The 57,671-nt window shown below is 49.9% G+C and carries 45 protein-coding genes, 2 tRNA genes and 2 pseudogenes (1 of these 49 running past the window's edge); 22 read left to right on the forward strand and 27 right to left on the reverse strand.

Annotated features, from left to right (window positions below; genetic code table 11):
* The 6 genes and pseudogenes from ACTHUM_RS02730 to ACTHUM_RS02755 form a co-directional block, all read left to right on the forward strand.
* Positions 1-182 (forward strand): annotated as a pseudogene (locus tag ACTHUM_RS02730) (RNA methyltransferase); the annotation flags it as partial.
* A gap of 41 nt (positions 183-223) precedes the next feature.
* Positions 224-1,093, forward strand: a complete 870-nt coding sequence (locus ACTHUM_RS02735; RefSeq protein ID WP_049335560.1) for a DUF1853 family protein — start codon at positions 224-226, stop codon at positions 1,091-1,093.
* A gap of 35 nt (positions 1,094-1,128) precedes the next feature.
* Complete coding sequence (locus ACTHUM_RS02740; RefSeq protein ID WP_049335559.1) at positions 1,129-2,388, forward strand: RsmB/NOP family class I SAM-dependent RNA methyltransferase; 1,260 nt, start codon at positions 1,129-1,131, stop codon at positions 2,386-2,388.
* Positions 2,389-2,652: 264 nt separating this feature from the next.
* Positions 2,653-3,921 (forward strand): TolC family protein, encoded by a 1,269-nt coding sequence (locus ACTHUM_RS02745; RefSeq protein ID WP_432760740.1) that lies wholly within the window; start codon positions 2,653-2,655, stop codon positions 3,919-3,921.
* A 43-nt stretch (positions 3,922-3,964) separates the two neighbouring features.
* Positions 3,965-6,175, forward strand: a complete 2,211-nt coding sequence (locus ACTHUM_RS02750; RefSeq protein WP_440361131.1) for a type I secretion system permease/ATPase — start codon at positions 3,965-3,967, stop codon at positions 6,173-6,175.
* A gap of 88 nt (positions 6,176-6,263) precedes the next feature.
* Complete coding sequence (locus ACTHUM_RS02755) at positions 6,264-7,493, forward strand: HlyD family type I secretion periplasmic adaptor subunit (protein WP_440361132.1); 1,230 nt, start codon at positions 6,264-6,266, stop codon at positions 7,491-7,493.
* Between the two features lie 86 nt (positions 7,494-7,579).
* On the opposite strand, the gene prfH is transcribed toward ACTHUM_RS02755, so the two are convergent.
* The 3 genes from prfH to pheA all read right to left on the reverse strand — a co-directional run bounded on the left by prfH (position 7,580) and on the right by pheA (position 10,840).
* A complete protein-coding gene (prfH, locus tag ACTHUM_RS02760) occupies positions 7,580-8,218 on the reverse strand; it encodes a peptide chain release factor H (protein ID WP_440361133.1) in 639 nt (212 codons plus the stop codon).
* 2 nt (positions 8,219-8,220) lie between these two features.
* Positions 8,221-9,354, reverse strand: a complete 1,134-nt coding sequence (locus ACTHUM_RS02765) for an RNA ligase RtcB family protein (protein ID WP_107857224.1) — start codon at positions 9,352-9,354, stop codon at positions 8,221-8,223.
* A gap of 397 nt (positions 9,355-9,751) precedes the next feature.
* The gene (pheA, locus tag ACTHUM_RS02770; RefSeq protein ID WP_070695365.1) at positions 9,752-10,840 is read right to left on the reverse strand and encodes a prephenate dehydratase; all 1,089 of its coding nucleotides are present in this window, start codon (positions 10,838-10,840) and stop codon (positions 9,752-9,754) included.
* A 171-nt stretch (positions 10,841-11,011) separates the two neighbouring features.
* Between pheA and tsaE the strand changes: the two genes are divergently transcribed.
* Together tsaE and ACTHUM_RS02780 are read left to right on the forward strand one after the other, a co-directional pair.
* Positions 11,012-11,482 carry a tRNA (adenosine(37)-N6)-threonylcarbamoyltransferase complex ATPase subunit type 1 TsaE gene (gene tsaE, locus ACTHUM_RS02775; RefSeq protein WP_004519510.1) on the forward strand — a complete coding sequence of 157 codons (471 nt, stop codon included), beginning with the start codon at positions 11,012-11,014 and terminating at the stop codon, positions 11,480-11,482.
* Positions 11,470-12,717, forward strand: coding sequence for an N-acetylmuramoyl-L-alanine amidase (locus tag ACTHUM_RS02780; protein ID WP_049335552.1), 1,248 nt, complete (start codon positions 11,470-11,472; stop codon positions 12,715-12,717). Before tsaE ends, ACTHUM_RS02780 begins: the two co-directional genes overlap by 13 nt.
* Positions 12,718-12,782: 65 nt before the next feature.
* Here the strand turns inward: ACTHUM_RS02780 and ACTHUM_RS02785 are convergent, their stop codons facing one another.
* Positions 12,783-13,394 (reverse strand): DUF4230 domain-containing protein, encoded by a 612-nt coding sequence (locus ACTHUM_RS02785; protein ID WP_079453678.1) that lies wholly within the window; start codon positions 13,392-13,394, stop codon positions 12,783-12,785.
* A gap of 188 nt (positions 13,395-13,582) precedes the next feature.
* Between ACTHUM_RS02785 and ribBA the strand changes: the two genes are divergently transcribed.
* Entirely contained in the window at positions 13,583-14,923 is a 1,341-nt protein-coding gene (gene ribBA / locus ACTHUM_RS02790; RefSeq protein ID WP_049335550.1) for a bifunctional 3,4-dihydroxy-2-butanone-4-phosphate synthase/GTP cyclohydrolase II, read from the forward strand.
* Between the two features lie 154 nt (positions 14,924-15,077).
* On the opposite strand, the gene ACTHUM_RS02795 is transcribed toward ribBA, so the two are convergent.
* From ACTHUM_RS02795 to ACTHUM_RS02810, 4 genes are all read right to left on the reverse strand, one after another.
* Entirely contained in the window at positions 15,078-17,558 is a 2,481-nt protein-coding gene (locus ACTHUM_RS02795) for a glycogen/starch/alpha-glucan phosphorylase (RefSeq protein ID WP_049335548.1), read from the reverse strand.
* 314 nt (positions 17,559-17,872) lie between these two features.
* A complete protein-coding gene (gene glgX / locus ACTHUM_RS02800) occupies positions 17,873-19,858 on the reverse strand; it encodes a glycogen debranching protein GlgX (RefSeq protein WP_070695363.1) in 1,986 nt (661 codons plus the stop codon).
* A 145-nt stretch (positions 19,859-20,003) separates the two neighbouring features.
* Entirely contained in the window at positions 20,004-24,290 is a 4,287-nt protein-coding gene (gene glgB / locus ACTHUM_RS02805; RefSeq protein WP_070695362.1) for a 1,4-alpha-glucan branching protein GlgB, read from the reverse strand.
* A gap of 217 nt (positions 24,291-24,507) precedes the next feature.
* Positions 24,508-24,990 (reverse strand): FKBP-type peptidyl-prolyl cis-trans isomerase, encoded by a 483-nt coding sequence (locus ACTHUM_RS02810; protein ID WP_070695361.1) that lies wholly within the window; start codon positions 24,988-24,990, stop codon positions 24,508-24,510.
* Positions 24,991-25,498: 508 nt separating this feature from the next.
* Here ACTHUM_RS02810 and ACTHUM_RS02815 point away from each other — a divergent pair.
* Both ACTHUM_RS02815 and ACTHUM_RS02820 read left to right on the forward strand, forming a co-directional pair.
* On the forward strand, positions 25,499-25,744 hold the full coding sequence (locus ACTHUM_RS02815; RefSeq protein ID WP_070695360.1) for a hypothetical protein: 246 nt from the start codon (positions 25,499-25,501) through the stop codon (positions 25,742-25,744).
* Positions 25,745-25,839: 95 nt separating this feature from the next.
* Positions 25,840-27,213, forward strand: a complete 1,374-nt coding sequence (locus tag ACTHUM_RS02820; RefSeq protein ID WP_070695359.1) for an FAD-binding oxidoreductase — start codon at positions 25,840-25,842, stop codon at positions 27,211-27,213.
* Between the two features lie 54 nt (positions 27,214-27,267).
* Here ACTHUM_RS02820 and ACTHUM_RS02825 read toward each other — a convergent pair whose 3' ends face one another.
* Both ACTHUM_RS02825 and ACTHUM_RS02830 read right to left on the reverse strand, forming a co-directional pair.
* On the reverse strand, positions 27,268-28,098 hold the full coding sequence (locus ACTHUM_RS02825) for a symmetrical bis(5'-nucleosyl)-tetraphosphatase (protein ID WP_003746004.1): 831 nt from the start codon (positions 28,096-28,098) through the stop codon (positions 27,268-27,270).
* Between the two features lie 69 nt (positions 28,099-28,167).
* Positions 28,168-28,557, reverse strand: coding sequence for a RidA family protein (locus ACTHUM_RS02830; protein ID WP_003746001.1), 390 nt, complete (start codon positions 28,555-28,557; stop codon positions 28,168-28,170).
* 170 nt (positions 28,558-28,727) lie between these two features.
* Here ACTHUM_RS02830 and yaaA point away from each other — a divergent pair, with 170 nt between their 5' ends.
* Positions 28,728-29,507 (forward strand): peroxide stress protein YaaA, encoded by a 780-nt coding sequence (gene yaaA, locus ACTHUM_RS02835; protein WP_070695402.1) that lies wholly within the window; start codon positions 28,728-28,730, stop codon positions 29,505-29,507.
* A gap of 79 nt (positions 29,508-29,586) precedes the next feature.
* Positions 29,587-29,677: transfer RNA gene (locus ACTHUM_RS02840), tRNA-Ser, on the forward strand.
* 243 nt (positions 29,678-29,920) lie between these two features.
* Here the strand turns inward: ACTHUM_RS02840 and ACTHUM_RS02845 are convergent.
* Positions 29,921-30,131, reverse strand: a pseudogene (locus ACTHUM_RS02845) (IS30 family transposase); the annotation flags it as partial.
* A gap of 195 nt (positions 30,132-30,326) precedes the next feature.
* Here ACTHUM_RS02845 and ACTHUM_RS02850 point away from each other — a divergent pair.
* Positions 30,327-31,604 (forward strand): O-acetylhomoserine aminocarboxypropyltransferase/cysteine synthase family protein, encoded by a 1,278-nt coding sequence (locus ACTHUM_RS02850; RefSeq protein ID WP_049335542.1) that lies wholly within the window; start codon positions 30,327-30,329, stop codon positions 31,602-31,604.
* A 79-nt stretch (positions 31,605-31,683) separates the two neighbouring features.
* Here the strand turns inward: ACTHUM_RS02850 and ACTHUM_RS02855 are convergent, their stop codons facing one another.
* The 5 genes from ACTHUM_RS02855 to ACTHUM_RS02875 all read right to left on the reverse strand — a co-directional run bounded on the left by ACTHUM_RS02855 (position 31,684) and on the right by ACTHUM_RS02875 (position 38,938).
* Positions 31,684-33,288, reverse strand: a complete 1,605-nt coding sequence (locus tag ACTHUM_RS02855; RefSeq protein ID WP_049335541.1) for an ABC transporter ATP-binding protein — start codon at positions 33,286-33,288, stop codon at positions 31,684-31,686.
* Between the two features lie 24 nt (positions 33,289-33,312).
* Positions 33,313-34,221 (reverse strand): oligopeptide ABC transporter permease OppC, encoded by a 909-nt coding sequence (gene oppC, locus ACTHUM_RS02860; protein WP_049335539.1) that lies wholly within the window; start codon positions 34,219-34,221, stop codon positions 33,313-33,315.
* Positions 34,222-34,293: 72 nt separating this feature from the next.
* Positions 34,294-35,214 carry an oligopeptide ABC transporter permease OppB gene (gene oppB, locus ACTHUM_RS02865; RefSeq protein ID WP_036472303.1) on the reverse strand — a complete coding sequence of 307 codons (921 nt, stop codon included), beginning with the start codon at positions 35,212-35,214 and terminating at the stop codon, positions 34,294-34,296.
* Between the two features lie 232 nt (positions 35,215-35,446).
* Positions 35,447-37,243, reverse strand: coding sequence for an aminopeptidase P family protein (locus ACTHUM_RS02870; RefSeq protein WP_049335537.1), 1,797 nt, complete (start codon positions 37,241-37,243; stop codon positions 35,447-35,449).
* 75 nt (positions 37,244-37,318) lie between these two features.
* Positions 37,319-38,938 (reverse strand): ABC transporter substrate-binding protein, encoded by a 1,620-nt coding sequence (locus ACTHUM_RS02875; RefSeq protein WP_004519485.1) that lies wholly within the window; start codon positions 38,936-38,938, stop codon positions 37,319-37,321.
* Positions 38,939-39,265: 327 nt separating this feature from the next.
* On the opposite strand from ACTHUM_RS02875, the gene ACTHUM_RS02880 reads away from it, so the two are divergent.
* The 6 genes from ACTHUM_RS02880 (at position 39,266) to ACTHUM_RS02905 (ending at position 45,681) form a co-directional block, all read left to right on the forward strand.
* Positions 39,266-40,339 carry a porin gene (locus ACTHUM_RS02880; protein ID WP_440361134.1) on the forward strand — a complete coding sequence of 358 codons (1,074 nt, stop codon included), beginning with the start codon at positions 39,266-39,268 and terminating at the stop codon, positions 40,337-40,339.
* 124 nt (positions 40,340-40,463) lie between these two features.
* A complete protein-coding gene (locus tag ACTHUM_RS02885; protein ID WP_293203795.1) occupies positions 40,464-41,981 on the forward strand; it encodes a polyamine aminopropyltransferase in 1,518 nt (505 codons plus the stop codon).
* 167 nt (positions 41,982-42,148) lie between these two features.
* Complete coding sequence (locus tag ACTHUM_RS02890; protein ID WP_049335533.1) at positions 42,149-42,616, forward strand: FxsA family protein; 468 nt, start codon at positions 42,149-42,151, stop codon at positions 42,614-42,616.
* A 178-nt stretch (positions 42,617-42,794) separates the two neighbouring features.
* Positions 42,795-44,642 (forward strand): transglycosylase SLT domain-containing protein, encoded by a 1,848-nt coding sequence (locus ACTHUM_RS02895; RefSeq protein WP_440361135.1) that lies wholly within the window; start codon positions 42,795-42,797, stop codon positions 44,640-44,642.
* Positions 44,643-44,919: 277 nt separating this feature from the next.
* The gene (gene rpsU, locus ACTHUM_RS02900) at positions 44,920-45,132 is read left to right on the forward strand and encodes a 30S ribosomal protein S21 (RefSeq protein WP_003680926.1); all 213 of its coding nucleotides are present in this window, start codon (positions 44,920-44,922) and stop codon (positions 45,130-45,132) included.
* Positions 45,133-45,234: 102 nt separating this feature from the next.
* Entirely contained in the window at positions 45,235-45,681 is a 447-nt protein-coding gene (locus tag ACTHUM_RS02905; protein ID WP_049344106.1) for a GatB/YqeY domain-containing protein, read from the forward strand.
* A 63-nt stretch (positions 45,682-45,744) separates the two neighbouring features.
* Here the strand turns inward: ACTHUM_RS02905 and accD are convergent, their stop codons facing one another.
* The 11 genes from accD to ACTHUM_RS02960 form a co-directional block, all read right to left on the reverse strand.
* The gene (gene accD, locus ACTHUM_RS02910) at positions 45,745-46,611 is read right to left on the reverse strand and encodes an acetyl-CoA carboxylase, carboxyltransferase subunit beta (RefSeq protein ID WP_049331298.1); all 867 of its coding nucleotides are present in this window, start codon (positions 46,609-46,611) and stop codon (positions 45,745-45,747) included.
* A gap of 75 nt (positions 46,612-46,686) precedes the next feature.
* Positions 46,687-47,472: a tryptophan synthase subunit alpha gene (gene trpA / locus ACTHUM_RS02915; RefSeq protein WP_440361136.1), complete on the reverse strand. Its 786-nt coding sequence runs from the start codon at positions 47,470-47,472 to the stop codon at positions 46,687-46,689.
* A 326-nt stretch (positions 47,473-47,798) separates the two neighbouring features.
* Positions 47,799-48,146 carry a hypothetical protein gene (locus ACTHUM_RS02920; protein WP_004519475.1) on the reverse strand — a complete coding sequence of 116 codons (348 nt, stop codon included), beginning with the start codon at positions 48,144-48,146 and terminating at the stop codon, positions 47,799-47,801.
* Positions 48,130-48,432: an integration host factor subunit alpha gene (locus tag ACTHUM_RS02925; RefSeq protein ID WP_003680933.1), complete on the reverse strand. Its 303-nt coding sequence runs from the start codon at positions 48,430-48,432 to the stop codon at positions 48,130-48,132. The genes ACTHUM_RS02920 and ACTHUM_RS02925 overlap by 17 nt, the downstream gene beginning before the upstream one ends.
* A gap of 114 nt (positions 48,433-48,546) precedes the next feature.
* Positions 48,547-50,910, reverse strand: a complete 2,364-nt coding sequence (gene pheT / locus ACTHUM_RS02930) for a phenylalanine--tRNA ligase subunit beta (RefSeq protein ID WP_049335526.1) — start codon at positions 50,908-50,910, stop codon at positions 48,547-48,549.
* Between the two features lie 103 nt (positions 50,911-51,013).
* On the reverse strand, positions 51,014-52,003 hold the full coding sequence (pheS, locus tag ACTHUM_RS02935) for a phenylalanine--tRNA ligase subunit alpha (RefSeq protein ID WP_049335524.1): 990 nt from the start codon (positions 52,001-52,003) through the stop codon (positions 51,014-51,016).
* Between the two features lie 248 nt (positions 52,004-52,251).
* A complete protein-coding gene (rplT, locus tag ACTHUM_RS02940) occupies positions 52,252-52,611 on the reverse strand; it encodes a 50S ribosomal protein L20 (protein WP_003675502.1) in 360 nt (119 codons plus the stop codon).
* Positions 52,612-52,623: 12 nt separating this feature from the next.
* Positions 52,624-52,821 carry a 50S ribosomal protein L35 gene (gene rpmI / locus ACTHUM_RS02945; protein ID WP_003675505.1) on the reverse strand — a complete coding sequence of 66 codons (198 nt, stop codon included), beginning with the start codon at positions 52,819-52,821 and terminating at the stop codon, positions 52,624-52,626.
* A 143-nt stretch (positions 52,822-52,964) separates the two neighbouring features.
* A complete protein-coding gene (gene infC / locus ACTHUM_RS02950; RefSeq protein ID WP_079453677.1) occupies positions 52,965-53,486 on the reverse strand; it encodes a translation initiation factor IF-3 in 522 nt (173 codons plus the stop codon).
* 17 nt (positions 53,487-53,503) lie between these two features.
* A complete protein-coding gene (gene thrS, locus ACTHUM_RS02955; protein ID WP_049335607.1) occupies positions 53,504-55,417 on the reverse strand; it encodes a threonine--tRNA ligase in 1,914 nt (637 codons plus the stop codon).
* 52 nt (positions 55,418-55,469) lie between these two features.
* Positions 55,470-55,546: transfer RNA gene (locus ACTHUM_RS02960), tRNA-Val, on the reverse strand.
* 238 nt (positions 55,547-55,784) lie between these two features.
* Here ACTHUM_RS02960 and tgt point away from each other — a divergent pair.
* Complete coding sequence (tgt, locus tag ACTHUM_RS02965; RefSeq protein WP_003745960.1) at positions 55,785-56,900, forward strand: tRNA guanosine(34) transglycosylase Tgt; 1,116 nt, start codon at positions 55,785-55,787, stop codon at positions 56,898-56,900.
* Between the two features lie 85 nt (positions 56,901-56,985).
* A protein-coding gene (hemH, locus tag ACTHUM_RS02970) for a ferrochelatase (protein ID WP_063076397.1) crosses the window boundary here: on the forward strand, positions 56,986-57,671 show its 5' portion. It continues 325 nt past the right edge of the window; only the first 686 of its 1,011 coding nucleotides appear in the window; its start codon is at positions 56,986-56,988; its stop codon lies beyond the right edge, outside the window.

A 57,671-nucleotide genomic window follows, 5' to 3' on the forward strand; every position in this document is an offset into this window, starting at 1 on the left:
GCATGGTCGCCCACATGGAAAGCGTGATGAACGACATCGGCTTTTTCAACCGCCGCAACGGCGAGCGCCTGATGCGCCGTATGCAGAGCCTGTTCGGACGCGCCAACACGCAAACCGAAGACATCGACATCCTGCGCGGTTTTTTCAATACCGTCAGCCACCGTATCCATAAAAAAGACTGATTTAAGGCCGTCTGAAAACATTACAAGCTTTTTCAGACAGCATGACTGATATTCGGATAAGCATGAATTACGCCCTAGACGCATTATGGTGGAAACTCACCAGCCAACCCGTCCGCGACCTCGCCTCGCTGCTGACTGCGCCCCCTTTGTGGCAAAGCGGTTGCGAATTGAGCGTGCGCGAACTATTGGGGGAGCACGGTTTCCGCTACCTTTTGGCATTGGACGCCGATCCCGCGCCGCTGATGGATCACCTTGCCCAACGTTCCCCATTCGGCCACCGTCTCGGCATTTATGCCGAAGAGTTGTTGACGTTTTGGTTTGCCAACGCGCCGCACGCCAAACTGCACGCATACAACCTGCCCGTTTTTTCAGACGGCCAAACTTTAGGTGCCGCGGATTTTGTCGTTTCCCTCAACCAACAGCCCTACCATATCGAGCTGGCGTGTAAATACTACGGCGGAGACCAAGTGCAAAACCTGCACGGTCTCAACCCTAAAGACACGCTGACGGACAAGGCCGCCAAATTGGTGCAGCAATCCCAGCTGCTACATACACTGCAAGGCAAAGCAGCCTTAACCGCACAAGGCCTGCCGGAAAATCCGCTTCCTGCTTCCATCGTGCGCGGCATCGGATTTTTTCCACAAGGTTTCCATGCTTTTGAGCCGCCACTTAACTCATACGGCTGGCGCGGCATCTATATTCAAGATTGGGCGGAATACTGGTTTGAACACCAAGAAGTCCGCTACCACCTGCTCGACCGTATGGCCTATCTCGCGCCTGCTCGTGTCGCCGAAACCGAAACATTGAACGAAACCGAAATCCGCCGTATCGACCAAGGCTTGATTGCCGTTTTGGAATTACGGCCGGACGGCTTTTGGCACGAAATCGAACGCATCATGAAGGCCGTCTGAAACCCTTTACCAACTTTAAGAGAACCCATTACATTATGAACGCCGCACAACTCGACCATACCGCCAAAGTTTTGGCTGAAATGCTGACTTTCAAACAGCCTTCCGATGCCGTCCTCTCCGCCTATTTCCGCGAACACAAAAAGCTCGGCCGCCAAGACCGCCACGAAATCGCCGAAACAGCCTTTGCCGCATTGCGCCACTATCAAAAAATCAGTACCGCCCTGCGCCGTCCGCACGCGCAGCCGCGCAAAGCAGCACTCGCCGCACTGGTTCTCGGCAGAAGCACCAACATCAGCCAAATCAAAGACCTGCTTGATGAAGAAGAAACAGAGTTCCTCGGCAATTTGAAAGCCCGCAAAACCGAGTTTTCAGACGGCCTGAATACCGCCGCAGAATTGCCGCAATGGCTGGTAGAACAACTGCAACGGCATTGGAGCGAAGAAGAAATCCTCGCCTTCGGCCGCAGCATCAACCAACCTGCCCCGCTCGACATCCGCGTCAATACCTTGAAAGGCAAACGCGATAAAGTGCTGCCATTGTTGCAAGCCGAAAGTGCCGATGCAGAAGCCACGCCTTATTCGCCTTGGGGCATCCGCCTGAAAAACAAAATCGCGCTTAACAAACACGAGCTATTTTTAGACGGTACACTGGAAGTCCAAGACGAAGGCAGCCAGCTGCTTGCCTTATTGGTGGGCGCAAAACGCGGCGAAATCATTGTCGATTTCTGTGCCGGTGCCGGCGGTAAAACTTTGGCTGTCGGCGCGCAAATGGCCAACAAAGGCAGAATCTACGCATTCGACATCGCCGAAAAACGCCTTGCCAACCTCAAACCGCGCATGACCCGTGCCGGACTGACCAATATCCACCCCGAACGCATCAGCAGCGAACACGATACCCGTATCGCCCGACTGGCAGGCAAAGCCGACCGCGTGTTGGTGGACGCGCCCTGCTCCGGTTTGGGTACTTTACGCCGCAATCCCGACCTCAAATACCGCCAATCCGCCGAGACCGTGGCCAACCTTTTGGAACAGCAACACAGTATCCTCGATGCCGCCTCCAAACTGGTGAAACCGCAAGGCCGTTTGGTTTACGCCACCTGCAGCGTGTTGCCGGAAGAAAACGAGTTGCAAGTCGAACGTTTCCTGTCCGAACATCCCGAGTTTGAACTCGTCAACTGCGCCGAACTGCTGCAAAGCCTGAAGGTTGATTTGGATACCGGAAAATACCTGCGCCTCAACTCTGGAGAACACCAAACCGACGGTTTCTTTGCCGCTGTATTGCAACGTAAGGATTAAGGTTGAAAAAGGCCGTCTGAAATCCTTTCAGACGGCCTTTTTAATAGATTTTTTACATTAAAATCATTAGAAACGATAGTCGCGCTCTGCAATAATATACTTTAAGGCATGTATCTTGACCTTTCATCAGAATATTGTGAAAAGCTGGAAAAAATGCTTTATGCTTTGTAAATGTATGTGTTCTCGTTCAAAATTCGCCCGGTCATGCCTCAGGCGATACCCGATACGGACAACGATAATATATAAATCATTTGGTTAGAAATCATGCCGCATATTTATTCTTCCCCCACAAAGCTCCGTTTATTGTCATCGGCCGTTGCCGTCGCCTGCTGTCTGATGCCGTTTCAGACGGCCTCTGCATACAGCCTGCAAGACATCCTCAGGGATGCTTTAATCAGCGACCCGATTGTGCGTGAAGCAAAAGCCACTCAAGAAGCAGCGCAAAGCACGACCAAAGCTACGCGTGCGCGCCATTATCCTGTCGTTACCCTGACCGGCACGAAAGTGCTGGCGCAACACAATAAATATAACAGCAACGACATGGATGACGGTATCGGCGTGCGCGGCAGCGTGAACATCTACTCATGGGGTGCGATTGAAGCCGCCGTCCGCCGCGACCGCAGCCGCGAAGAATACTATCAACACAAATACACCGAAAGCCAAGAGCAGCTCGGCAGCGATATCGGCCGCCTCTACCTGAGCGCATTGCGTGCAAAAGAAACCCTGATCCTCAACGAGCAGACTTTAGCGCGCCACAACAACCTCTTAAAAGACTTGGACACCATCGTCAAATATGATGCCGGCCGTCGTTCCGAGCTGATTGAAGCGCGCGCGCGCCAACTACAAGTGGCAAACATCATTGCCCAACAACGCCGCACCATGGATTTGGCCCTGAGCCGCCTGTCCCGCTATACCTCGCGCCAGCTGACTGCCAACGACTTGGAAGATCCGTTTAAAAACGACACGGCGAAATCCATCACTGAACGCTTCAACAATCCCAACCGCAACAACAATCCGTCCTATCAGGCGCAATTGGCCGAGCGCGACAGCGTCCGTGCCGATTTGGACGCCTCCAAAGCCGAACGCCTGCCTGCCCTCAATTTGGAAGGCAGTGCAACGCGCAACACCAGACAGCTTTATTTAAACGTTGCATGGAATGTGTTGGATATTGCCGCACGACACAATGTGGAACGCAATGCCAAATCATTGATTGCCGCAGAAGCCAAGTCCGAACAAATCCTGCGCGACATGAACGAACGCGTTCAAACGTCGGCCATCGATATGCAGGAAAGCGAACAGCGTACCGTGCTGACGGCGCAACACATCGCCGCCCAAAAAGAAGTCATCAAAGTGTATGAATTGCAATTTAAAATCGCCCGACGTACGCTGACCGACGTTTTGAGCGCATACAGCGAGTTATCCTCCATCGAGCAGGATTATGTTGCCGCCCGCAACGATTTCCGCGATGCGGCGCTTGACTATTTAAATACCCAAGCCAAAATCTCCGCTTGGGTCGGTTTGGCACAAAAATAAAGCCATATCCGCCGGTTAAACCAAAAACATTACGCGAAAAAATATGAAAGCCATCATTGAACACATCGTTTTAGTGACCCGCCTTTTGGGTGCGCCCGTATCCGAAGCCGCTTTGTCCGCCGAAGTCGTGCGCGACAAAAAGCTCAAGGTCAACTATCACTCACTGGTCGAAGTCCTGCGCAGTCACGGCTTTGAAAACACCTTATCCAAACGCAATCTGGAAGACATCCCCTCGCTCGCTGTGCCGGTTATGATTATCCTGCACAACGAAGAAGCAGCGGTCATCACCCAAATCGAAGGCTCCGGCCAAGAACGCAAATACCATATCCGCCAGGTTGACGGTTTGGAACAGGAACTCAGCCACGAGCAGCTCTCCGGCCTGTATTTGGGCTACTGCTGGTTTATCAAACCCAAAATGGCTACCGATATGCGCTCGGAGCTGCCTGAATACCATTTGCCCAAAGCATGGTTTTGGAAAGTCATTTGGCGTTTCCGCAGCTACTACTACCAAGTCATCTTGGCCACCATCATCATCAACTTCCTTGCGCTCGTCAGCTCCCTGTATGTGATGAACGTGTACGACCGCGTGATTCCCAACCAAGCCTATGAGACCTTGTGGGTATTGAGCATCGGCGTGGTCTTGGCGATTTTGTTTGAGTTTGCCGCCAAGATGATTCGCGGCCACTTGACCGATATTGCCGGCAAAAAAGCCGACCTGATCATCAGCTCCGCCCTGTTCCGCCGCGTGATGGCATTGCGTCTGGCAGACCGTCCTGCTTCTTCCGGTTCATACGCCAGCAACCTGCGCGAATTTGAAGCCGTGCGCGAGTTCATGACCAGTGCCAGCTTGTTGACCATCGTCGACTTGCCTTTCCTGTTGCTGTTTATCTTCGTGATTTCCATGGTCGGTGGCAAACTGGCACTCGTTCCCCTGACCATCATTCCGATTGTCGTGATTGTCGGTTTTGTCGTACAACGACCGCTCTCGCGCCACATTAACGAATCGATGAAAGAAGGTTCGCAACGCTCCGGCCTTGCCGTTGAAGCCATCGAAGGCATCGAAACCCTGAAAACCAACAACGCCACATCTTGGGCGCAACAACGTTGGGACGAATACACCGCCAAAACTTCCGCCTCTTCCATCAAAGTCAAAGACACCAGCAACTTCATGGTCAACTTTGCCGTTGCCATGCAGCAGCTCAATACCGTCTTTTTGGTCGTCGTCGGTACCTATCTGATTCATGCCGACAACCATGCGGAACGCATCACCATGGGTGCATTGATTGCCTCCGTGATTCTGTCCGGCCGTGCTTTGGCGCCATTGGCACAAATTGCCGGTTTGGCCACCCGCTTCCAACAGGCCAAACTTGCCCTCAAAGGCGTAAACGACATCGTTACCCGCCCTATCGAGCGCAATCCGGAACGCAAATATATTACTTTGGACAATGTTCAAGGCAATATTACCTTTGAAAACGTATCGTTCAAATATCAAGCCGACAACAACAGCGCCGTAGAAGACTTGCGCCTGACCATCAAACCGGGCGAAAAAGTCGGTATTTTGGGCCGTATCGGTAGCGGTAAAAGTACCATGCTCAAACTGGCTAGCGGTCTGTACGATACTGAAAAAGGCAACGTTACCCTTGACGGCGTCGATATGCGCCAGCTTGACCCCAACTTCCTGCGCGATCAAGTCCTACTGTTGAGCCAATCGCCACGCCTGTTCCTCGGCACATTACGCGAAAACATGGACTTGGCACGTACCGGCAGCTACTCTACTGACCAAGACCTACTGACTGCGCTCAACCGCTTCGGCCTCGACAAAATCATCCGCAACCATCCGCGTGGTTTGGATATGCCTCTGGGTGAAGACGGCTTGGGCTTGTCTGGCGGTCAAAAACAAATCATCGCACTGGCGCGCATGACCTTGCGCAATCCGAAAGTCGTCCTGCTGGACGAGCCAACCACCAGCCTGGACCAAGCTACTGAACGCATGGCGCTCAATGCCATCGCCCAATGGGGTCGCAACCGCACCATGCTTTTGGTAACCCACCGTCCGCAAGTGCTGCAAATCGTCAACCGCATCATTGTCATGGACAATGGTAAAGTCGTGATGGACGGCCCGCGTGACCTGGTATTGCAAAAACTCATGCAAAACGAACAGGCCAAAGCAGCCAACATCAAACAACAACAGCAACAAGCTGCTGCACAGCAGCAACAACAAGCTGCCACAGCCCCTCAATCGGCAGCACAATAAAGCAAAAGGCCGTCTGAAACCTACTTACCCTTTCAGACGGCCTGCCCTAATGGTTAAAATCCACCAAACACAATAAAGATACACGATTATGAGCCGCGAAAACAACGTCAAATCCAAAGACCTACACCTCATCAACGACCTCAATGCCGCCCTTCAAAAAGAAAAACACAGCGGCCAATTTTGGGTCATCATCCTATTCTTCCTTTTCCTAGTCGTCTTCGTCGTCTGGGCATACAACAGCCCTGTCGAAGAAGTGACCCGCGGCAACGGCAATATCATTCCCAGTAGCCGTGAGCAAGTGATTCAAAGCCTCGACCCCGGCATCGTAACCGAAATCATGGTTAAAGAAGGCGATATGGTCGAGAAAGATCAGATTCTGATGAAACTCGACGACACGCGCAGCTCCGCCGTTTTACGAGAAAGCGAAGCCAAAGTCGAAAACCTCGAAGCCACCGTTGCCCGCCTTAAAGCCGAAGCCTACGGCACCAAGCTCTCCTTCCCTGACAGCGTGGGCCCTGAGCTGCGCCGTCGCGAAATTGCCGCCTACAAAGCACGCCGTCAAGCCATGACCGACGCCGTCAGCGGCCTTTCCCAAAGCAAGGCCGCACTTGACCGCGAAATCGCTATTACTGCGCCTATGGTTGCCGAAGGCGTAGTTTCCGAAGTCGAACTCTTAAGAATGCGCCGTGAGTCTGCCGACTTGGCCACCCAAATTTCCGAACGCCGCAACCGCTACAAAGCCGATGCCAACAACGAACTTTTGCAAGCTGAATCCGAGCTGGCGCAATCCAAAGAAAACGTTGCCATGCGTGCCGACCCGGTTGAACGCTCGCAAATCCGTGCGCCTATGCGCGGCATCGTCAAAGGCATAAAAGTCACCACCATCGGCGGCGTTGTGAACGCAGGCGAAGACATCATGCAAATCGTCCCAGTTGACGACAAACTGCTGGTCGAAGCCTATATCCGTCCGCAAGACATCGCCTTTATCCGAGCAGGCCAACCTGCATTGGTTAAAGTCAGTGCCTACGACTACTCCATCTACGGCGGTTTGGAAGGCAAAGTTACCCTCGTCGGCGCCGATACCATCAGCAACTCCATGCAAAACCGTGCCAACGACTTGAAACTCGACCCGAACCAAGTCTATTACCGTGTTCTCGTCCAAACCGAAAACAACTCCCTGAAAGACAAAAACGGCAAACCGATGCCGATTATTCCGGGCATGGTTGCAACGGTAGACATCAAAACCGGTGAAAAAACCATCTTCCAATACCTGATCAAACCGATTACGCGTATGAAACAAGCGTTGAGCGAACGCTAATCGATAAACTGATAAAAGGCCGTCTGAAAGTTTTCAGACGGCCTTTGATTTATGTTTTCACTATGCCTGCTTATCCGGCAGATAAATTATTTCTCCTTAAACGTAGCTCCGATAAATGTCCTTTTCGGATTGCCGCGCTCAACTTGATAGAGTTGCGCGTGCTGCTCCTGCGCAAAATTTCCAGCTTGTCCGGCATGATGTTCCGCCAACTTTTGCGCCAATAACATGACCGCCAATTTCTTATTGGCATGCTGGCTGCGTTCGCTCTCGACCCGTACAGAAATGCCGCTTTCTTTATGGGTGGCGCGGACGGCGCTTTCGGTTTTATTGACGTGTTGCCCACCCTTGCCGCCCGAACGGCAGGTTTGAAACTCGATTCCGTTTTCAGACGGCATTTCATACGTCTGCGGCATATCGGGCAGGCGGAAAACGCCTATATACCAATTTTTGCGCGGATGTTTCGGGCGGACAGGGCTGGGACATATCCATTGGAGCGTCCCCTGCCAAGTTTGTGCCAAACTTTCGGCTTTCTGCCCTTCCAATTTGAGCGTTGCCGACAAAATGCCGTGCTTATCGGATGTTTCAGTAACAAGTTCAGCATCAATGCCTTTTGCTTGAGCTTCTGCAAGCAATTTGCCCAAGACGAAACGGGCAAATATGCGGCACTCTGCCGGCCCTTGCGCGGTGGAAATTTGCAGATAAATCACTGGTGTATTCTGTTTCATCTTTACGCTCCACACTCGCCGCCGGTTTTATAAGTCAAAACAGGCTTAAACCGCGCGACCAATTCAATCAAACCTGCGTTTTTCATGGCGGCAATAACGCTGTCAATGCTTTTATAAGCCTGCGGCGCTTCTTCAAAAATCAGGGCCTTATCCTGACAAATGACTACGCTGCCAAATTCGGTCTGGCGCAGGCTGTCAGCAGTATATTTGTGCGACAGCCTGCCTTTGCATTCACCGCGCTGCCACTTCCGACCTGCGCCGTGAGCCAAGGTATTCAACGAAATTTGGCAATCTTCGGCAGGTCGGACCAGATAGCTGTAATCGCCGCGCGAGCCGGGTATCATAACCAAGCCTTTATCGGTGGGCGTTGCGCCTTTTCGGTGCAGCCAACCGGTCGTGCCGTCAATCTCGGTTTGTTCCAAAAAATTATGATGGACATCGAGCAGGCATGTTCCTTCTGCGCACCAACAGTCGAGCATTCTGGCCGCAATCAAACGGCGGTTAAGGCTGGCAAATTCAAGAGCCGTTTGATGTTCGGCTAGATAAGCTGCCGCCGCTTCGCCCTCTTCCGCCAAACCTTGATGCCCAAAGGCGGCAATATGGCGTTGCAAAATCTGCTGACCCAATCCGCGCGAACCGCTATGCACCAACAGTTGCAGATGGTTTTCATCAAAATCGGGCGGAAGCAGATCGGCGCGATAAACAGTATCAACGGTTTGCAACTCGGCAAAATGGTTGCCGCCGCCAATCGTACCTACGGCAAGGCCGTCTGAAAATTGGCGCATATCGACAGCGTCGCCTAATAAATCGACCTGTTCGTCTTTATCCAACGGCGTATCGATATTGCCCAGCTGTTTGGCGAGTTTGGCCGGTTTGAGTTTGGCTGCGCGTAAATCGGTCTGCCAAAACGCCATGCCGCAACCGATGTCGTTCCCAATCAGGGCAGGATAAAAATGGCGGTCGCTGAAAAATGCCGCACCAACCGGATAACCGCGCCCTGCGTGTAAATCCGGCATTCCGGCAACGCGTAGCATATGCGGTAATCGGGCGGTGGTTTCGAGCTGTGCGACAGCGTTGCCTTCAATCCATGTATTTGAATCGGCAATAATTTGAATATGATGGGGATAATTGCCCATGTGTTTATGCTTTCTTTAAAACGGATAGAAACCGACAACTGATGACAATAGGTATCCACCGTCTGCGAAATGTTCAGACGGCCTGGTTTCTAGCCGATAATTGTAGGGAAAGCAGCCCGAAGCGGGCGACATGGAATGCGAAAAGCGTTATCCGAAAATCAGACCGACGCTTGGGCTGCAAAGAATGTGATTGAGCAGATTGAAGTATTGCATGTCATGGCTTGCTCCTTTCTTTGCATGAAAATATTAAAAACGTTCGGATTATAGAGGGTTCATTTCCAATCATGCAAACTTACTGACATCAATCTGCCAATGATGTTACATAAATGGCAACTATTGAGAACATGATTTAGGCCGTCTGAAAACTTTTCAGACGGCCTTTTATACCCAATAATCCTTACAAAACAACGGTCGGATAAGATCCGACAACTTTCACGAAGGAAGCGCGTTCGCCCAAAAGCTGCAAGGCTTTTTGGACATTTTCATCGCTTTGATGGCCTTCGATATCGATGAAGAACAGATATTCCCACAAAACCGATTTGCTTGGGCGGCTTTCAAATTTGGTCATGGAAATGCCCAACTTGGTGAAAGGTTGCAATAACGAAGTAACGGCACCGGCACGGTTCGGCGCGGAGACGACCAAAGAGGTTTTGTCATTGCCGCTGCGGCCGGTTTCTTGATGACCCATCACCAAGAAGCGCGTGGTGTTGTTCGGTTCGTCTTCGATACACTCGGCGGCAAAACTCAACTGATAAATTTCCGCGGCAATACGTCCGGCAATGGCGGCCACATTCGGGCTGTCAGATTCAGCAACCAGACGTGCTGCTTCTGCATTGCTGGCCACGGCGATACGCTCTGCATTGGGCAGGTTGCGGCCAAGCCAGTCGTTGCATTGCGCCAAGGCTTGGGCATGGGCGAAAACTTTGGTAATGCCGCCGATTTCGTGGCTGTCTTTACGCAGCAGGTTGTGATGAATGCGGACAACCACTTCGCCACAGGCTTTTAACGCGGTTACTGCTAACAAATCCAAAGTGCGCCCCACCGAGCCTTCGGTCGAGTTTTCTACCGGCGCCACCAAATAATCGGCTTGGCGCGTTTCAACTTGTTTGAAGCAATTGTCGATGGTGGTACACGCCATGGTGTGTGCGGCGTGGCCGAAATGTTTGATGGCGGCTTGCTGGGTAAATGTCCCCTTCGGGCCTAAATAGGCAATCGTCAGCGGACGCTCTACTGCCAAACATTCGCTCATAATCTCGCGAAACAGCCGGGTAACCGATTCATCCGGCAAAGGGCCGCGGTTCAAATCCTGAATCCGGCGCAAAACGGCCACTTCCCGTTCAGGACGGTACACCGCGCCTGTCCCTTTCAATTCACCGATAGCATGCGCATGACCGGCGCGCTCGTTGAGCAAACGGAGGATTTCCGCATCGATGCTGTCGATGGCATTGCGGTGCGGCAATAATTGTTCGTCTATGGATAAAGGCATAAGCTGTCTCGCAATTTTGTGAGGGATATTTTCATTTTAACATTAAAGACCGTCTGAATTCTGTTTTCAGACGGCCTCAACACTATCTTTATCTAACTTTATCGTCTATCAGGTTTGCAAACGCCGCCAATTCCATCATAATTAAGCCTTTTGAACGACAAGGCCTATTCCATGCACTCAAACGGACTTTACACCCGTTTTCTGCCCGATGAAGAAGCAACCCTGCAACTGGGTGAAGAATGGAGCAAGCAACTCTCCGCTCCGCTGACCATCTATCTTGAAGGCGGGCTGGGTGCAGGCAAAACCACGCTGACACGCGGAATTTTGCGCGGACTGGGACATACGGGCGCAGTCAAAAGCCCGACTTACACCATTGTCGAATCTTATCCGCTGGATACATTCACCCTCCACCATTTCGACCTCTACCGCTTTACCATGCCCGAGGAATGGGAAGATGCCGGTTTGGACGAATTGTTTGCGCCCGACAGCATCTGCCTCATCGAATGGCCGCAGCAAGGTGGAGAATTCACGCCTCTGGCAGACATTACCATTACATTGACGTACACCGATAAGGGCAGAACCTGCACCTTTTCCGCCCACACAAACCAAGGCCGAAAAAGTTTAGAATCATGGTCAAATTAACTAGAAGACACATTCTCCGTCAAGGCACAGGACTATTTCTCACCCTCACGCCCGTTGGTGCCGCATTGGCCAAACCGGCCTCTCCTGCGCAATTCCTTGCCGTCCGCATTTGGCCGGCGAACGCCTACACACGCGTTACCCTTGAGAGCAACCACTCGATGAAATACCAACATTTTATGTTGGACAACCCCAGCAGGTTGGTCGTGGATATTCAAGGTGCGGAAATCAACAGCGTCCTGCAAGGCATTTCCAGCAAAGTGCTGTCTAACGACCCTTTTATCCGCAGCATTCGTGCCGGTCAAAATACGCCCAATACCGTGCGTATCGTCATCGACCTCAAACAAAGCACCCATCCGCAAGTCTTTGCGCTCGCCCCCGTCGGCAACTTCAGAAACCGCTTGGTTATCGACCTCTATCCGCACGGCGCAGATGCCAACGACCCGATGATGGCCTTGCTCAACGGCAATGTTCCCAAACAACGTCAAAATACCAATATCGCATACGACACCCCTGCCCCTAAAAACAATCGCGGCAGCGGCGGCAACCGCCGTCCCGTGATTATGATCGACCCCGGTCACGGTGGCGAAGATCCTGGCGCAATCGGCCCGAGCGGCCTCAAAGAGAAAAACGTCGTACTCTCCATTGCACGCGAAACCAAAAAACGCCTCGAGGCCTTGGGTTACAACGTATTCATGACGCGCAACGAAGACATCTTTATCCCATTGGGCGTACGCGTTGCCAAAGGCCGTGCGCGCAATGCCGACGTATTCGTATCCATCCACGCCGATGCCTTTACCAGCCCGTCCGCTCGCGGTACCGGCGTATATATGCTCAATACCAAAGGCGCGACCAGCTCGGCGGCAAAATTCCTTGCCCAAACCCAAAACAACGCCGACGCCATCGGCGGTGTACAATCCAGCGGCAACCGCAACGTCGACAACACGATTTTGGACATGACCCAAACCGCAACCCTGCGCGACAGCCGCAAGCTCGGCCATTCCGTCTTGACCGAATTGGGCAAACTCAACCAACTGCACAAAGGCCGCGTTGACGAGGCCAACTTTGCCGTCCTCCGCGCGCCGGACGTTCCGTCCATTTTGGTGGAAACCGCCTTCCTCTCCAACCCTACCGAAGAGCGGCTGCTCGGCAGCGAATCCTTCCGCCAACAATGCGCCCAAGCCATTGCCACCGGTATTCAAAAATACATCAATACCGCCGTTTTACGACGCGGTTAATGGCTTGATGAAACAAAGGCCGTCTGAAAATTTTTCAGACGGCCTTATCTTTTCAAGCAATCTATTTAACCGCACTTCCCTACCGCAGCCGGATAGACGGATACCTTCGTCTGCGTCAATGCAAACAGGTTTTCCAACTGCATTTGCGCCTGACGGTTGGCATGTTCCAAAATCTCAGCCCTACATGCGCTTTGCAATACCTGCCGTTTCGCCTCTTCCTGCACCGTCTTAAATACCGACTTATCCATAGGCAGCAAATTAAACGAGCCGGTCTGAATATCGTACACTTCGATATTTTCCAAATCCACGCTCAAAATTTCCACCGCCGGCAGGCTGATTAAGACCTTGTCGTCCACAATATTGACATTGTCCGCGCCTAACTTGTCCAAATCCAAACCAGCCAACACCTTACCGCGCACAATAAAAATACCGCTTTGTGAATCCTGCCACAGCCTGCGCCAATCCCCTTTTTTCTCCGTACGGATAATCGTATCGATATAAAATGCCGTACTTTCCAAGCGGTTCATCTGCTTAATCTGCATCAAAACCCCCTCACGGGACAAAACCTGATGTTCTTCGTTCTGACCATGCAGGGCATAAAACCAGCCGCCCGCAGCCGTCAGCGCACACAACACCAGCACGACCAATCCGCGTCCAAGCATTTTCATTTCAAACATCCCCCATTAAAATAATCATCAAAACATTCCCCATATTCTCCCAAAACCGTCAATTTCAAGCCATACCCAGGCCGTCTGAAACAATAAATTTCATTACCAAAAAGTAATAAAAATCTCAACAAACAAAGTTTGCCTTTTGGTAAATACAAGACTACAATCCATTACACACAATTCAATTTCATCTCATCATGAATACCACCGACCTGCGCCGCCACAACCTGCGGCAATGGATAACACAACACCACAACGGCCAGCAGACCAAGTTTGCCCAAGCCATTTCTATCAACCAAGGCGAGCTGTCCGCCCTACTGAAAAACAAATCTTTCGGCGAGAAAAAAGCCCGAAAAATCGAGCAGGCAGCAAATATGCCTGACATGTGGTTGGATCAAGACCACCAAGACCGCCACGCCCCTACCATCAGCCAAGAAAGAAATACCATGTCCCACATCTCCACCATCCCTGAAATCCTAGCAGACATCAAAGCCGGCAAAATGGTCATCATCACTGATGCCGAAGACCGAGAAAACGAAGGCGACTTGCTGATGGCCGCCCAATTCGTTACCCCCGAAGCCATCAACTTCATGATCAAAAACGCACGTGGCCTGGTCTGCCTGCCGATGGACGGCGAAATGGTCGAAAAACTCGGCCTGCCCATGATGACCCAAAAAAATGGCGCACAATACGGCACCAACTTTACCGTCTCCATCGAAGCCGCCCACGGCATTACCACCGGCATTTCCGCCGCCGACCGCGCCCTGACCATTCAAACTGCCGTTTCCCCATCCGCCAAACCTGAAGACATCGTCCAACCCGGCCACATCTTCCCTCTCCGCGCCCAAAAAGGCGGCGTACTCGTCCGCGCCGGACACACAGAAGCCGGCGTCGATCTGGCACAAATGAACGGTCTGATTCCCGCCGCCGTCATCTGCGAAATCATCAACGACGACGGCACCATGGCACGTATGCCCGAACTGATGAAGTTTGCCGAAGAGCACAACCTCAAAATCGGCACCATTACCGACCTCATCGAATACCGCAGCCGTACCGAAAGCCTGCTCGAAGACATGGGCAACGCACCCGTACAAACCCCGTGGGGCGAGTTCCAACAACACGTTTACGTCGACAAACTCTCCGGCGAAACCCACCTCGCCCTTGTCAAAGGCACACCCTCCGCCGAAGAAGAAACCCTCGTCCGCGTCCATGAACCCTTCAGCGTCATGGACTTCATCCAAGCCAACCCGCGCCATTCATGGTCGCTGCCCAAAGCCCTTGAGCGCATCCAACAAGCCGAAAGCGGCGTAGTCATCCTCCTGCACCGTACCGAAGACGGCGCCACCCTGCTCGACCGCACCCTGCCCAAAGGCGCCAACCAAGCCTACAAATGGGACAGCAAAAGCTACGGCATAGGCGCACAAATCCTCGCCGGCCTCAACGTCAAAAAACTGCGCGTCCTCGGCCAGCCGTCATCCTTCACCGGCCTCACCGGCTTCGGCCTCGAAGTCGTCGGCTTTGAAGAAGCTGAAAAATAATCTTGCTTGATTGATGCTCAAAGCAAATGAAACAAAAGGCCGTCTGAAAGTTTTCAGACGGCCTTTTAAGTTTATTATCCAATTCAAAAACAGCGAATATAAAAAAAGCCGACACACCTTTCCGATGTATCGGCTTTCGTTATCTGCTTAACGCTTAATTTCTGCCGGGCAATTCTTTTTCGCTCAATGGTTTGATGTACCAAATATCGCGGCAGTAGTCGGCGATGGAGCGGTCGGATGAGAAGAAGCCCATGTTGGCGATATTGATCAAGGCTGATTTGCGCCATGCGGATACGTTGCGGTAGTGTTCGTCCGCTTTGTATTGCGTGTCGATGTAGCTGCGGAAATCGGCCATCAGTTGATAGAAGTCGCCGTATGGTTGCAACACGTCGTTGTAGCGGTTTGGCTCTTCCGGAGAGAAAGTGCCTTGGCTGATTTGGTTGACGACGCGGCGCAGGTCGCTGTCTCGCTCGATATAGCTCAACGGGTCGTAACCGTTGCGGCGGATTTCTTCGACTTGTTCTACGGTGTTACCGAAGATATAGCAGTTGTCCGCACCGACTTTTTCCAAAATCTCAACGTTCGCGCCGTCCAGTGTACCCATACAGATTGCGCCGTTGAGGGCAAATTTCATGTTGCTGGTACCGGATGCTTCTGTACCTGCCAGTGAGATTTGTTCGTGCAAATCGGCGGCAGGAATGATGATTTGGGCGAGGCTGACGCTGTAATTCGGGATGTAAACGACTTTAATCAGGTCACGGATACGGGTGTCGTTGTTGATGACTTTGGCAACGTCGTTAATCAGTCGGATGATTTTCTTCGCCATGTAATAGGCGGAAGCGGCTTTACCGGCAAAGATGAACACACGCGGCTGCCAATCGAAATCCGGGTTTTCCAGGATTTTGTTGTAACGGTCGACGATGTGCATCACGTTCAATGCTTGACGTTTGTACTCGTGGATACGTTTGATTTGGATGTCGAAAAGTGCATCGGTATTAACTTTGATACCCAGCTCGGTTTCGATGTATTTGGCAAGACGCTCTTTGGCGGCTTTTTTCACTTCGCCGAATTCTGCCTGTACGGAGGCATCGTCCACTTTGTCGTTGAGCTTGGTCAGGTTGTCCAAATGCAGACGCCAGTCTTCGTCGCCCAGATGTTTGTCCAAGAATTTGGTCAGGCCCGGGTTGGCGATGTTGATCCAGCGGCGCGGGGTGACGCCGTTGGTTACGTTGGTAAAGCGTTCTGGGAACACTTTGGCAAAGTCGGCAAAGATGGATGTGGTCATCAAATCGGAGTGGATTTTTGCCACGCCGTTGACTTTGTGCGAACCGATCACGGCAAGCCATGCCATGCGAACGCGACGGCCGTGGGTTTCGTCAATGATGGATACGCGGCGGACAAAGTCGTCGTCGAAGTTACCGATGGCACGCAAGGCATTGAGGAAGTAGGCGTTGATTTCAAAGATGATATCCAAGTGGCGCGGCAGCAGACGGCCCATCAGGTCAACCTGCCAAGTTTCCAAGGCTTCGCTCATCAATGTGTGGTTGGTGTAAGAGAAAATCTTACAGCACATATTCCATGCTTCAGTCCATGCAATGCCCTCTTCGTCAATCAGGATACGCATCAATTCTGGAATAGCGAGTACCGGATGGGTGTCGTTCAAGTGGATGGCGACTTCGTCCGCCAAAGTGCGGATACTTGGGAAACGGCATTTGTGGCGGGCAACGATGTCTTGAACGGAAGCGGAAACCAAGAAGTATTCTTGTTTCAAGCGCAATTCGCGGCCGGAATCGGTAGAGTCGTTCGGATACAGAACGCGTGAGATGTTTTCGTCGCTGTTTTGTGCGCGAACGGCAGAGGCATAGTCGCCTCGGTTGAAGTCGGCAAGGTCGAACAGGTTGCCTGCGTGTGCAGTCCACAAACGCAATGGGTTGGCACATTCGCCGCCATAGCCCGGAATGATTTCATCGTATGCCCAAGCAGAAATTTCTTCGCTTGGCTGCCATTCTTTTTTGTCGCCCAAGTTCAACACTTGACCACCGAAACGGACGGAATATTGTTTGTTCGGACGGGCAAACTGCCATGCCAAATCTTGGTCGAGCCACAAATCAGGTTTTTCAACTTGTTGGCCATCCACGATTTCTTGTTTGAACATACCGTATTGGTAACGGATGCCGTAGCCCATGGCCGGAATGCGCAGGGTTGCCAAAGAGTCGAGGAAGCAGGCGGCCAGACGGCCCAAACCGCCGTTACCCAAACCCGGATCTTCTTCTTGTTCGCAGACATCGGCAAATTCTTTGCCCAGTTGCTTAAAGGCTTCTTCAAATTCGGCGTAAACGCCTTCGTTAATCAGCGCGTTGACAAACGAACGGCCGAGCAGGAATTCCATAGACAGGTAATAAACCATGCGTTTACTGTTATCAATGTGGGCGCGGCGTGTTTTGAGGAAATCTTCCGCAATCAGGTCACGCGCGGCAAGCATGGCGGCGTTGAGCCATTGGTGTGAAGTTGCCTCCTTCGGATCTACGCCCAAGATGAAAATCAGCTTGTAAACGATGGATTTACGGATGGTTTCGGCGTCCGGTTTAGGCATTACATAATCGTAACCGGAGATGGGGAGTTTTTTCTTAGCCATGGAAGCCTTTCTCTAGCGTGAGGCACTGGACAACGCGCCTGATGGTTTTATTAAAAACAACGAAACTCGGTTTTCAGACGGCCTGACAACGGCAACAGGCCGTCTGAAAGGAATGGTGCGTAGATTTGTTACAAACCAAGGAGATTATAGCGGAAAGATTCAAAAAAAGGATATATTTTTCTTTATAAAACATTTAATTAACAATTAAACCATTCATCATCTTATTGGCATTTTCAATTTATACCACTAAGCTACAAATCAGAAAATACTGACAAAATATCAAAGAGTTAATCAACCAATAGTTTAATTCTCATTTAATTTGTTTTATGTAAAATCCAAATCCCCATATGCTCAACAACACATTTCCCAGCCTCTTCGTAATTAAATTTCTCAGATGGTACGCAAGAAATTTCCCAATTGCCTTGAGGCAGGTTAAATAACTGACGACTACGTTTGGCATTGACCAACAGCAGCCATTCATCGTCCAAAACAACCTGAATTGCCTTGCTGCCCCTGTTGTGCCAACAATATTCGGTCATCGGGCTGCCATCCGCATTGAGCCATTGCACACGCTCTTTTTCCCACCAGCAATCATCTGTCAGAAGCTTGATTTGGCTGCGTACGCGTATCAGCGCTTGAGTGTAATTTTGCAACTCATGAGGCTCATTTTGCCAATCCAACCATGTAATCGGATTATCTTGGCAGTAGCTGTTGTTGTTGCCTTGCTGACTGTTGCCGAACTCATCGCCTGCCAAAAGCATGGGCGTACCGTTGGATAAAAATAAGGAGGCAAGCAGCGCTTTGGAGGTGTATTCACGATTTTGCAAAACCTCTTCATCATCGGTTTCGCCTTCTACGCCGTGGTTGTAGCTGATGTTTTCATTATGCCCGTCGCGGTTGTTTTCGCCGTTAGCTTCGTTGTGTTTTTCGTTATAGCTGACCAAATCACGCAGAGTGAAGCCGTCGTGTGCAGTAATGAAGTTGATGCTGGCGGACGGGTGGCGGCCGCTGTGGTTGAAAATATCGGACGACCCGGCCAAGCGTTCGGCAAATGCGCCCAAATTGCCGCTTTCCCATGACCAAAACGCGCGCATGTCATCGCGGAAACGGCCGTTCCATTCGGCAAAAGGTTGCGGGAAATTACCCAAGTGATAGCCGCCCTCGCCGATGTCCCATGCTTCGACAATCAGCTTCAAACCGGCCAACACAGGATCTTGATACAGGACTTGGAAAAAACGGCCGTACGATTGGAAATCGGGTTCGCGTCCCAATACGGTTCCCAAATCGAAACGAAAGCCGTCGATATGAAACTCTTCCGCCCAATAGCGCAGGCTGTCTGCCGCCCAACGGGTAACGTCGCGCCGGACAATATTGAGCGTATTGCCGCAACCCGACCAGTTTTCATAATTGCCGTAAGGGGTGTGCCAATACCATAAGGTGTTGTCGATACCGCGCTGACACAGCATCGGGCCTTTGTCGTCCTGCTCGGCCGTGTGGTTGTACACAACATCTAAAATCACTTCCAAACCTGCCTGATGCAGGGCTTTGACCGCTTGTTTAAATTCTGCCGCCGCACGTTCGGGATTGTCGGCATAAGACGGCTCAACGGCAAAATGGGAATAAGTGTTGTAGCCCCAATAATTGCTCAAGCCCATCTGCTGAAGATGGTATTCATCCAGATGAAAATGAATCGGCAGCAGCTCGACCGTCGTTACCCCCAATTCTTGCAAATAGGCCAAAACCCGTTTATCGCACAAGGCTTTATAAGTGCCTGCATACTTCAAATCAGGGAATTGCTTGGTCACCCCTTTGACATGGGCTTCATAAATAACGGTTTTGCCCCACGGTATTTCCGGACGGCAATCTTTGGCCCAATTAAATCGGCTGCGTCCGACCACGACGCTTTTCGGCGCAACGGCGGCATTGTCGCGTTCATCTTCCGGCCTGAACCATGCCATTTCTTCGGCGTTACGGTAGCTTGGTTTGCCGTCAATTTTTTTGGAATACGGGTCAATCAGCAATTTATTGGGATTGAAACATGAGCCATATTCTGCGTTTTCACGTCCATACACGCGGAAACCGTATCGCTGCCCTGCCTTAACATCCGGCACAAATCCGTAAAATACCGAACCGCGCCGCGAAGGCATCTCCAAACGGGTTTCTTTATCCTTATCAAACAGACACAATTCGACCTTTTCGGCATTGATGGAAAACAAGGTAAAATTCGAGCCCTTGCTTGTCAGGGTCGCGCCCATGGGATAAGGCTTGCCTTCCTCGATATGCCATGATTTGGCAGACATAGAATGATTCCTTGGTATGTATTTGGTTTCGTGTCCAATATAAGGCCGTCTGAAAATCTTTCAGACGGCCTTGAGTCATATTGATACCACTATCTTTTAATTTTCAGCTGATTGGGCAGGCAGGATGCCCACCCTCAAAGTTGATTTACGCTTCTTCTTTGACTGCCGCCTGATACAGGTAAACAGTTGCCAACGGCGGTACGGTCACAGACAGGGAATTTGGTTTGCCATGCGACCAAACTTCTTCTGTCTCCACCGTTGCGCCGGCAGAAACGCCGCTGCCTTTGTAATGCAGGTCGTCTGAATTGAGGATTTCGCGGTATTCGCCGGCAGAATTCACACCGAAGCGGTAACCTTCACGCACTACAGGCGTGAAGTTGCTGATGACGATAACGCGGTTGCCTTCGCGGTCGCGGCGTTCGAAGACAAAAACGGAATTATTGCCGTCGTCAGCGACCAGCCATTCAAAGCCTTCCGGCCATTGGTCAAGCTGGTAAAGCGGCGCGGTGTCTTTATAGACATGGTTCAATTCGCGTACGAAGTCTTGTACGCCTTTGTGCCAGCCGCCCTCTTGCTCCAGCAGGAACCAATCCAGTCCTTCGTTGTAGTTCCATTCTCGGCCTTGTGCAAACTCGCTGCCCATAAACAAAAGTTTTTTGCCGGGGAAGCCGTACATAAAGCCGTAGTAGGCGCGCAGGTTGGCAAATTGTTGCCAACAGTCGCCGGGCATCCGTCCGAGCAGCGAGCGTTTGCCGTGTACGACTTCATCGTGTGAAAGTGGCAGGACGAAGTTTTCGCTGTACTGGTACATCATGCCGAAGGTCATTTTGTTGTGGTGATATTTGCGGTTGATGGGATCTTCCATCATGTAACGCAAAGTATCATTCATCCAGCCCATATTCCATTTGAAGCTGAAGTTCAAACCTTCTTGGCGGGTCACATTGGCGAATGAAGTAGATTCTTCGGCAATTTCGGTCGCAGCCGGAACTTCCTCTTTCAACATGGTGTTGGTATCGCGCAGGAAAGCGATGGCTTCAAGGTTTTCATGGCCGCCGTATTGGTTCGGAATCCACTCGCCGTCTTTGCGTGAGTAGTTGCGGTAAATCATCGAAGCAACCGCGTCAACGCGGATACCGTCGAAGCCGAAACGTTCTATCCAATACAGGGCGTTGCCTTGCAGGAAGTTTTTCACTTCGTTTCTGCCGAAGTTGTAAATCAGGGTGTTCCAGTCTTGATGGTAGCCTTCGCGCGGATCGGCGTGTTCGTACAGCGCGGTGCCGTCAAACTTGGCCAGGCCGTGGTCGTCGGTCGGGAAGTGTCCGACCACCCAGTCGAGGATAACGCTGATGCCTTCGTCGTGCGCGGCTTTAATCAATGCGCGCAATTCTTCCGGCGAACCGAAACGGCTGGTCGGCGCATACAAACCGGTTGCCTGATAGCCCCATGAGCCGTCAAACGGATATTCGGAAACAGGCAGGAACTCGATATGGGTGAAGCCCATGTCTTTGACGTATGCGACCAATTCTTTGGCGAGCTGTTCGTAAGTCAGCCAGAAATTGTTTTCCGGATTGCGCTTCCACGAACCCAAATGTACTTCATAAATGCTGATCGGCGCATCAATGGCGTTGGCGCGGGCGCGGAAGGCCGGTTCTTCCACTTCGTCAGGCAAGCCGCGCACGATAGATGCCGTGGTCGGGCGTAGTTCCGCACCAAAAGCATACGGGTCGGCTTTTTCGCGCACATTGCCGTTGGCATCGCGGATTTCAAATTTGTAGAGGGCATTGAGTTTGACGGCAGGAATGAAGATGTCCCAAATGCCGTTGTCGCGGTGGAAACGCATGACGTGGCGGCGGCCGTCCCAGTTGTTGAACTCGCCGATAACGGAAACGCGTTGCGCATTGGGCGCCCAGACGGCAAAACGTACACCCTTCACGCCGTCCAACTCGGCAAAATGCGCGCCTAAAGTCTCATAAGGACGCAGGTGTTTGCCTTCGGCCAACAGCCAGGAATCCATGTCTTGCAACGCAGAGCCGAAATGATAAGGGTCTTCTTCAATCACTGGCTCGGTATCTTCGGTGTAACGGATACGCAAAGCGTAATCGGGCGCATCATCGGGCAAGACGGCCACAAAGAAACCGCGTTCATCAATTTTTTCAGACGGCACGATGAGTTCGCCGCTGCGGCGGTTCACGATATCCACGCTTACTGCGCCGGGAATCAAAACGCGTACCACTTCATCGCCCTCTGCAAGGCGGTGTCGTCCCAGATAAGCGAACACATCGCTATGGGTGGCAAGAAACAGGCTTTCGACCGTATCGCGCTCGATTTGGTCAAGTTCATGATAAGTCTTGATTTGGCTGTTTGTTTTCATGCGTACCTCGTCAATAATGGCAAGTTGGCCGCCCATGAGGCGGTGTTGTAGGAAATCTTCCAAAGAAACCGGCATTTTTTGCGCCCAGTTCGGATAGCCTTCGGTCACACCCGGGACATTCAGATTGTCAATGACGCCCAGCAGGTTTTCCAGTTGTACGGCGTAAAGCTTGCTGCGGCTCAATGCGCCGTATTTATGCAAAGCCGCCAGCAAGGTTTCATCGGCTTTTGCCGGCATTTGTACGTCTGCACCCAGACAACCGGTTTCTTTCAATTTATCCAGCAAATCGGCTTTATCGTGTTCGCGCTCATCCAAGGCCGTCTGAAAAGCGGCTGCATCAGGCAGAGTACCAAGTTTGAACATCGTATCCAAATCTTTGCCTGTCCAATAGCCAGCCAAAGGCGCAACATCGTGGGTGCTGATGACCGTAATCGCCTGCTCGGGGTATTCTTCCGGCAATTGGAAACCGTTCCAGCCCTTGCTGAAATACATTACTTTGTATGAGAACACCTGATAGCGGTTGAGCAGATGGCGGGCTTCGTCAGGTACCGTCCCCAAATCCTCGCCGATGATGACGCAACGGTTGCGCCGGCTTTCCAACGCCAAAATAGCAAACATCACTTCGGCATCGTAATGCACATACGCGCCGAAATCCGCCGTTTTACCGTTTAACACCCACCACAAACGGCACAATGCCATCACATGGTCGATCCGCAATACGCCATACAGGCGCATGTTTTCGCGCAGCAGATGGGCAAATTTTTCATAGCCCGTATGCTTCAACATCGACGGATTAAGCGGCGGCAAATCCCAATTCTGCCCTGTCGGCCCCAAAGGATCGGGCGGTGCGCCGACTGACAAGTCCATACAATAATCTTGGCGGTTTAACCAAGTATCCGCGCTGCCGCGCGCCACGCCGACTGCCAAATCGCCGTAAATGCCGAGTTTGACACCGTATTCGGCAGCGGCTTGGTTGACTTCGCGCAACTGCTCCGCACAAAGCCATTGCAACCACATATAAAAACGGATTTCACGTTCATGGCTGCGTGCGAATTTTTCTACCGCTTCGCCATCAGGCTGATGAAATTCAGACGGCCATGACTGCCAACCCACTTGCCCTGGGCGGCTGTAATACTGGTCCAAAGCCTCAAACAAACCGAAGCCCCGTAAGGCTTTGCCTTTTTCTAATACAAAAGCTTCAAATGCAGCGCGTTCATTTTCCGCAGCTTCGCAAGTATCTTGTTCAAACGCGTTAAACGCCATGTGCAGCGCATCACGCTTGCACGCCCAAACCGCGGTATAAGTCACCGTTTCCGTGATACGCAAAGCAGCGATGCGCTGACGGATTTTCGGTTGCGCCAGCCAGTTTTTCAGTTGCTCGTTATAAGTGAACGCACCGACCTTCTCAACATCCAAATAAATCGGATTGAGCCATTCGCGCGAAGAAGGGCTATACGGGCTGGCAAAGGCGGGCTTGCTGGTAAACAAAGCGTGCAAAGGGTTAATACCGACAAAATCCAGCTTTTTCTCCGCCGCATATTTCATCAGGTTCAACAAATCGGTAAAGTCGCCTATACCCCAGTTGCGCTCAGAACGCAGGCTGTACAAATGCATGGTCAAACCATTCATCCGTCCGCCATTGGCAAGCAGTTTAGGCTGATAAACCGATTCAGGCGCAACAATCAGGCGCACAAAGCAACTTTTGCCGCCGGTCTCGGCCGACAAAGTGTAATAACCGCAAGCCAGTTGGGGCAGCTTAATCCAAAGCGTATCGTTGTCGCCCGGATACAAAGTCAAGGTCTGACATTTATCTGCTTCATCAATCAATACGACTGCTTCAGCACCATGAAATTCAGACGGCATCTGTAAAGATTCTTCGCCATTTTCATGCGCAACCATCGTATTCAAATAAAGGCCGTCTGAATCCGGTTTGCTTTTATCCAAAACAGCGACAATCGATTCCAAAACTTCCGTTTTGGTCACATGATAAGTGCCGTTGATGTCGTGGTAACCTAAATCAATACCGGCCTGCACCGCCTGCTGCTCCAATGTTTCACTCATTGCATTCTGCCTGTTTTACCAATATCTGAATCTTAATACAGATTCTGCCGCACCGTGATATGTAATTCATTGTAGTCTCAAACAAACCCCATATTTCCCCGCTTGATTTGACCTGAGCCAAAATTTCCTATTTATCTGTCTTGTAAAAACTTAAAGGCCGTCTGAAAAGGAGGATTTCATTCCTTTTCAGACGGCCTTTATCATGCTTTAAGCCTGATTAGTGATGGTGATGACCGTGCGGACCATGTACGTGACCGTGGGCAATTTCTTCCTCGGTCGCATCGCGCACGCCCTCAACAGTCGCTTTGAACAATACTTTCATACCGGCCAAAGGATGGTTGCCGTCCACCACGGCTTTGCCGTCGGCAACATCGGTTACACGATAAATCAATACATCACCGGTTTCCGGATCATCGGCTTCAAACATCATGCCGACTTCGACTTCAACAGGAAACACGCTGACATCTTCAATACGCACCAGATCAGGATCTTGTTCGCCGAAAGCATCATCGGGCGACAAAGCCACTTCGACGGTATCGCCTACATTTTTGCCGTGCAACGCTTCTTCCACCAAAGGGAAAATACCGTCATAACCGCCATGCAGGTAAGCAATCGGCTCTTCGGTTTTGTCCAACAGCTGGTTGTTGGCATCGTACATTTCATAATGCAGGGAAACTACGGAATTTTTAACAATAGACATCATGCCGTCCTTAATCAATATTTAAAAGTTACGCTACGGTTATTCTATCACAGCCGCAACCAAACAATCGGCTTGCTTTAATAAATACCCCATTCAAATGCGACAAAAAGATAAAAGCCTATATAAAAAAGCAAAATCAAATGATTTCAATAAGCAGAAGTTGCTTTTTCACAACACAAAGTGATTAAATTACAAAAAACTTCCCCAAAGCAAAAACATTCCAAACCCTTAAAACCAATAACAAATAAAACCACACAACCAATTGAATATAATATGTTTTTAAAATCTTCATCAATAATGAATATTTTCAGATGATTTTTCGCGCGCCAATATGATTTACATTATTTTCACTATTTTCGTATTGATTTTAGCCGGCAAACGGTTACGCAACGTTGCATTGACCTATCCCGTGGGGCATAATATCGAAAAATTCAGCAATGAATTTCTACTGTATAGGCCGTCTGACGGCTATTTTTAGTTTAAATCGATTTAAAAAAGGTTCTTAAAAATGAAAAAATCTCTGTTCGCTGCTGCTTTGTTGTCTTTAGCTTTGGCCGCTTGTGGCGGTGCTGATAAAGCTGCTGAAACTGCCGCTTCTGCTGCTTCTGAAGCCGCTGCTTCTGCTACTGAAGCTGCTGCTTCTACTGCTGATGCCGCTGCTTCTGCCGCTACCGAAGCTGCTGCTTCTGCTACTGAAGCTGCTGCGTCTGCTACTGATGCCGCTGCTTCTGCCGCTTCTGAAGCTGCTAAATAATATTCTTTTGAATATAAAAAAAGCAGGATACCATTGCGTATCCTGCTTTTTTACATTCCTCTCACTCCCCTTCCCGACTTTTCCGCCTGACTGCCATGCACCTTCACGACCGTTTTGCTGAGTTTCTTTCCGCCTCTGAAATCATCGAAGCCACTCCGGCCTTGTTAAACGACCAACGCCGCCGTTTTGTTTCTTCGCCGGATATTGTCTTACAGCCGAACTCTGTCGAAAGCGTGCAGAAAATCATGCGTTTCTGTTTTGAAAACCGCATCCGCGTCACCCCGCAAGGCGGCAATACCGGATTATGCGGCGCAACGGTAACCACCGAAGGCGTACTGCTCAACCTCTCCAAACTCAACCGCATCCGCGATATCAACCTTGCCGACAACAGCATGACGGTTGAGGCCGGCGTAATTTTGCAAAATGCCCAAAAGGCAGCAGACAAAGCAGGACGACTGTTTCCGCTCAGCCTTGCCAGCGAGGGCTCTTGCCAAATCGGCGGCAATATCGCCTGCAATGCAGGCGGTTTGAATGTCTTGCGTTACGGTAGCATGCGTGATTTGGTATTGGGTTTGGAAGTCGTTTTACCCAACGGCGAACTGGTTTCCCACCTTCAGCCCCTACACAAAAACACGACCGGCTACGACTTGCGCCATCTTTTTATCGGCAGCGAAGGAACATTAGGCATCATTACCGCCGCCACACTCAAACTCTTTGCCCAGCCCAAAACCAAAGCGACCGCATGGGTAGGCCTAGATGATATTGAATCTGCCGTCTCGCTTTTGACCGCTGTGCAAGGCCATTTTGCCGAACGCTTGACCAGTTTCGAGCTGATCAGCCGCTTTGCCCTCGATTTATCTTCGGAATTCAGCCAACTCAAAAAGCCTGCCGATGCGGAATGGCATATTTTGATTGAACTTGCCGACTCTGTTCCCGACGCAGGTTTGGATGAAAAGCTTGCCGAATTTCTCTATCAAAACGGATGGGAAAACAGTATCTTGGCGCAATCCGAGCAAGAACGCTCCGATTTGTGGACCCTGCGTGAAAATATTTCCGCCTCCCAACGCAAACTCGGCACCAGCATCAAACACGATATCGCCGTCCCTATCGCCCAAGTAGCCGCTTTTGTCCGCCAATGCGCGCCTGCCTTGGAAACCCGTTTCCCCGGCATACAAATTGTCTGCTTCGGACATTTAGGCGACGGTAGCCTGCATTACAATACATTCCTGCCCAACGTATTGAGCAACGAAGCCTACCAATACGAAGATGCCGTCAATACCATTGTTTATGAAAACATCCTTGCCTGCCACGGCACGATTGCCGCCGAACACGGCGTAGGCATCATCAAAAAACATTGGCTGCCCCGAGTGCGTACACAGGCCGAACTTGCTCTGATGCATGCCATCAAAAATCAGCTTGACCCTTACGGCATTATGAATCCGGGAAAACTCCTTCCTTCTTTGGATTAACCAATACAAAAAGGCCGTCTGAAACATTTCAGACGGCCTTTTATCTTATCCAAACTATTTTAATGCCGTTTTCCAGTCCAATCCGCCCAATGACGGTACCTGTATCACTTCGTTGGTATCCAAATTGACCGCTGTCAGCTCTCCGCCCCACAACGCACCGGTATCCAAAGCAATTACTTGGTCTGTGTTAACGTAGCCCAACGACGACCAATGCCCGAACACGGTAATATAATCCAAATTCTGCCTATCAGGCGCTTTAAACCAAGGGCGCAGGTAAAGCGGCATTTTCTTCAAAGTGGATTTATATTCGTAATCCAATTCGCCTTTGTACGTCAGCGCACGCATACGGGTAAAGACATTGACAATCATCCGCAGGCGCTCGTAGCCGGTCAAATCATCCGTCCACGCAGTCGGCTTGTTGCCGTACATTTTGCCAAAAAATTTTCTGTATTTTTTACCTTGCAATTCAGCCTCGGCTTCACGGGCAAGGCTTTCGGCCTTATCAACCGACCATTGCGGCAAAATACCGGCATGCACCATCACATGCCTGTTGCCGCGCACCAAAAGCGGTTGATGACGCAGCCAGTCCAATAGGGATTGACTCTCGGGATGGGTCAAAATCGGCTCAACCGTATCGCTGCGCTTGAGCGTGCCTTCACCGCAACCGACTGCCAAAAGATGCAAATCATGATTACCCAAAACCATTTGCACACTGCTGTCGTGTTCTTTGGCAAATTTCAAGGTTTCCAATGATTTCGGGCCGCGATTGACAATATCTCCGACCAGCCAAAGGGTGTCCGTACCATGATTAAAGCCGATTTTGGCAAGCAGCAAAGTCAGTTCGTCAAAGCAGCCTTGAATGTCTCCGATTGCGTAATGTGCCATTATTATTGTTTTCCGTTGTTATTCTTTTCAGACGGCCTCAAGCCCAGCTCAGGCCGTCTAAAACATCAATTATGCGTTTAAAACCAATACTGCTTCCGCTTCAACCTGAACGCCTTTAGGCAGGCTGGCCACACCAACTGCCGCACGCGCAGGGAAAGGTTGCTCGATAAATTCAGCCATCACTTCATTAAACACTGCAAAGTTGGCCAAATCAGTCAAATAAGCATTGAGTTTGACGATATCGTTCAAAGAACCGCCGGCCGCTTCGGCTACGGCTTGCAGGTTTTTAAATACTTGCACGGCTTCGGCACGGAAGTCACCATTACCGACCACAGTCATTGTGGCCGGATCCAAAGGAATCTGACCGCTCATATAAACCGTATCGCCTGCGCGGACTGCTTGGCTGTATGCACCAATTGCGGCAGGGGCTTTGTCAGTATGGATAATGGTTTTAGACATGATATTCTCCTCAAGTAGAAATGTCAGAAACAGGTGGAAGCTTCGAATTTTACTTTCAACAGAAATACGTTTCAATAAAAGCATTCAATTAATGCGTTTAGCCCGTCTTGTTCTTCCTCGATTTTAAACCTACAATCCCACACATTATTCATTTCAAAGCCGAAATTATTATGTTTTTTGTCTTATCCCCAGCCAAAAACCTCAACGAAAAAGACCCCTCCCCCGTCAGCAGCTTTACCCAGCCCGACCTTCTGCCCGAAGCAGAAATCCTGATGCAGGAGTTGCGTCAGCTTGCCCCTCAACAAATCGCCGAGCTGATGCACGTTTCCGACAAAATAGCCCTGCTCAACGCCGAACGCAATGCCGTATGGCACACGCCGTTTACACCTGAAAACGCCAAGCAGGCCGTATTTATGTTCAACGGCGACGTCTATGAAGGTATCGCCGCCGATACACTCAAGCCGGAGCAAATCGAATACCTGCAACAACACGTCCGCCTGCTCTCCGGCCTATACGGCGTACTGCGCCCGCTCGACTTGATGCAGCCCTACCGCTTGGAAATGGGCACGGTCTTTGCCAACTCGCGCGGTAAAAACCTCTACGAATTTTGGGGCGATAAAATTACCGACCTGCTCAACCAAACACTGAAGCAGGCCGGTAGCAACGTTTTAATCAACCTCGCCTCACAAGAATATTTCAAATCCGTCAACACCAAAAAACTCAACGCACGCCTGATTACGCCGATTTTTAAAGACGAGAAAAACGGCAAATACAAAATCATCAGCTTCTACGCCAAGCGTGCGCGCGGTTTGATGGTGCGCTACGCGGCAGAACACGGCATTACCGAGCCTGAAATGCTCAAAAACTTCGACTACGAAGGCTATTCATTCAATGAAGCAGCTTCAAACGAAGCCGAATGGGTATTCATGCGTAAAGAACAATCTAAATAAAAACAGAATCCTAGATATTTTTTCTAAAATACCTCTTGGCAAAGGCCGTAAGTTCCATTAGTATTACGGCTTCAAGAACGGAAGCGTGGCAGAGCGGTTTAATGCAACGGTCTTGAAAACCGTCGAGGGTTGATAGCCCTCCGTGAGTTCGAATCTCACCGCTTCCGCCATTCTTGATATTTTTTATCCAGTAAAAATGAAATGCGAGACTTGATGATTCAAGTCTTTTTTTATTTTCAAATCCAAAGAATACCCAAGGGCCGTCTGAAACTTTCTATAACGCAGTTTCAGACGGCCTAAAACCTTTAAAACTCCCCCAAATCCCTAAAGTCCTACCCAGACATTTAGGAATTTGAGGGATTTTTGCCAAGGTCTCCGCTTTTCTAATCTTTGCCGTCAATGGTATCTGCCTACCCATCACCAATGCGGAATTTTTGCTCAACCATGTGGGGCTTTTCCTATGCCGACGCGATCGTGCATTTTGCCTCAGAGCCGTGTGCTGCCGTATCATTTGCGGTAGGGTTTGCTGCATATTCTGAGCTGTTGCCAAAGAGTACTGCCGTTGCTTTTATCTTGGAGAAGGTCGCGGTAAACGGCATTATGATGGGGTGTCATTCGATGATGGTGTGGTGGTAGGACAGGTCTTGAATGTGATATCGTTCTTCTTGGGTCAGTTGAGTGTCGCTCAGGGTAATCTTTCTTATAGGAAAGGCTGTATGCTGCTACATACCGAACTTTTCCGTTATGGAAAGTTTGCCCTTCAAATCCGAATCTGCTGGCCTCTATTTATCATTATTTAATCGCTACAAGGATATTTAAATGAAACGGGAAACCATTGCCCTGCATGCAGGCTATCAATCCGAACCAACTACCAAATCCGCTGCTGTCCCCATTTACCAAACCACTTCCTACACTTTCGACAACACGCAACACGGCGCAGACTTGTTCAACCTTGATGTAGCGGGCAATATCTACACCCGTATGATGAATCCGACCACTGCCGTTTTGGAAGAACGCGTTGCCCGTTTGGAAGGCGGTATCGCCGCATTGGCTGTCGCCAGCGGTATGGCGGCAATTACCTATGCCGTTCAAACCTTGGCTGAAGCAGGCGACAACATCATTGCAACCAAAACCCTCTACGGCGGCACATACAATTTCTTTGCTCACAGCCTGCCGCGCCAAGGCATAGAAGTACGCTTTATCGATCCGGCCAAACCCGAAGAAATCGCCGCCAATACCGACAGCCGCACCAAACTGGTGTATTGCGAATCTATCGGCAATCCTGCCATCAATGTCGTTGATATTCCAGCATTCGCCCAAGCCGCGCACGCTCAAGGGCTACCACTAATGGTGGACAACACCGTTGCTACGCCTACATTGTTCCGCCCGATAGAACACGGAGCCGACATTGTTATCCAATCTCTGACAAAATACATCGGCGGCCACGGCACAACGATTGGCGGTGCCATTATCGACGGCGGCAAATTCCAATGGGCAGGCAATCCGCGTTTTGAAAAAACCTTCAATCAGCCTGATCCGTCTTACCACGGCGTAAACTACTGCGAACATTTTGGTGCGGCAGCCTATATCGCCCGTGCCCGTGTCGTCCCATTGCGTAATACCGGTGCCGCCCTGTCTCCGCACAGCGCATTTTTACTGCTTCAAGGTTTGGAAACCCTCGCCCTGCGTATGGAACGTCATTGCGAAAACGCCCTAAAAGTAGCCGAATTCTTAAAGAAACATCCGCGGGTCGAATGGGTGAACTATCCTGCACTGCCTGACAGTCCGTATAAAGCTTTGATTGACCGCGACTACGGCGGAAAAGCCTCAGGTTTGCTGAGTTTTGGTATTAAAGGCGGTCGTGAAGCCGGCGCGAAATTCATTGACGCACTGCAACTCTTCCTGCGTTTGGTGAATATCGGCGATGCCAAATCGCTGGCTACCCATCCTGCCACAACGACCCACCGTCAGCTTGACGATGCAGAACTCGCCGCAGCAGGCGTCAGCCCCGACATGGTACGCCTGAGCGTGGGTATCGAGCATATCGACGATTTGCTTGCCGACTTGGCGCAGGCATTGGATGCCGTACAGGCATAAGCAATCGCTCATTAGATGAAAAAAGCCTCCGCTTAAAAAGGCCGTCTGAAAATTTCTTTTCAGACGGCCTTTTCCTTTTCTACAAATCAAATGCGGCGTTAATCAAACGTTTGGTGTAATCGTTTTGCGGATGGTGGAAAATCTGATCCGCGCTGCCGTACTCAACCATTTCGCCCTGCTTCATCACGATCACATTATCGCTAACGGCGCGCACGACAGACAAATCATGACTGATGAACATATAAGTCAGGCCGTATTTCTTTTGCAAATCGCGCAAAAGCTCGACTACTTTGGATTGTACGGAACGGTCAAGTGCAGAAGTCGGCTCGTCCAAAAGAATGAATTTCGGGCGCAGGATAACGGCGCGTGCAATAGCTATACGCTGACGCTGGCCGCCGGAGAATTCATGCGGATAACGGTTGAGCGCGTCAAGCGGCAGGGACACTTCCTTCATGACTTCCAAAACGCGCTGGATACGTTCTTTTTTAGTCATCTCAGGATGATGAACCGTCAAACCTTCACCAATAATTTCACCAACTGTAAGGCGTGGGGAAAGCGAACCGAACGGATCTTGGAACACAATTTGCCGTTGCGATTTCAGACGGCATGCTTCCTCGGCTGTATAGTTTTTCAGGTCTTTGCCTTCAAAGAAGATATGGCCGGTATAAGGCAGCATCTGCATGACGGCTTTGCCCAGCGTGGATTTTCCGGAACCGGACTCGCCGACAACGCCCAATGTTTCCCCTTCTTTTATTTTGAGGCTGATGCCTTTGACGGCGTCGAAAGTTTTGAGCGGCTTGCCAAAAAAGCTTTGCTTCAATACGAAAGAAACATTGACATTATCGGCATCGATTAACACACCGGCGTTGTTTTCTTCCGGCTCTTTCATGCCTTTGGGAATGGCATTGATGAGTTCGGCGGTATATTCGTGCTTCGGATGGGCAAAAACTTCTTTGATTTTGCCGCGCTCGACAATTTCGCCGTTACGCATGACGCAGACGGTTTTGGAATAGTGTTCCGCCAAACCCAAATCGTGGGTAATGAAGATAATCGCCATGCCCATTTGCTGTTGCAAATCGTGGAGCAAATCGAGAATCTCGGCTTGAATGGTTACATCCAAAGCCGTGGTCGGTTCGTCGGCAATCAGCAGGTCAGGTTCATTAATGAGTGCCATGGCAATCATGATGCGTTGCAGCTGGCCGCCGGAAAACTCGTGTGGATATTGTTTCATGCGGCGTTCGGCTTCTTTGATGCCCACACGCTCCAACAATGCCAATGCCTTCAGCCCTGCTTCTTTGCGGCCGAGCTTTTTATTGTGCACACGCGCCGCTTCAATCAGTTGCGCACCGATACGCATAAACGGATTGAGCGAGGTCATCGGCTCTTGGAAAATCACGCTGATGCGGTTGCCGCGCAAATCACGCAGGGTTTTCTCATCGGCATCCAAAATGGAAATGCCGTCAAAAGTAATGCGCGAATCTTTGCCATAACGGGCAAACTTTTCAGGCAACAGGCGCATAACGGACATAGATGTTACAGACTTGCCCGAGCCGGACTCGCCGACCAAAGCCAATGTTTCGCCCTCTGCCACTTTAAAGCTGACATTACGCACGGCGTGCACGTTTTTTTCATGCAATTCAAAATTGATGTCCAGATTTTCTACAACCAGTAACTGTTTTGTCATTTTGATTATCCTTTTGGTTGTGGTTTAGCGGTCTTTCGGGTCGAGCGCATCGCGCAGGCCGTCGCCGATAAAGTTGAAACAGAACAAAGTGGTTACCAAGAAGAAACTCGGCACGAGCAGCTGCCATGGTGCGGCTTCCATCGAAATTGCGCCTTCTTGCAGCATCGAACCCCAACTGGTCATCGGCTCTTGCACACCCAAGCCCAAGAAGCTCAAGAAGGATTCAAACATAATCATGCCCGGTACCAGCAAAGAGGCATACACCATCACCACACCCAAAACATTCGGAATAATGTGGCGCGTTACGATTTTACGTTTTGCCACGCCGCTCACACGTGCCGCTTCGACAAACTCTTTATGCTTCAAGCTCAAGGTTTGGCCGCGCACGATACGCGCCACGTCCAGCCAAGACACCAAACCCACGGCGGCAAAAATCAAAAGCAAGTTGCGGCCGAAGAATGTGGTCAGCAGAATGACGAAAAACATAAACGGAAACGCGTTCAAAATTTCCAAAAAGCGCATCATCAGCGAATCGAGCTTACCGCCGATAAAGCCGGCAATCGCGCCATAAAGCGTACCGATGACAACAGCCACCAATGCGCCGGCCACACCGACCAGCAAGGAAATACGTCCGCCGGTTGCCGCACGCGACAGCAAATCACGGCCGAGCAAGTCCGTACCCAGATAGTGATGAGTAGAAAGGGACGGCGGAATCTGCATATTGTCCCAGTCGGTGAAGTCGTAGGTGTAGCGGACAATCCATGGTGCCACAATCACAAAAATACTGATCAGCAACAGGATAATAATGCTGTACACCGCCGCTTTGTTTTGTTTAAAACGCCGCCATGCGTCGCTCCACAGGCTTTTGCCGTGCACTTGGGCGTATTCTGCTGCCTCTGCGAGGGCCTGAGTCTGCTTCTTTTTGAATAACATAATGTTCTCTCTCGCTTTTTATTCTTTCTTCAGGCCGTCTGAACGTTTCAGACGGCCTTTGCGCAAATGGGATTAATAACGGATTTTCGGGTCAATAATGGCATACAGAATATCGAGGATGGCGTTGAACAAAATGGTCATAATGCCCACCAAAATCGTCAAACCCAAAATCATGCCGTAGTCGCGGTTGAGCGCGCCGTTGACAAATAATTGTCCGACGCCGGGAATACCGAACACGTTTTCAATCACAATGGAGCCGGTAATGATGCCAACGAATGCCGGGCCTAAGAAAGAAACAATCGGCAGCATGGCGGGACGCAGCGCATGGCGCAGGATGATGCGGCTCATGGGCAGGCCTTTGGCGCGTGCCGTACGGATAAAGGGGCTGTTCAATACTTCAATCATCGCACCCCGCGTAATCCGCGCGATACTGGACACATAACCGATGGACAAAGTAACGACAGGCAGAATCAAATTCATCAGTGCGCCATCGTTCCAGCCGCCTGCAGGCAGCCATTGCAGTCTGACAGCAAACACCAGCACCAATACCGGCGCCATCACAAAACTGGGAACAACGATACCGGTCATCGCGCCGCTCATTAGCGAATAATCCAGCCAGCTGTTTTGTTTTAAGGCGGCGATGATGCCGATAAACATGCCGAAGATGGCGGCAATCAAAAAGGCGTAGAAACCAAGTTCTGCCGATACTGGCAGGGATTGGGCAAGCAACTCATTAACGCTGAAATCTTTATATTTGAACGACGGCCCCAAATCCCCCTGCGCCAACTGCTTGAGGTAGTGGAAATATTGGAGGTACATCGGGTCATTGAGGTGGTATTTGGCTTCGATGTTGGCCATGACCGCAGGCGGCAAATTGCGTTCGCCTGTGAACGGGCTGCCCGGTGCAAGCCGCATCAGAAAAAACGATACGGTAATCAACACCAGCATGGTCGGGATGGAAGCACATATCCGTTTGATGATGAATTTCAACATAATCAGGCTGTCCTGTCTGAACATACCGGACTCGTGAAAACAAAGCTGACCTGAAGCGGAAATCGGATGAATGGCAGCAGGCGTCTGTAACGTCGCCGCGCCGGTTTCTCTCTCTATTCCGACCGGGTTATTGTTTTTATTCGGAGTCGGGTAAGGTTTTTTAGTTTTTAGATAATTGTTGTGATAAGGCCGTCTGAAACTTTGTATCCGCCGTTTCAGACGGCCTTTCACGTTAACGCGCCAAAGGTTTGGTGCGTTCAATCAGCCATGCTTTGGCCGCGCCTTCTGTCAAAGGCTCGAGACGGCGGCGCACTTCGGCGTGATATTGGTTCAGCCATTCGATTTCGCTGCCGGTCATCAGTTTGGTATCGATCAGGCGCGTATCGATTGGACAGAGGGTAACGGTCTCAAAATACAGGAATTTGCCGAACTCGGTTTCCTCTGGGTTTTCAACCGGACGGTTGATTACCAGGCTTTCGATACGGATACCCCATTTGCCCGGACGGTAAAGACCCGGCTCGTTGGAAGTCAGCATGCCTGACTTCATCGCGTGATGCGGTTGCGGCACGGCGGCAACGGCAATGCTTTGCGGACCTTCATGCACATTGAGGAAATAGCCCACGCCATGACCTGTACCGTGACCGTAATCACATTGCGCCTGCCAGAGTGATTTACGACAGATGGCATCAATCATCGGGCCTTTGATGTTTTCAGGGAAAATGGTTTCCGCCAGAGAAATATGCGCTTTCAACACCAAAGTGTAATCGCGCTTCATGGCCGCACTCGGATTGCCGACAGGCACCACACGCGTGATGTCGGTCGTACCGCCCCAGTATTGGCCGCCGGAGTCAATCAGCAGCATACCGTCGCCTTTGATTTTGCTGTTGTTTTCCGGTGTCGCGCTGTAATGAGGCAAGGCGGCATTGGCATTGTAGCCGGCGATGGTGTCGAAACTTGGCGAAATAAAGCCGGGACGTTGGCTGCGGTGTTTATAGAGCATGCCGTCGATGTCCAGCTCGCTCAATTCGCCGCCGTCTGCCAAGATTTGTTCAAACTCGGCAAAGAAGCCGCACAATGCCGCGCCGTCTTCCGCCATGGTATTGCGGATATGGGTAATGTCGGCATCGGATTTGACTGATTTGAAGAATGTACTTGGGTGGATGGCTTCAATCAAACGGACGTCTTCAGGCAGGCGGCGCAAAGTACCGACAGCGGTTTTGTTCGGATCAATCAGCAATGCGCCCTTAACGCCTGCCAAATAGTCCGCCGCTTGCGCATAAGGCAATACTTCAAAACCTGCCGCTTTCAAAGCTTCGGCAGATTCGGCTTTCAGACGGCCTGCATCGGTAAACAATACGGCTTTGTCTTGACTGATAAACAGATGGGACAAGAACACAGGGTTGAACGGCACATCATCACCGCGCAGATTGGTAATCCAAGCAATGTCATCCAAAGAAGAAACCAAATGTGCATCTGCGCCCTGCTCTTTCATGGCCGTACGGATACGGGCCAGTTTTTCGGCCGCAGTTTCGGAAACGTAGTCGGGATGGTGAACGTAGATTTCCGGAGTCGGCAATGCAGGACGGTCGTCCCATACTTCGTCCAACAAAGTTTCAGGATATTCGAGGCGGATGTTTTTGGCGGCAAGTGCCTGTTTCAAACCGCGCTCGCCGCTGAGTGCGAACATATCGGCAGGCGCGCCGACGACGGCGCCCTCGGGCAGATTTTGTGCCAACCATTCGGTATAAGGCGCATCAACGCCCATTTTTTGCAGCTCGATGCCGTTTGGCGCAAGCTGTTGGCCAGCCTGTTCCCAATAGCGGCTGTCGGTCCACACGCCTGCTTTATCGGCGGTTACCACCAAAGTGCCGGCCGAACCGGTAAAGCCGGAAAAATCGCGGCGTGCCTGCCAATGCTCGGGCAGGTATTCGGAAAGGTGTGGATCGGCGGAAGGAATGACAAACGCGTCCACGCCATGTTTTTTCATGGCTTCGTGTAAAGCGGACAAACGTTGTTGTACAGATTTCATGTGTTATGTCTCCTGTTGTTTCAGACGGCCTCTGTCATTAAGGCCGTCTGAAAACTTGTACTGTCTATAATCAATCTATTTTTTCGGTGCGAACGACCAGCTCTTGACCGTGTAGTTCCGCAAAGGGTCTTTGTCGGAATAGCCGATAATATCGGGTTTGACCATACGCACTTCAACCTGATGATACAGCGGAATCAGTGCAGCGTCTTCTTGAAGCTGCTTCTCCGCATCGGCATAGAGCTGGCTGCGCGCTTCCTTGCTGACACCATCTTTCAGCGTATTGTTCATAAATGTATCAAACGCCGCGCTTTTGTAGCGGAATGCATTGTTTGAGTTGTTGGATTTCAAGATATTGAGCATGCCCGCCGGATCGTTGAAATCGGAACACCAGCCGCTGAACGAAACCTTGAAATTGCCTTGCGCGCGCGTATCCAAATAAGTTTTCCATTCCTCGTTGGACAAAGTCGGACGGATAAACGGAATGGCGGCTTTCCACACCGACTGCACGGCAGTAATTTGTTTTTTGGACGCTTCGCTGGTGCTGTACAAAATATCGAACTCAAGCGGATGGTCATCGTTGTAGCCTGCTTCGTTCAACAGTTTGCGCGCGGTTTCGATGCGTTTTTCAGGCGTCCACTCTTTCCACTCAGGATAAACGGGAATCACGCCCTGCATTTGCGGCGGCGTCAATTGGAACGCAGGCGTATCGCCGCGGCCGCCCACTTTAACGACAATGTCGCGGCGCGTCAGCATATTGAGCGCCTTGCGGACGCGCGGATCATTAAACGGCGCCGCTTCGTGGTTCGGCTCCAAATACCAGCTGCACAAAGAAGTCGTGCGTCTTACTTGGCCTGGAAACTCAATATCCGCCACTTTGACCTGATCGCTGGGAATGCCGTAAGTCACATCAATTTCATTGGCGCGATAACGGTTGTACTCGCCGCTGCCTGACAGAAAAACCGCCTTTGGAATGGCCACTTTGTCTTTATCGTAATAATTGGGATTACGTTCCATATTGATGTGGCTGTTGACTTTCCAATCCGTTAACAGATAAGCGCCACTGGAAACATAATGACCGGGCTGCGTCCACTTATTGCCGTATTTTTCGACAGTGGCGCGATGAACTGGGAAAGTGAATTGCTGAATCAGCATATCGGGGAAATAAGGTACCGGCGCAATCAGCGTAAATTGCAGGGTTTTTGCGTCCAACGCCTTGACACCCAATGTCTCAGGCTTGGCTTTGCCGTTTAATATATCTTCCGCATTTTCCACTTGGGCATCGACCAAATAGCTGCCGAAAGGTGCGCCGGTGGCTGGATCGGCAAGACGGCGAAAGCTGTACACGAAATCTTCGGCGGTAATCGGATCGCCATTGCTCCATTTGGCATCACGCAGATGGAAGGTCCAAATACGCTCGCCCTCGCTCTCCCATTTTTCCGCCAAAGCAGGAATGGTTTTACCTTCGGCATCCGTACCGACCAAACCATCCATCAACTGACGGATAATCGCACCGGCCGCCATATCGCCACTCATTTGAGGATCCAGCGTACCCGGCTCAACACCGTTGCTGACCACCACGCGCTCATAATCGGTACGTTTAAACTCAGGAGCAGGCTTAACATCGCGGCTGCACGCCGACAATGCGAATACGGCAGCCAATGATGCAGCCAACAGCGGATAGGTTTTTCCGGCCATATTTCATTCCTTCTTTTGGGTATTCTTCTTTTTCAGACGGCCTAATTATTCAAACTACACTCAACTACATTTATTTAGAAGTTCTCCAGCATAGTTAAATCATCTATTTCAAACCATGAAAATAGTGTTTTAAACCACATATTCCATCGAAATAATAATAGCCGTCTAAGATTGTCGGCAAATTAACACAAAAATACGTAACTGAAAACTATTTTTCAATTTATCCTACGATAAGTTACAAATGTATTGATTTTTTATGATTTGTCAAATAAGATTATCCGAACTCTTTCGCCATAAGCAAGAAAAAGACATAAAAAGGAGAATCAAATGAAGAAGTTATCTTACTTTATTGCCACTGCCCTCATAGGCTCTTCCATAAGCGCCGCCCACGCCGAACCTAAAATGAGCGGCACCATCTACATCATGACCGAGGTCGAACACAACAATAAAACCAGTGTAACCTCTACAACCATTTCCGATAAAAGTTCCAGTCTTTATCTCTCCGATGAAGTACGACTCAACAACGACTTATGGCTGAAATGGCAACTTGGCTCCTTTATTTACTTCGATTCCGACCGCTGGGGCGGCTGGGGTACTGCCGACTCATACGTCGCGCTCAACAGCTACAAAAACCTCGGCACCGTCAAAATGGGCTACATCAGTACGCCCATGAACAGCATTTATCTGAACCCGTTCGACACCAACAGCCCGATTTTGGAGTTCGGCAAAATTTCCCGCTTCGGCCAACGCCGTGTTTCCATGGCTTATGAGTCGCCTTGGAAAAACGGCTTCCAATTCAAATTCAACGTTTCCCCCGGTTCCAATGCCGCGCGCAATAACAACAACTGGAATCCGGACAAAAAACGTGACGGTGACTGGGTCTTCGGCTGGGGTGTGGACTACTACCACCCCAACAACGGCTTTAACGCGCACTACGCTGCCGAATACGCACCCAACGACTCTCCGACCGAAACCAAAGACTTCCAAGCCCACGCATTCATGGCCGGATACAGCAAAGACAAAATCTCCGTCGATGCCGCGTTCCAATACGCCAAAAATACTTGCGACGGCTTTAGCTGCTGGGGGCCATGGGAGGAGGAGAAGAATAGTATAAAAATAAAACACGAAGACAAAGAAATCAACAACACCAAAGAATTTATGGTGTCGGGTTCATATAAAATCGGCAATTTCAAACCTCAAATCGGCTTTGCCTACGGTAAAAGCTCTATCGGCGAAGACTACAAACACGTCGCCGTCAGCACCGATTACAGCTTCTCCAAACGGACAACTGCCACACTCGGCGCCGGCTGGTTGAAAGAAAACGTCAATCCGAAATACGAAGAAGATTTGCCGAAAAAATCTTCTTACGCCGTGGGCATGGTATTCAAACACCGCTATTAATGCCTGACAGATTAAAGGCCGTCTGAAACAATTTGTTCAGACGGCCTTTTCTACATCCTATAATTAAACTTGCAGCCCACCTTAAAAATCATTACATTGCCCACACTCAAGCAACAAAAACGTCATCATGAACGCCCACCGCACCCTCATCATCTCCGTTTTTATCGTCGCCAGCTGCGGCCTCGCTTATGAGCTCATCATCGCCGCGCTCGCAAGCTATCTTTTGGGCGACAGTATTTTGCAGTTTTCCTCCGTCATCGGGCTTTATCTGTTTTCAATGGGTATCGGTGCCCACCTGACCCAATACATCAAAGATAAAGACGTGTTGCACCGCTTTATCGAAATCGAACTTCTGGTCGGCATCATCGGCGGTATTTCCGCACTGGCATTATTTGTGGCCTTCGGTTTATCCGCCGCCCCGTTCCGCACCCTGCTCTACGCTTTTGTACTGATTGTCGGCATGGTTGTCGGCATGGAAATTCCTTTGGTCATGCGCGTGTTAAACCAAAAAGGTGCGGAATTTAAAGAACTCGTTTCCAAAGTATTGACCTTCGACTACTTGGGCGCACTCGCCGTTTCCCTGCTCTTCCCGCTCCTCCTCGCACCCAAACTCGGCATGGCGCGTTCCGCCCTTTTGTTCGGCATCCTCAACGCCGCCGTTGCCTACCTGACCGCGCGCGTATTCAAAGCCGAGCTACCCCGCTACCGCGCCATCCGCCTGCGCGCGCTGATTGTCTTGTCCGTCCTCGCCGCCGCCTTCGCCTACGCCGACCGCATCTCATTCAAAGCCGAACAAAGCTATTTCGGCGATCCCGTTGTCTATCAAAGCCATTCGCCCTACCAACGGCTGGTCGTGACCCGCTGGAAAGACGACACCCGCCTCTATATCAACGGCAACCTGCAATTCTCCTCACGCGACGAAGCCCGTTACCATGAAGCACTCGTCCTGCCTGCCATGCAGATGGTTCCCAATGCCGAACGCGTCCTGATTCTCGGCGGCGGTGACGGATTGGCGGCACGCGAAGTCTTGAAATATCCGCAGGTCAAAAATGTTACTTTGGTCGATCTCGACCCCGACATGACCGCCACTTTTAGAACCTCCGCCACCTTGAGCGCACTCAACCAAGGCTCGCTGTCCCATCCCAAAATGCACGTCGTCAACGACGATGCCGCCAAATGGCTGGAAGGGTCGTCTGAAAAATTCGACGTTATCATCATCGACCTACCCGACCCATCCAATTTCTCGCTGGGCAAACTCTACTCCGTCCCCATGTACCGCCTCGTTGCCCGCCATCTTGAGCCGCAAGGCAAGATTGTTGTGCAATCGACTTCGCCTTATTTCGCCCCTAACGCCTACTGGTCGGTCGTTGCCACCCTCGAAGCGGCCAAATTGAATACCGCGCCCTATCATGTTTACGTCCCTTCCTTTGGCGAATGGGGATTTGTGTTGGCAGGGTTTGACCAAAACTTCCCCATTCCGCAAAAATTCGACGTACCCACCCGCTATCTCAATGCCCAGACCGTCGCTGAAATGTTCCGTTTTCCGCCCGATATGGCAAGGCGCAAGGTGGAAGCAAATTATTTGAACAACCAAATTCTCGTCAGTTATTTTGAAAGTGATTGGAACAATGTGATGCGATAAAATATCTAAAGGCCGTCTGGAACATCTACCTTCTTTTTATCTCCGTTCAGACGGCCTCATCGCCCGTTTACCCTTTTTCACACAGCATTTGCTTGAAAAAATAAGGTTTATCTTTATCTAGATAGAACACAATCGACACTATCCGTTGAATGAAGGAACAAACACTTATGCAGTATTTTGGAATCGGTTTTTTGGTTTTAATCTTTTTGGAAATCATGTCCATCGTCTGGGTTGCCGACTGGCTTGGCGGTGGTTGGACGCTGTTTGTGATGGCTCTCAGCTTTATCAGCGGTATCTTTATGCTGCGCCATACCGGCATCTCTGGCCTTTTACTCGCTGGCGCAGCCGTCCGCAGCGGCCAAAACATTTCCCTCTATCAGATGCTGTGGCCGATTCGCTATACTGCTGCCGCGGTTTTCCTGCTCAGCCCCGGTTTTATTTCAACCGCCGTTGCCCTACTCTTGCTGATTCCGTTTAAAGGCAACGCGGCCGTTTCTTCTACGCAGTCTTTCCAAAGCCGCCAGACTTACAGCTCTGCCAAAGATGATGAAGACATTATCGAAGGCGAATATACGGTTACACGCACCAGCAAAGCCGACAAACCGCAAGAATATATCGAACACAAACCCGATTGACGACTTCCTTCATAACAGGCCGTCTGAATTAGGAATACCTCAAAAGTGTTTCATATTTCAGACGGCTTTAGTCATTTCCTGGCTTTGAAAATGTAAATATCGGTTTGTAATTCGGTTATTCCGCATAAATCATTTAAAATAAGCAACTATTTTGATTCTAAAAACGACACGGTATCTAATGAACGTTCAACGTCTTTTCCCTCTCTCCCTCAGCTTGATTACCGCCGCTGTTTTATCGGCGTGCGCCACCCAAAACACACCGACTGCTTCGAAAACCGAAACCGTCGTTCAGCCTAAATCCACTTCTATTCCTTCACGCCGCACCGACAGCGAATCCAAAGTCCTGTCCGATTACAGCCAATACCAAAGCGCCATCGATGCCGCCAAACGCGGTGACGATGCTTGGGTACAACAATTTTTATCCCAAGCCAGCGACAGCGCAATGGCTGAAAACGTCCGCAACGAATGGCTGAAAACCTTGGGCACGCGCGGCCAATGGGATTTGTTCCGTCAAGAATTCAGTAAATTGAACGCCGCTGGCGTCGCCCAAGAAGTGCAATGTTATGCCGATTTGAGCAGCGGCAATTACAGTAAAGCCGCCGAGCTGGTTCGCGTTACCGGCAAACTGCCTGCCGGTTGTACCCGCTTGGTTGAAAGCGCGGCAGCTTCAGGCCGTCTGAACACCAACGACGCATGGCGTCGCGTGCGTGGCTTGTTGAGCAACAGTCAAACCACAGATGCACGCAACCTCGCCGCCGCATTGGGCAGCCCCTTTGAAGGTAGCGCGCAAGGTGCGACCGAATACAGCCTGTTGAGCGTAATCGGCAAAGATGCACGCAAGTCTGCTTCTGCCGCTGCCACCCTGTCCGACATGGAATCCGGCCTCAGCCGCGAACAACGCAGCTTCGCATGGGGCGTATTGGGCCACTACCATGCTCAAAGCCAAAACATGCCGACTGCTTTAAGCTACTACGGCCGCGTTTCCGACCGCAAGCAATTGACCGACGAACAATTGGAATGGTACGCACGCGCCGCCTTGCGCCTGCAACGTTGGGACGAATTGGCAAGCGTGATTCAGCATATGCCTGAAAAACTGCAAAAAGACCCGACATGGCAATATTGGCTGGGCCGCAGCTTTGCCGCACAAGGCAAAAGCAGCCAAGCCAAAGAAATGTACGAAAAAGCCGCCGCTTCCGGCCGCAATTTCTACGCCGTAATGGCAGGTGAAGAACTGGGCCACCGCATCAATACGCGCAACAATGTTTCCGATGCCGATTCCAGAGACGTCCGCCGCATGAGTGAAGACGGGGCCATCAAACGCGCATTGGTTCTGTTTAAAAACAGCCAAAGCAACGGCGATTCCAAAATGCGCCGTCAGGCGCAGGCGGAATGGCGTTTTGCCACCCGCGACTTCAACGAAGACAATCTGCTGACTGCCGCACAAGTCGCTTTTGACAACCAGTTCTACGACATGGCAATCAACAGCGCAGACCGTACCGACCACAAACTCAACTACAAACTGCGCTATCTCTCTCCGTTTAAAGACCTGACCGTCCGCTATGCCGCACAGGCAGGCGTTGACCCGGCATGGGTTTACGGTTTGATTCGCCAAGAAAGCCGCTTTGTCATGGGCGCACAATCCAGCGTCGGCGCACAAGGCCTGATGCAGGTCATGCCTGCAACCGCCCGCGAAATCGCCGGCAAAATCGGTATGAGCAGCAGCGAACTCTACACCATGGACGGCAATATCCGCATGGGTACTTGGTACATGGCAGATGCCAAACGCCGCCTGCAAAATAACGAAGTGATGGCCACCGCAGGCTACAACGCCGGCCCCGGCCGCGCCCGCAACTGGCAGGCTTCTTCTCCTTTGGAAGGCGCCATCTACGCCGAGACCATCCCATTCACCGAAACCCGTGACTACGTGAAAAAAGTCATGACCAACGCGACTTATTACGCGTCATTGTTCAACGAACCGCAGACTTCGTTGAAACAACGTATGGGTACGGTTCCCGGCCGCTATTAATACCCGATAGGCCGTCTGAAAAGTGAGACAGAATCCAACATTCAGACGGCCTACAACCTTGACAGACTATCGGGTTTATAAGATAATCGCCCGATTGTTTCTGACCGAAAAGGTCACTTGCACGGCAAAAGCCGACTTGTTAGGAGGTGATGTTTACATCACGGCGCGTATCCCGCCCTGCCCTAGGCAAACCAGCGATACAACAACTACCCCATTATGACAAACCGTCCTCTATTTCTTAAAACGGTTTGATTGAACAAAATTTAAAGGAAATAAAATGCCTGCTATTCGTGTTAAAGAGAATGAACCATTTGAAGTTGCCATGCGTCGTTTCAAACGTGCCGTAGAAAAAACCGGTCTGTTGACCGAGTTGCGCGCCCGTGAAGCGTACGAAAAACCAACTACCGAACGCAAACGCAAAAAAGCTGCTGCAGCCAAACGTCTGCAAAAACGTCTGCGCAGCCAACAACTGCCTCCTAAAATGTACTAATTACAGGCCTGCCCTGTGATAAACGACACACCGCAAGGGCAGCTTTGCGGTGTGTTTTATTTTTCAGACGGCACTTTTTTATTGATATAAAGTGAGAACATTATGAGCCTAAAAACACAATTAACCGAAGACATGAAAACCGCCATGCGTGCCAAAGACCAAGTGTCTTTAAGCACCATCCGCCTGATTAATGCCGCCATCAAACAATTTGAAGTAGATGAGCGCACTGAAGCCGATGACGCAAAAGTCATCTCTATCCTGACCAAAATGGTAAAACAGCGCAAAGACAGCGCCAAAATCTACACCGAAGCCGGTCGTCAAGATTTGGCTGACAAAGAAAACGCGGAAATCGAAATCCTCAACTGCTACCTGCCGCAAATGATGTCTGCAGAAGAAATCAAGACTGTTGTTGAAGCAGTCATTGCAGAAACCGGTGCATCAGGCATGGCAGATATGGGCAAAGTCATGGGCGTATTGAAAACCCGCCTGGCCGGCAAAGCCGACATGGGTGAAGTCAACAAGATTTTAAAAGCCGCATTGACTGCTTAATCCTCAATAATCAAAAAGGCCGTCTGAAATATTATTTTCAGACGGCCTTTCTTATTGTGCCAATCAAGCAGCAGTTACTTTACCTTCATGACGCAACAAAGTAATCAAATCGCTGATACGTTTTTTCATGGAACGGCGATCGACGATTTGGTCGATTGCCCCCTTCTCCAACAAGAATTCTGCACGTTGGAAACCTTCCGGCAAGGTTTCGCGTACAGTCTGCTCGATAACGCGCGGACCGGCAAAACCAATCAGCGCATTCGGTTCTGCTAAAACCACATCACCCAAGAAGGCAAAGCTGGCAGACACGCCGCCCATGGTCGGGTCAGTCAATACGGAAATAAACGGCAGACGTTTTTCAGTCAGCAAATGCAAAGCCGCGCTGGTCTTCGTCATCTGCATCAAAGAGTTAATCCCTTCCTGCATACGCGCACCACCGGAAGCCGCCACGCAAATAAACGAACAATTATCTGCAACGGCACGACGTACACCCTGAACGAAACGCTCACCCACGACCGAACCCATAGAGCCGCCGATAAAACGGAATTCAAACGCAGCCACTACGACAGGCAGGCCGTTCATGGTGCCTTTCATAACAACCAATGCATCGTCTTCACCGGTTGCTTTACGCGCAGCCGCGAGGCGGTCGGGATATTTTTTGCTGTCTTTGAATTTCAGCGGGTCGGTCGGTTTAATATTGGCTGCAATCTCTTCACGGCCTTCTTCATCCAAAAGTAGATTCAAACGTTCGCGCGCAGAAAGCGGATTGTGGTGATTACATTTCGGGCAGACTTCGCTGTTTTGCTTCAACTCGGTTGAATAAACCGTTGCCGAACAAGACGGACATTTGTGCCACAGGCCTTCAGGGACGCTGGACGAACTGCTTCGGTTTTTAATTTTCGGAGGAAGAATTTTATCTAGCCAGCTCATGAATGACTCCTTGGAATTCAGAATTCAGACGGCCAGTTGAACGTAAGGCCGTCTGAAACAATGGAATGGAAAAATTTAGCGAATCGCGTCTTTCAACTCTTTAACCAACGCGCCTACTGCTTCGGCCTCGCTACCTGCGTGGCTTTCAATCTCTTTGACGATACGGCTGCCGACAATAACGGCATCCGCTACCGCACCAATCTTACGCGCACTCTCCGCATTATTGATGCCGAAGCCGACACCAATCGGAATATCGATGTATTTGCGCAAAAGCTCTATTTTACGCGAAACTTCTTCAGTATCCAAACTTGCCGCACCGGTCACGCCTTTGAGCGATACATAATACACAAAACCGCCGGCTACTTTGGCAATCGTTTGAATACGCTCCTCAGTCGTTGTTGGCGCAATAAGGAAAATACAATCAATACCTTGCGCTTTCAATGAGTCATGCAGCGGGGTAATGGTTTCTACCGGAGAATCCACAGTCAATACGCCATCCACGCCCGCGTCGGCAGCCGCTTGCGCAAACGCCTGATAGCCCATTTTATGTACAGGGTTCAAATAGCCCATCAAGACAACCGGCGTTTTATCATTGGTTTGACGGAACAAGCGTACTGTTTCCAATACGTCGTGCAAAGAAACATGATTTGCCAACGCCCTTTCAGCCGCACGTTGAATAGTCGGGCCATCCGCCATCGGGTCAGAAAACGGCACACCCAGTTCCAAAATATCAGCACCATTAGCCACCAGGCTATACATCAATGCCAAGGTTGTCTCAAGGTTGGGATCACCCACTGTAATATAAGGAATCAGTGCTTTTGCGCCATTGAGCACTGAGAAAGTTTGTTGGATTCTGCTCATTTTCTGCTATCCATTTCATCGATTTGAATGTTGTCCGGCAGCCTGTTTATTCTGCCGTTACATTTGTTTTAAAAACCTCAGTCTGCCATGAAAAAGCGGCATTTATCCGCATTATCTAATGACTGTTTCTTCCCAATCGGCAAACAAGAGGCTAAGTATAACATTTACGGCTATTTCATAGAATCATTTGCAATCAAGATTCTGATATTTTGAAAGCAATATAAAACAATAAAGGCCGTCTGAAAATCATTCAAACAGCCTTTATTAGAATCAATTATGCAAATCTTTGTATGCTTTCGCACTTTTGATCAGAGTTTCCCTATCGATTACAGCTCAACATGATGGTTTTGTTGTTCAGAACCTAGATGACGCTCCAAATCAGACAAAATTTGCGTCAGACCATGACGGACTTCTTCCGCATTGGCGGCAGGATTGCCGTTTGCATCCAAAGCGCCACGGCTGAACGTATCGATATACGGTTCAAACGTATCTTTCAGTTTCAACAACTTAACAACATCTGAGCGCGTATATCGATCGCCACCGTATCCAATCACAACATTATTTTCATGTTGCCATTGGGCAAACTGAGCCGGACTGATTTGCACCAATTGGCACATTTCATCCAACGTAAAATAACGCTTGGCAGGAATAACCGGATTATTGTTGTTTGTCATAGTAATGCTCCACCATGCCTTTGAGTTTTTGGCTGGCATGGAAAGTTACCACACGGCGTGCGGTAATCGGCACTTCTTCGCCTGTTTTAGGGTTACGGCCAGGGCGTTGAGGTTTGTCGCGCAATTGGAAATTGCCGAAACCGGAAATTTTAATTTCTTCACCACGCGCCAAAGTGCTGCGGATTTCTTCAAAAAAGAGCTCGACGATTTCTTTGGCATCATTCTTGGTGACGTTGCTGACTTTGTCGACCAAAATATCAGCCAATTCTGCTTTAGTTAGTGTCATGTGTTTACCTTCATTCAAACTGGTGCAATTATTACCAAAATTCTTTTAAAAATCAAGTCCTCACCAAAAAATCAAATATTATTAGTGATTTTTAGCGACAACTTTTATCTTATTTTAAGCGCGAAGCTGTGCGTCTTTTTCGGCTGCCGCTTTAATCATTTTCGCAACCAAAGGCTCGATGACCTCATCTGTCAACGTGTTTTCCATATCTTGCAAAATGATTTTGACGGCAACGCTCTTCATGCCTTCAGGCACGCCCGTACCGCGGTAAACGTCAAACACACTGATTTCTTGAACCAGCTTGTTCGCCGCCGCTTTCAGGACATTTAACAAATCATCATGCGTCACAGCTTCAGGCATTACAAATGCCAAATCTCGGCGTGCAGGTTGGAACTTGGATACGGATTGATAACGGGTTTTCTCACGACCCAATACCGCATCCATATCGATTTCAAATACCAGCGGCGCTTGTGGCAAATCATATTTTTGCAGCCATTTCGGATGCAACTCGCCAACAAAACCAACTACTCGGCCGTCTGAAACAATATTAGCAGCACGTCCAGGATGCAATGCCGGATGTTCGGTCTTAACAAAGGATACTTCCTTGCTTTTCAAAAGGCTCTCAACATCAGCTTTCATATCGTAGAAATCCACGTTGCGTGTTTTCTCGCCCCATTGCTCAGGCAGCACGGAGCCATACCACAAACCGCCGATACGTTCGTTTTGAACAAATTGATCAGCCGAATCTTTGCTGAACACGCGGGCAATCTCAAACACGCGTACTCGGTTTTGCTTGCGGTTCAAATTGTTTTGCAAAACTTCCACCAAACCGCCGATAAGCGTAGAACGCATGACGGCATACTGCGCCGCCAACGGATTTTGCAGGCGGATAGGATTGGTATTGGCAGCAAAGTCTTGCTCCCATTGCTCATCCACAAACGCATAGCTGACCACTTCGCGGTAACCGCGAGCCGCCATTTCATTATAAACCGCAAAACGCGGACGTTTGGTTTCAGGCAAAGCCAACATTTTCAGACGGCCTGAAGTATAGTCGTCGGGAATATTTTCATAACCGTAAACGCGGCCGATTTCTTCAATCAAATCGGCTTCGATTTCGATGTCGAAACGGAAGCTAGGAGAAGTGACACGGAAGCCTTCTGCAGTTTTCTCAGGCTTCAAACCCAAGTGTTGCAAGATAATTTCGACTTGATCGGCAGGGACTTCAACGCCCAATACCGTTTTCAGACGGCCTAAACGCAATTCGACCTGTTTTGCCTCGGGCAATTTGCCTTGTGCTTCAACCATTTCACCGGCTGCGCCACCACAAATCTGCAACACCAATTCGGTAGCACGCTCAATGGCATCAGCTTGCAAGCGGCAATCCACACCACGCTCAAAACGGAAAGAAGAATCCGAACCAAAACCGTATTGACGGGATTTACCTGCAATAATCTCCGGGGCAAACCAAGCAGCTTCCAACACAATATTTTGCGTCTCATCAGAAACCGCGCTTGCCTCGCCGCCCATCAAGCCGGCCAAGCTCAACGCACCTTTTTCATCAGCGACCACCAGTGTATTGTCCGCCAAAGTAACCGTCTTCTCATTCAGACACGCCAAAGTCTCACCATTTTGAGCACGGCGGACAATCAAGCTGCCTGACAGCTTGTCAGCATCGAAAACATGCATAGGCTGACCGATTTCCAGCATCACATAGTTGCCAATGTCCACCAATGCGGAAATGCTGCGGATACCGCTGCGTTCCAAACGTTGTTTCATCCAATCGGGTGTAGCCGCTTTCGCATTGACATTTTCAATAATGCGGCTGATAAAACGACCGCAATCGGCCGGTGTATCAATACGGACAGCCTGTTTTTTCTCACTGTCGATAGAGGCCGTCTGAATTTCAACAGGCGTAAACGCACATTGAGTCAACGCAGAAACCTCACGCGCAATACCCTTAACACTCAAGCAATCAGCGCGGTTAGGCGTAATTTTCAATGTAAACAGCGTATCGTCCAAATCCAAGTATTCACGGATATTGGTACCGACAGGCGCATCTTCAGGCAGAATGTGCAGGCCGTCTACACCGTCATCAGGCAAACCCAGTTCATTGGTCGAACACAGCATACCGTTTGATGGCACACCACGCATTTTAGTCGGCTTAATTTTGAAATTGCCCGGCAAAACGGCACCTGGCAACGAACACGGCACTTTAATGCCCGGCTTGACATTCGGCGCACCACAAACAATCTGAACCAACTCGCCCGTACCGGCATCAACTTGGGTAACGTTCAAACGGTCTGCATCAGGGTGTTTTTCAACGGATTTTACTTCGGCAACAACCACGCCACTGAAAGCAGGGGCAGCAGTATCGATTTCTTCCACTTCCAAACCGGCCATGGTCAAAAGATGTTCCAGTTTATCGGCAGAAAGATCAGGATTGGCTTGGGTTCTCAGCCATGAATAAGGAAATTGCATATTATTTTCTCTACTATCAGGCCGTCTGAAACAAATTTTTATCAGACGAAATCAGTAATATCTATTCACTTTTCAGACGGACTATCAAAAGACCATCTGAAATTTATTTAAACTGCTTCAAAAAGTTCAAATCGTTATCGAAGAATAAACGCAAGTCATTGACGTTGTAGCGCAACATGGCAAAGCGGTCGAGACCGATACCGAAAGCGAAACCGGTATATTTTTCAGGGTCGATATCGACGTTTTTCAACACGTTAGGATGTACCATACCGCAACCGCCGACTTCCAACCATTTGCCGTTTTCGCCCATGATGTCGATTTCGGCAGAAGGCTCGGTGAACGGGAAGAAAGACGGACGGAAACGTACTTGCAGGTCATCGCGTTCAAAGAAGCGACGGATAAAGTCAGTGAACACTGCTTTCAAGTCGGCAAAAGTCACACCCTCTTCTACCCACAAACCTTCGGCCTGATGGAACATAGGCGAGTGAGTGGCATCACTGTCCACGCGGTAAACGCGGCCGGGAGCAATAATGCGGATAGGTGGCTCTTTTTTGTCGAGCATATAGCGGATTTGAATAGGCGAAGTGTGTGTGCGCAAAACGTCGCCATTTTCAACATAGAAAGTATCTTGCATCGCACGCGCTGGGTGATTTGCAGGAATATTCAAGGCTTGGAAATTATGGAAATCGTCTTCGATTTCAGGGCCGTCCGCCACTTCAAAACCCATACCGTGAAACAGCTCAACCACACGTTGCAAAGTCAAAGTAACTGGATGCAAACCGCCATGTTCTTGTGCACGGCCCGGCAAAGTAATATCCAAGGCCTCTGCAGCCAATTGAGCTTGCAGCTTGGCTTCATTCAGGGCATCGCGTTTGCTATTAAATGCCGTCTGAAACTGATTTTTACATTCGTTGATGTGCGCGCCTATGGTTTTACGCTCTTCAGGAGACATTTGACCCAAAGTTTTCAAAAGTCCGGTCAATTCGCCGGTTTTACCAAGATAGCGTGCTTTAATTTGTTCTAAGGCATTGAAGTCTTGCGCGGCTTCAATAGCGGCAATACCTTCTGCAACGATACGGTTTACATTTTCCATGGTGGTTTATCGTCTGTTTGTTGATGGCAGGCCGTCTGAAACAACAAAGCCGTCTGTTGGATTTGATTGCAAACCCGTTCAGACGGCCTTTTGTCTTACTGCGGCCAATCCGTTTGATAAGAGAGGCCTATTTTATCGCAAATTAGTATAAAAAAATAGAGTTTAAAGAAAGAAAATCAACTACATAGGATTTCTTTAAGAAAAGAAAAAAGGAAGCATACGCTTCCTTTTTAAATAATCTTATCGAATTAAGCAGCCAAAGCAGCTTTAGCTTTTTCAACCAATTGTGCAAATGCAGCTTTGTCGAATACAGCCAAATCAGCCAATACTTTGCGGTCGATTTCGATAGCAGCGCGTTTCAGGCCGTTCATGAATTTGCTGTAAGACAGACCATTTTCACGGGCACCTGCGTTGATACGAACGATCCACAGTTGACGGAATTGACGTTTGCGTTGGCGACGGTCACGGTATGCGTATTGACCGGCTTTCATTACCGCTTGTTTGGCAACACGGTAAACGTTTTTACGACGACCGCGGTAGCCTTTGGCTAACGCGAAGACTTTTTGGTGACGAGCACGAGCGGTAACACCGCGTTTTACGCGTGGCATATTCTAAACTCCTTAAGCGTAGGGCAACATTTTAGCAACAGAAGCCAAATCGCGTGAATCCACCATAGCGGTGCCGCGCAATTGACGTTTAGTTTTAGTGGTTTTTTTGGTCAGGATGTGACTTTTGAACGCATGACCGCGTTTTACACCACCGTTACCCAGTACTTTAAAGCGTTTTTTCGCGCTAGACTTGGTTTTCATTTTAGGCATTGGAAAACTCCATTCGTTATTAGATAAGGTATAAGGGGTTTTGAAATAAAATTTCAAACACTTGGAACCCAAAATACCACGGTTTTTGCCGCTAATTAAACCTTATTCCGAGCGGCAATCGAAATAAGCCTTGCATTATAGCTTTATTTCTTCTTAGGCGCAATCATCATCACCATTTGGCGGCCTTCCATTTTAGGGAAGGACTCGATTTGTGCCACTTCAGCCAACTCTTCTTTTACGCGTTCAAGCAGTTGGGCGCCCAATTGTTGGTGGGCCATCTCACGACCGCGGAAACGCAATGTCACTTTGACTTTGTCACCATCGGCAAGGAAGCGGTTGATGTTGCGCATCTTGATTTGATAGTCGCCTTCATCAGTACCCGGACGGAATTTAATTTCCTTGATTTGTACCTGCTTTTGGTTTTTCTTGGCTTCGTCGCGCTTCTTGGCTTGTTGGTATTTGTATTTACCGTAATCCATCAGTTTGCATACGGGCGGTTTGGCAGTCGGGGAAATTTCTACCAAATCGACATCTTGCTCTTCGGCCATAGCCAGAGCTTCACGAACTGAAACGACACCAAGCTGATCGCCTGACTCACTGATTAATCGCACTTCTTTGGCGGTAATTTCACCATTGATTCGTGCTTCGCGTTCTTGAGCGATGATGAATACTCCTATAAAAATTAATGATTGACGAGGGCGTCAGTGATTTCTTGCTGCAATTGCGCAATAAAATCATCGACATTCAAAGAACCCAAGTCTTCTGCTTTGCGGCGTACCGCAACTTTGTTTTCTTGTTTCTCTTTATCGCCGACAACGATTTGATAAGGGAAACGGTATTGGCTGTTGTCACGGATTTTGTAACCGATTTTTTCGTTACGCAAATCCAATTCGACACGGAAGCCTGCAGCCTGCAATTTGGCAGCCACTTCGCGACAATAATCTGTTTGGTTCTCGGTGATATTCATAATCACCATTTGAACCGGCGCAAGCCACAATGGGAATGAGCCTGCATGGTTTTCAATCAGAATACCGATGAAGCGCTCCAATGAACCCAAAATAGCACGGTGCAACATTACAGGACGCGCACGGTCGTTGTTTTCAGTTACATATTCGGCATTCAAACGCTCCGGCAATACGAAGTCCAACTGCAGGGTACCACACTGCCAAGAACGACCCAAAGCATCTTTAACATGATACTCAATCTTAGGACCGTAGAATGCGCCTTCGCCAGGCAGCTCTTCCCACTCTACGCCGCAAGCGGTCAATGCATCACGCAGACCTTGTTCGGCTTTATCCCAAACTTCGTCAGAACCTGCACGTTGTTCAGGGCGGAGTGACAGCTTCACGGCAACATCATGGAAGCCGAATTGTTTGTAAATGCGAACCAGCAATTCATTGAATGCGCGTGCTTCATCAACGATTTGATCTTCGGTACAGAAGATATGCGCATCATCTTGCACAAAACCGCGAACACGCATCAGACCATGTAACGCACCGCTTGGTTCATTACGATGGCAAGAACCAAACTCAGCCAAACGCATTGGTAAATCGCGATATGAGCGCAGGCCGTTATTAAAAATTTGTACATGACCCGGACAGTTCATCGGCTTAACCGCGTATTCGCGTTTTTCCGAACTGGTCACAAACATATTGTCTTTATAGTTTTCCCAGTGGCCAGATTTTCCCCAGAAGGTTTTATCCATAATCTGAGGCGTTTTCACCTCTTTATAACCGGCAGCATTCAACTCTTTGCGCATATGCTGCTCAATCACCTGCCACAAAGCCCAGCCTTTAGGATGCCAGAACACCATACCCGGCGCTTCATCTTGCAGGTGGAACAAATCCAATTGTTTACCCAGCTTACGGTGGTCGCGTTTTTCTGCTTCCTCGATGCGTTGGATATAGGCTTTCAATTCGTCTTTACTTGCCCAAGCCGTACCGTAAATACGTTGCAACATTTCATTATTGCTGTCGCCGCGCCAGTATGCGCCTGCCAGTTTGGTCAGCTTGAAGTTTTTCAAGAAACGGGTATTGGGAACGTGAGGACCGCGGCACATATCGACGTATTCCTGATGATGATACATACCCATTGCTTCCACTTCAGGCATGTCTTCAATCAGACGCAATTTGTACTCTTCGCCGCGATCTTGGAAAATTTTGATGGTTTCTGCACGGGGCGTCATCACTTTAATGACGTCATAGTCTTGTGCAATCAACTCTTTCATGCGCGCTTCGATGGCGGCCACATCATCAGGCGTAAATGGTTTTTCAGTTGCGATATCGTAATAGAATCCGTCTTCAATGACCGGGCCGATAACCATTTTGGCATCAGGGTAGAGCTGCTTGACCGCATGACCGACCAAGTGCGCGCAGGAGTGGCGGATAATTTCCACACCTTCTTTGTCTTTAGGCGTAATGATTTGAACGTGGGCATCTTCGGTAATCGGATCGCAAGCATCCACCAATTTACCGTTAACCTTGCCCGCTACCGTTGCCTTTGCCAGACCTGCACCGATAGACGCTGCAATTTGCGCCACGGTAACGGGTGATTCATATTGGCGGACCGAACCGTCCGGCAAGGTAATGTTCAACATCAGAAAGCTCCAAAACATTAAAAAATAACGGCATAAAGCCGTTATGGAAATTTGGTAGGCACAATTGGACTCGAACCAACGACCCCCACCATGTCAAGGTGGTGCTCTAACCAACTGAGCTATGTGCCTTCATCTAAGGCGCTTATTGTAACGAAGCGTGTTCCCTTTTGCAAGCATCTGTAAATACTTTTCAGACGGCCTAGATAATTTTGTTTGATTTATGCCTCATTGTTTTATTTCTTCTATTATTCAGACCGTCTGAAGCATTGTTTTAGAGAAGATAAAATCCAGCCGTCAACCAGCGAAAAATCCTTTATAATCTGCCCTTTCATTTCGCACACACGCGAACATCCAATCTCTTATTATTATGCTCAAATTTACCTTACACAAAAAAGACGGTCATGCCCGACGCGGTACTTTGGAACTGAACCACGGCAAAATCGAAACGCCTGTATTTATGCCGGTCGGCACATATGGTTCGGTCAAAGCGATGAACCCGCAAAACCTGCATGACATCAAAGCACAAATCATCTTAGGCAACACTTACCATCTGTGGCTGCGCCCCGGTTTGGAAGTCATCGAACAATTCGGCGGCCTGCACGAATTTATCGGTTGGGATAAGCCGATTTTGACCGACTCAGGCGGCTTCCAAGTATTCTCGTTGTCCGACATGCGCAAGCTGACCGAAGAAGGCTGTACCTTCCAAAGCCCGATCAACGGCGACAAACTGTTCCTCTCGCCCGAAGTGTCGATGAAAATCCAAACTGTGTTGAATTCCGACATTGTGATGCAGTTAGACGAATGTACCCCTGGAGAAGCAACGCACAGCCAAGCGCAAAAATCGCTGCAAATGAGCCTGCGCTGGGCGGAACGAAGCAAAAAGGCTTTTGAAGACCTGAAAAACCCAAATGCGCTGTTTGGCATTGTACAAGGCGCGATGTATGAAGATTTGCGTGAAGAATCGCTGAAAGGTTTGGAAGAGCTCGACTTCCCCGGCTTGGCCATCGGCGGCTTGTCCGTTGGCGAACCTAAGCCCGAAATGTACCGCATGTTGCGCGCCGTCGGCCCTATCCTGCCGGAACACAAGCCACATTATTTGATGGGCGTCGGCACGCCTGAAGACTTGGTGTACGGCGTGGCACACGGCGTGGATATGTTCGACTGCGTCATGCCTACCCGCAATGCGCGTAACGGCTGGCTGTTTACCCGTTTTGGCGATTTGAAAATCAAAAACGCCAAACACAAACTCGACAAGCGTCCGATTGATGAAAGCTGCACCTGCTACGCCTGTCAGAATTTCAGCCGCTCCTACCTGCACCATCTGCACCGTGTCGGCGAAATCTTGGGCGCACAGCTCAACACCATCCACAATCTGCACTTCTACCAAGTCATCATGGCAGAAATGCGCGAAGCCATCGAACAAGGCAAATTTGCCGATTGGCAGGCGCAATTCCATGAAAACCGCGCCCGCGGTGTGGATTAATCCTTTAAAAGGTCGTCTGAAATCAGGTTTTAATTCAAACTGCTTTTCAGACGGCCTCAATATTCTTAATTAATAAAGCACAATCATGTCCCGTTTCCATACCGAACCTCCCTTAGCCTACACCGCACAAAACCGCACCGCCGTCCTGCTGCTCAACCTCGGCACGCCTGACGCGCCGACGGCTGCCGCAGTCAAGCCTTACTTGAAAGAATTTCTGTCCGATCAACGCGTTGTCGAACTGCCTAAACTTTTATGGCAACCGATATTGCGCGGCTTGGTATTGACTTTTCGCCCGAAAAAAAGCGCGCATGCCTATGAAAAAGTTTGGTTTAAAGAAGGTTCGCCGCTTGAGGTTTACACACACCGCCAAGCAGAAGCCCTAGCCAAACATTTGCCCGATGTCATCGTCCGTCATGCCATGACTTACGGCAATCCAAGCGTTGCCGATGTTTTGGCGGAACTCAAAGCCCAAGGCGTGGGCAAATTGCTGGTCATCCCGCTCTATCCGCAATATGCCGGCTCTTCTACTGGCGCGGCTTTGGATAAAGTGTTTCAAGAGTTATTGCTGCAACGCAACCAAATGAGCGTCCGCACTGTCTCCCGTTATTACGACGATGCCGCCTATATTCAAGCCATGAAGCAGCATATTGAAGCCTATTGGGCCCAAAACGGACGCGGCGAAAAACTGATGTTGAGTTTCCACGGCATTCCGCAAAAGCATCACGACGACGGCGACCCCTATCCTGACGAGTGCCACCATACTGCCAAACT

The organism is Neisseria sp. P0021.S006 (assembly GCF_051956895.1).

Coding starts and splice junctions, on each gene's coding strand:
- ACTHUM_RS02740 (WP_049335559.1), top strand. CDS start 1,129: ATGAACGCCGCACAACTCGACCATACCGCCAAAGTTTTGGCTGAAATG.
- ACTHUM_RS02810 (WP_070695361.1), bottom strand. CDS start 24,990: ATGTCTATTGTTAAAAATTCCGTAGTTTCCCTGCATTATGAAATGTAC.
- oppC (WP_049335539.1), bottom strand. CDS start 34,221: ATGTTATTCAAAAAGAAGCAGACTCAGGCCCTCGCAGAGGCAGCAGAA.
- ACTHUM_RS02785 (WP_079453678.1), bottom strand. CDS start 13,394: ATGTTTGAAATGAAAATGCTTGGACGCGGATTGGTCGTGCTGGTGTTG.
- ACTHUM_RS02850 (WP_049335542.1), top strand. CDS start 30,327: ATGAAACGGGAAACCATTGCCCTGCATGCAGGCTATCAATCCGAACCA.
- ACTHUM_RS02750 (WP_440361131.1), top strand. CDS start 3,965: ATGAAAGCCATCATTGAACACATCGTTTTAGTGACCCGCCTTTTGGGT.
- glgB (WP_070695362.1), bottom strand. CDS start 24,290: ATGAGTGAAACATTGGAGCAGCAGGCGGTGCAGGCCGGTATTGATTTA.
- ACTHUM_RS02925 (WP_003680933.1), bottom strand. CDS start 48,432: ATGACACTAACTAAAGCAGAATTGGCTGATATTTTGGTCGACAAAGTC.
- thrS (WP_049335607.1), bottom strand. CDS start 55,417: ATGTTGAACATTACCTTGCCGGACGGTTCGGTCCGCCAATATGAATCA.
- oppB (WP_036472303.1), bottom strand. CDS start 35,214: ATGTTGAAATTCATCATCAAACGGATATGTGCTTCCATCCCGACCATG.
- glgX (WP_070695363.1), bottom strand. CDS start 19,858: ATGTCTGCCAAATCATGGCATATCGAGGAAGGCAAGCCTTATCCCATG.
- tsaE (WP_004519510.1), top strand. CDS start 11,012: ATGCACTCAAACGGACTTTACACCCGTTTTCTGCCCGATGAAGAAGCA.
- ACTHUM_RS02820 (WP_070695359.1), top strand. CDS start 25,840: ATGCACCTTCACGACCGTTTTGCTGAGTTTCTTTCCGCCTCTGAAATC.
- ACTHUM_RS02880 (WP_440361134.1), top strand. CDS start 39,266: ATGAAGAAGTTATCTTACTTTATTGCCACTGCCCTCATAGGCTCTTCC.
- pheA (WP_070695365.1), bottom strand. CDS start 10,840: ATGCCTTTATCCATAGACGAACAATTATTGCCGCACCGCAATGCCATC.
- ACTHUM_RS02895 (WP_440361135.1), top strand. CDS start 42,795: ATGAACGTTCAACGTCTTTTCCCTCTCTCCCTCAGCTTGATTACCGCC.
- rpmI (WP_003675505.1), bottom strand. CDS start 52,821: ATGCCTAAAATGAAAACCAAGTCTAGCGCGAAAAAACGCTTTAAAGTA.
- ACTHUM_RS02765 (WP_107857224.1), bottom strand. CDS start 9,354: ATGGGCAATTATCCCCATCATATTCAAATTATTGCCGATTCAAATACA.
- ACTHUM_RS02875 (WP_004519485.1), bottom strand. CDS start 38,938: ATGGCCGGAAAAACCTATCCGCTGTTGGCTGCATCATTGGCTGCCGTA.
- ACTHUM_RS02905 (WP_049344106.1), top strand. CDS start 45,235: ATGAGCCTAAAAACACAATTAACCGAAGACATGAAAACCGCCATGCGT.
- tgt (WP_003745960.1), top strand. CDS start 55,785: ATGCTCAAATTTACCTTACACAAAAAAGACGGTCATGCCCGACGCGGT.
- ACTHUM_RS02870 (WP_049335537.1), bottom strand. CDS start 37,243: ATGAAATCTGTACAACAACGTTTGTCCGCTTTACACGAAGCCATGAAA.
- ACTHUM_RS02920 (WP_004519475.1), bottom strand. CDS start 48,146: ATGACAAACAACAATAATCCGGTTATTCCTGCCAAGCGTTATTTTACG.
- ribBA (WP_049335550.1), top strand. CDS start 13,583: ATGAATACCACCGACCTGCGCCGCCACAACCTGCGGCAATGGATAACA.
- prfH (WP_440361133.1), bottom strand. CDS start 8,218: ATGAAACAGAATACACCAGTGATTTATCTGCAAATTTCCACCGCGCAA.
- trpA (WP_440361136.1), bottom strand. CDS start 47,472: ATGAGCAGAATCCAACAAACTTTCTCAGTGCTCAATGGCGCAAAAGCA.
- pheT (WP_049335526.1), bottom strand. CDS start 50,910: ATGCAATTTCCTTATTCATGGCTGAGAACCCAAGCCAATCCTGATCTT.
- ACTHUM_RS02890 (WP_049335533.1), top strand. CDS start 42,149: ATGCAGTATTTTGGAATCGGTTTTTTGGTTTTAATCTTTTTGGAAATC.
- ACTHUM_RS02755 (WP_440361132.1), top strand. CDS start 6,264: ATGAGCCGCGAAAACAACGTCAAATCCAAAGACCTACACCTCATCAAC.
- ACTHUM_RS02815 (WP_070695360.1), top strand. CDS start 25,499: ATGAAAAAATCTCTGTTCGCTGCTGCTTTGTTGTCTTTAGCTTTGGCC.
- rpsU (WP_003680926.1), top strand. CDS start 44,920: ATGCCTGCTATTCGTGTTAAAGAGAATGAACCATTTGAAGTTGCCATG.
- ACTHUM_RS02830 (WP_003746001.1), bottom strand. CDS start 28,557: ATGTCTAAAACCATTATCCATACTGACAAAGCCCCTGCCGCAATTGGT.
- ACTHUM_RS02855 (WP_049335541.1), bottom strand. CDS start 33,288: ATGACAAAACAGTTACTGGTTGTAGAAAATCTGGACATCAATTTTGAA.
- ACTHUM_RS02795 (WP_049335548.1), bottom strand. CDS start 17,558: ATGGCTAAGAAAAAACTCCCCATCTCCGGTTACGATTATGTAATGCCT.
- yaaA (WP_070695402.1), top strand. CDS start 28,728: ATGTTTTTTGTCTTATCCCCAGCCAAAAACCTCAACGAAAAAGACCCC.
- pheS (WP_049335524.1), bottom strand. CDS start 52,003: ATGGAAAATGTAAACCGTATCGTTGCAGAAGGTATTGCCGCTATTGAA.
- rplT (WP_003675502.1), bottom strand. CDS start 52,611: ATGCCACGCGTAAAACGCGGTGTTACCGCTCGTGCTCGTCACCAAAAA.
- accD (WP_049331298.1), bottom strand. CDS start 46,611: ATGAGCTGGCTAGATAAAATTCTTCCTCCGAAAATTAAAAACCGAAGC.
- ACTHUM_RS02780 (WP_049335552.1), top strand. CDS start 11,470: ATGGTCAAATTAACTAGAAGACACATTCTCCGTCAAGGCACAGGACTA.
- ACTHUM_RS02735 (WP_049335560.1), top strand. CDS start 224: ATGACTGATATTCGGATAAGCATGAATTACGCCCTAGACGCATTATGG.
- ACTHUM_RS02825 (WP_003746004.1), bottom strand. CDS start 28,098: ATGGCACATTACGCAATCGGAGACATTCAAGGCTGCTTTGACGAACTG.
- ACTHUM_RS02745 (WP_432760740.1), top strand. CDS start 2,653: ATGCCGCATATTTATTCTTCCCCCACAAAGCTCCGTTTATTGTCATCG.